Origin of the sequence: Shimia thalassica (genome assembly GCF_001458215.1) — a bacterium.
Taxonomy (GTDB): Bacteria; Pseudomonadota; Alphaproteobacteria; order Rhodobacterales; family Rhodobacteraceae; genus Shimia; species Shimia thalassica.
The window spans coordinates 1-55232 of sequence record NZ_CYTW01000003.1; the positions used below are offsets into that span (position 1 = coordinate 1).

Here is a 55232-nt window from a genome sequence, read left to right on the forward strand (position 1 = left end):
GGGTGTAAAGCGGAATGACATGGTCGCCGGGTTTCAGCGTCGTGACGCCTTCGCCGACTTCAACAACAACGCCCGCACCTTCATGACCCAAAATGGAGGGGAAAATCCCTTCGGGATCATCTCCCGAGCGTGTGAATTCGTCGGTATGGCAAATACCTGTCGCTTTAATCTCGACAAGAACCTCGCCCGCTTTGGGGCCTTCAAGGTTCACTTCCATGATCTCGAGGGGTTTGCCTGCTTCAAGGGCAACGGCGGCTTTGGTGCGCATCATTTCTGGGGCCTTCCAATGTTGTTTTTCCAGACCGTGGGCGAATTGGCGCTGTTTTTCAATAGAGCATACGACCGGCTCTTGTACCTATGCGACAACCAAGGGCAAAATGAATCCAAAATGGAGAGCTATTCATGAAACGATTTATCTTTGTGCCGCTGATCGGATTGACCGCTTGTCTCGAGACTGGCGAAAACACCGTCGAGATGAAGGGAAGCGAAACCTGTGATCCGGCCGCTTTTGAATTTCTGATCGGGCAGCAAGAAGAATCAATGCCCGGCATTCTGACACCTGACGAACTGCGCGTGCTGAAGCCAAACTCGGTCATGACCATGGACCACAATCCCGAACGGCTTAACGTGTTCCTGGATGATGGCGGCACGATCACCAAGGTGACATGCGGCTAAGATACTGATTTTTGGGAAATAAGGCCTCCGGCGGCACAGACTGGGTGGGGGCAAGAACGCCGCGCCGCCGGAGGTAGCGTTTGTTTCGCTATGGGATCAATATGCAGGCAACCTTGGGCGACAACAGGGAAAGCAAAAGGCGATTTACAGAATTATGTGGGGCAAAAACGGGGCAGGGTTGATTTCTGTTAAGATCGGCGCGAGGCTGGATTCATGAACGCACAGCCCCCCACACCGTTACACGGACGGCCGAAATTCCCAACACAGGTTGCGTTTCACCGTACCGAGTTGTCGGTGATCCTGTCGTTATATGGCCGGATGGTCGCCGCAGGAGAGTGGCGTGACTATGGCATTTCGAGCCTGAAAGAGGTCGCGGTCTTTTCCATTTTCCGGCGCACCGCAGAAAATCCGATGTATCGGATCGAAAAACGTCCCAAGCTGCGGAATCGCCAAGGCATGTATGCCGTGATCGGCATAGACGGTCAGATTTTGAAACGCGGGCATGATTTGCGCACCGTGCTCAGGGTACTTGAGCGGAAACTTATCCGGGCCGTCGATTAACGCCTCTCCAGACGTTTGTGCGCGGTCACGTCGCCGTCCCCTTGTGCCGCAATGCGCGCAATAGCTTCTGCTATTGGTTCATAGGCCACCGCCATGTGATGGGCATTCGCGTGGATCAGGGTTTCAGAATTCACAACCATCGCAACGTGCCCTTTCCAAAACAGGATATCTCCGCGCTCATAGGGGGATCCTTGGGGCACGGGGTGGCCCAATGCCTGTTTTTGCATGTCCGAGTCACCGGGGCAGGGGATGCCACAGGCCATCAACGCGGCTTGAACCAATCCCGAGCAATCGATGCCCACCGAACTGTTCCCGCCCCAAAGGTAATAGGCGCCCAGATACCGTTCGGCCACGCGGGCGGGATCATCTTCCAAAGCACCGATTGGGGATAGATGCGCCGCAGGCAGATAAAGAGACCCTTCGCCCCTATCTCGGGGCCAGTCGCATTCTGCCCATCCATCTTCAACCTGTTTGACGCACAACCGCGCGCCATGATGCAGAAGCAAAACTTCGTCGCGCTGTTTGAGGGCGGCGCTCGATTTTCCGTAACTTTGGCGGACCTGCACAACATGGGTCACGTCCGATGAAGGTTTTGCCAGCGCATCGCGCGGCGTGTAGCCGACATAGCCATCGCGTTCGCTAAACCCGAAAACGTGGTCATCGGCCTCGTCCAGAACGATGAAGTCATCTCCAAACAACATTTCCCGGTCCCGACCTGTGTCGTTCGGGGTTTGCAGAATCGGGGCAGTCGCGGTGGTGATGCGAAAACGCTCACCTTCAACAAACCGGTCGGCGTCCACCTGCCCGACGAGGGAAACATGGGCGACGTGGCCGTTTGATTTCAAAAGACGCCGGTCCATCAGGTCAGGTCCAAAATCTCTGGCAAAGCTTCGAGCAATGCACGCGCGCCCATGCCAACACCGCCTTTGGTGCGGGCAGGTGCAACGCCGGGGTGCCATCCATAAATGTCAAAATGCGTATAGCTTGGGTTGTCGACAAACCGGCGCAGGAAAAGCGCGGCAGTGATCGATCCGGCAAACCCGCCTTTTGGTGCGTTGTCGAGATCGGCAATGCCGGGCTCGATCTGGGACTCGTAGGGCGTCCAGAACGGCATGCGCCACACCGGATCCGAAACGGCAGATGCCGCGTTTTCTAGCGCCGAAACGATCTTTGGATCGTCGGAGTAGTAGGGGGCAAGATCGGCGCCTACCGCGACGCGTGCAGCCCCTGTTAGGGTCGCCATCGAGATGAGCACATCGGGGTTTTCTTCATCCGCAAGCGTAAGCGCATCCGCCAGAACAAGTCGCCCTTCCGCATCTGTGTTGTTAATTTCGACGGTCAGCCCTTTGCGCGAGGACAGGATATCACCGGGCCGGAAGCTGTTTCCGCTGACCGAATTTTCTACGGCGGGTATCAGCACGCGCAACCGGACACGCATCCCTAGTGCCATGATCATTCGGGCCAATCCTAAAACAGTGGCCGCGCCGCCCATGTCCTTTTTCATCAATCCCATTGAGGCGCCGGGTTTGAGGTTCAGCCCGCCCGTGTCAAAACAAACGCCTTTGCCCACCAGAGTTACGCTTGGACCCGCGTTGCCCCAGCGCAGATCAATCAACCTTGGCGCCTGTTCCGCAGCGCGCCCTACGGCATGGATCATGGGCAGGTTTTGCGCCAACAAGTCATCGCCGGAGATCACGTCGACTTTAGCTTCATGGTCTTTGGCAAGATCCCGCACCGCCGCTTCAAGAGCCTCTGGCCCCATATCCGCAGCAGGCGTGTTGATCAGGTCGCGGGTCAACGCCTCGGAGGTGGCAATTGTCTCAATGGCCTTTGCGTCCAATCCTTCAGGACAAATCAAACGCGCCTTGGCCGGGGATTGTGAGCGGTATCGATCAAACGAATATCCGGTGAGCAGCCATCCCAAAACTTCGGTTTTCAAATCCCCGGCGGGCAGATCACTGGCGATCTTATAGGTGCCTTTGGGAAGTTTGGCCGCCGCAGCAGCAAGAGGAAATCGGCCGCGTGCCCTGCCTTGCGTGTCTCCGAAACCGGCAACGGCCAATTCCGGCTGGCCTTCTGCATTCGGCACAACAACGGCAGATCCCAAAGCGGCCTTGAACCCGATCGCATCCAGCCAGCGAACAACTCTTGGTGGCTGGTCTTCCATCCAGCCTTCAAGGGCCGAAGCTTCTACAAGAAACAACGGGATTGCATCGGATGCGTCGGTTGCAAATGTCAGTGACATGATCAGGCTTTCCAAAGTCGAGGTTCACTCAATCTATGGTCAGTTCACCAAAAGATGCAATCAACCCGATGCCCCTTGGGCAGGCCTAAACCGAAATGTCCTGAAGCGCCCAAATTTCTTCCAGCGACCTTTGGCCCGCACGAAGCAGACGGGACTGGGTCGCCGACAGGGCAACAACATCCGAGGCATCGATGCAGGTTACGACATCCTCGGCCACCATAGTCAGGGTATCCATCCCGATCTGGTCCGCAATGGCGACCAGCGATCTGGTACATTTGCGCATTTCCTGATGTTGATCCTTTTTATAGAGCGCGTGGCCGAGTTCGAGACGCGTTGCGATTTCTTCAACGGCGCGACACAGAATGTCCTGCGCGTCGGTTTCGCCAAGTTGTCGTGTCAATTGATGCAGGCGACTTCGGTTTACACAGACCGTTTCGCGCACATGCAGAATACAGATTTGTTCCATTTCCTCACCCCTCGAGAATTTTTGCCCCCACAGCGTTCGCCAATCTCTGGGCAAGAGGTTCCTAAAAGGTTTCTTTTGATTCACGTTTTCGCTCGAAATTTGCACGATTTATGACTATCTCCTGAAAAACCAAAAAGCTGAGGAGACATGATGAAACACGCCAAGCCTTTGCCAACGTATCTGGTGCAACGCTATCAGGGATGGAAAGCAACGACTTACGCTTCGAACGAGTCGTGGTATCGCCACCTTGGGACAGAAGGTCAGCACCCAAGGGCAATGATCATTTCGTGTTGTGACAGCCGTGTACACGTCACGTCGATTTTTGGCGCGGATCAAGGCGAGTTCTTCATTCACCGAAATATTGCTAATCTGGTGCCGCCCTATCAACCGGATGGCAATCAACACGGGACCTCTGCAGCCGTTGAATATGCCGTGACCGCGCTCAAGGTTGCGCATGTTGTTGTTCTGGGCCATTCGCAATGCGGTGGTGTTCAGGGCTGTATCGACATGTGCGAAGGCAACGCGCCTGCGCTGGAATCCAAAGAAAGCTTTGTTGGTCGCTGGATGGACGTGTTGCGCCCAAGCTATGAAGAAGTTTCTGACATCGAAAACCCCGCCGAAAAAGCGCGCAGCTTTGAAAAACAGGCTGTTCTGGTTTCGCTGGAAAACCTCATGACCTTCCCGTTCGTCAAAGAACGCGTCGATTCCGGTGAGCTGAGCCTGCACGGTCTCTGGCACAATATTGCCGAAGGTGGGCTGGAGTCATTCAATCCGGCCTCCGGAAACTTTGCCCCTCTCTAAATATGAAAAAGCGGTCCCTGTGGGCCGCTTTTTTACCCTCTGAAAGCAAAGAAAACGGCCCCGTCGGACCGTTTTCTTCTAGCGAAACAAACCCCAATTCGTTTCTCAGAGGAACAGGTTGTCCTGCTGATTTTCACAAGCCAACAATGCACGCAACCGGCGCTGACGCGCTTTCTCCAAGAGGCTTGTTCCAGCTTGGCCAGCATTCTCTATCCGGGGGGTGTAATAATCTTTGCGCATTGTTCAGTCTCCTAAGCGTTTTGCCCTTGCTTGATGAAACTAATATGCGCGGCAACTGTGGCCAAATTTCAGCGAAATGAGGCGGTGAAATGGCAAATAGGCCCGAAAACGGAAACAGTCCGTTCGGATTTTTGCAACAATTACATTGGGTTACCTTCTGGTAAACCTTGGTGCCCTTTCTGGCAAGGAAATCAGGCAAATATATCAAGAATTTGCGGAAACACTGTGTTTGGCATGGCGAAATTGAGGCGGGAACCGTCCAGAATGTGGCCAAAACCCATATAATAACGAAAAAGGGCGCCCAACCGGACGCTCCTTCGTAAGAATATGAAAGCGCCTATCAGCCCTTTTTCAGAACTTCACGTCCCAATGTTTCGGCAATCTGTACCGCATTCAGGGCAGCGCCCTTGCGCAGGTTGTCAGAAACACACCACAGGTTGATGCCGTTTTCGACAGTCGAGTCCTGACGGATACGGCTGATGAATGTGGCAAAGTCACCAACGCATTCAACAGGGGATACATATCCACCGTCTTCACGCTTATCGATGACCATCACGCCTGGGGCCTCGCGCAGGATGTCACGGGCTTCGTCTTCATCAAGGAATTCTTCGAATTCGATGTTGATGGCTTCCGAGTGACCGACAAACACAGGCACGCGCACACAGGTCGCGGTGACCTTGATGGCAGGGTCAATGATCTTCTTGGTCTCGACGACCATTTTCCACTCTTCCTTGGTCGTGCCGTCTTCCATGAAGACGTCGATGTGGGGAATGACGTTGAAAGCGATCTGCTTGGTGAATTTCTTCGCCGGCTTGTCGTCAGTTGGGTTGTAGATCGATTTGGTCTGATCCCAAAGCTCGTCAATCCCTTCCTTACCCGAGCCGGATACGGATTGATAAGTCGAGACAACAACGCGTTTGATCTTGGCACGGTCATGCAAAGGCTTCAGCGCCACAACCATCTGCGCAGTCGAGCAGTTGGGGTTGGCGATGATATTCTTCTTTGAATAGTCGTGGATCGCGTCGGCGTTACACTCTGGTACGATCAGCGGCACGTCGGGATCATAGCGATACAAGGACGAGTTATCGATGACAACGCAATTGGCCGCCGCAGCGATCGGGGCGTATTTCTTGGTTGCGTCCGAACCGATTGCAAACAACGCAATGTCCCAGCCGGCAAAATCGAACTGTTCGATGTCTTGCGTGATGAGGGTTTTGTCACCAAAGCTGACTTCCGTGCCAAGGCTACGACGGCTGGCAAGAACGGCGATTTCATCAACCGGGAACTGGCGCTCGGCCAGGATATTCAGCATTTCGCGGCCCACGTTTCCAGTAGCACCTGCGACAACTATGCGATAACCCATGTCATCTCTCCAATGTTTCGGACGGGCTCTATTAGCGTCGTTTCTTCAAAGAAAAAAGAGGTAAGGGGAGGATTCTTGTGATGTGGGACATTTCGCACTGCGATTGAGGCCCTCGCAACAGGGTCTATTTTGCGAGAAGGTCGCGATAGAGCGCCACCAAAGCGTCCGCTTCACGCTCAAGACCGAACTCTGCGCTCACACGATTTCGCCCCGCCTGTCCCATCGCAGGCAGATCCTTGGCCAGCATTGTCCCCACCGCAGCCGTCAGGGCAGGTGCATCATCCTTGTCGACGATAATACCGCAATCCTGGCTGACAAAATCGCGGAAGGCCCCCACATCGGTGGCGACGACGGGAACTTCACAGGACAGGGCCTCGAGAGGGGTCAATCCGAACCCTTCCAGCAAGGAAGGCGCAACATAAAGAGATAACGCGCGATAGGCCTTGGGCATTTCCGTGAGCGGCAGTTCATCCTTGAACAGGATGCGATCTGCCAGACCGGCATCCGCGATGCGCTTTTTCAAATCCGCGCCATAGGCTGCGTTGTCCGGTGTGATCCGCCCCATGATAACGGCCGTGTATTCGGGATGATCCGGCAAAAGGGTGCACATCGCATCCACGAAATGATGTGTGCCCTTCATTTGGCGCACCCGCCCGAAACATCCGATCAACTTTTGGTTCGGCACGTCAAAGATATCCGACGGTCCGGGGGAAAAGGTTTCGGTGTTCACGCCGTGCGGGATAATCACCGGCGTTCCCGGCATCACACCTGCATTCACCGGTGTGGTGGCAACGATTGCGTCCATCTTGGACACCATCCAGTTGGTGAGCCCCCCACGGATGCGCGGAGAAGACGAGGTGAAAATCATCTTCAACTTCATCCGCAAAACACTGCGCAGCAAGATACCCAAAAGCATTTCGTTGTTGCGCCGCGCATGCCAGACCCGCGGCTTGCGTTTCAGGAAGGGCAACTTCCAAAGCGGTACAAACGGAAGACCATCCGGCAAAGCAACGCCTGTGGCGGCGATGCCGATCTTTTTTGCCTGCAAGGGCACCAATGCAATGACGGTTGCGGTTACGCCGGAAAGCCGCCGGTTGAGGTTCGGCGCAATGACATCAATGTCGTCTAAATCTGGCATACGGGTCTCAGTCTGTGCGGTCTTGGCTAAACAGATAGACCAGAAGCCCAGCCAGCAAAAGGACCCCGAACAAGGTAAACAGCACTTGATAGGCGCCAATCGCAGACGTCGCCGCGACATCTTCGTGAATGCGTCCCGTTGCAAACTGCATCACACCGACGCCCCCAATGCCAAAGAGGTTCATCAATGTGACCCCGCGACCAATCAGGTGCGGTGGGAAAAAGCTTCTTCCGTGGGCAATCAGCAAAGGAAAGCTTGCGCCACAAAACCCAACCAAAGCCATCAGGGCGACGGACAGCCAGACATTGAGATCAACCCAGAACGCCAAAGCGAAACAGGCGAGGGCAACGATAAAGTTCCCGGGCAGAACAACCCACTTTCGGGTCCCCATAATCCGGTCCAATGGTCCATAGCTTAGGGTTCCGAGGATCATCGCAATCCCCATGATCAATGCCGCCGTTCCAATTGCGCTGGTCGAAAGGCCAAAGACGTCTGACAGATACGGACCCATCCAGACTCCGCGAATACCGGCGGCGGGCATGTAGTTCACAAACATAAGCGGGAACAGCAACCACAGCGCGGGCATTTTCAGAAGGTCGAACACAGACCCTTTTTCGTCGTGGTTTTCCTTGGGCGGATCGAGAACCTTGAAAAACAATCCTGCTGCGATGGCGGCGCTAAACACGGCCAAGGCCACAAGCGACGCGCGCCAGCCGATTGTCTCGGCGGCCCAGGCCATCGGATAGGAGGCCACAAGATTTCCCACCGATCCCACGCCCAACATAAGTGCGGCCAGTGTTGCGAACTGGGCCGGCGGATAACTTTTGGCAAAGATATAGTAGCTGGCCACCAAAACCGGCGAACAGCCTACGCCAATCAGCCCCATCGCCAACACGGTGTGGAACGGCGTGGTGGCAAAGGCAAATATCAAGGCACCGCCGCCGCCACCAATCAACAACAGAACAGACGAGGTTAATCGTGGCCCGACCTTGTCCAAGGCCGCCCCGACAGGGATCTGCATGGCGGCAAACACGAGAAACCACATGCCCGAGGCAAAAGACAAATCCGCAGGTGTCGTGCCGATGTCTGTCGCAAGCGGTTGCGCAAGCACAGCCAGAAAGGCACGGAAAAACTGGCTAAGCACATAGGCCAAGCACAGCAAGATCAGGTCTGGCCGCAAAATCTCTCTCCCTTTTGGTTGGGCGACTTGATCTGAAGCCACCTGTATTGGCAAGCCCGATCACACCAAAGTGCATCGCATTGATCCAAACATGCCTCATTTCCGTAGTACAAGTAACAGAGTGCAAAGTGATAAGGTCGATGGCCATGGCGATTTCAGGACAGACATTTTACGGGAACCTGCCCCGCATCAATGACTTTGAAAAACTGACTGACCTGCATACCTATGTGCAGCTGCCAGACGACTGGTGGGTGGGGGTGGCCGACATTGTTGGCTCGACCCAAGAGATCGAACGCGGCCGGTACAAAATTGTAAACATGGTTGGGGCCGCCGTTATTTCGGCGCAGGTGAATGCCGCCAGGATGGAACCTTTGCCCTATGTCTTTGGCGGAGACGGTGCCGGCTTTGCCGTTTGGCCCGAACAACGGGCTGCTGCGGAAACTGCTCTGGCCGGCGTTCAAAACTGGGCCCGCGAGGAATTCGATATCGGGTTGCGCGTGGCAATGGTGCGCGTCTCGGACATAAGGGCCGCAGGTCAGGATATCAGGGTCGCGCGCTATGCAGCATCGGACGGTGTGGATTACGCCATGTTCTCGGGTGGTGGCCTTCTTTGGGCGGAAACACAGATGAAAGCGGGTCAGCTGTCCTTGGGCGACGTTGCAGGTGCAGAGACCGCAGACCTGACGGGGCTATCCTGTCGCTGGTCCAATATGGAAGCCCAGAACGGCAAAATCCTATCGGTCGTCATGCAGCCGGGCGAAGGTGTCTCGGAACGGGATTTCGCAGCGATATCGCAAAGCGTCCTGTCGGCGGCACAAAACCTCAACCGAGAAGGCCATCCGGTGCCCAAGGCAGGGCCGGGGTTTCGCTTTCCACCCGCAGGCGTTGAGCTTGAGACACATGTGAACCGCAACGGGCGGTCAAAATGGATGCATTGGACACGGATTATGGTCGGCAATGCCCTGATCTGGGTTCTGTTCAAATCAGGTGTGCGCCTCGGTTCTTTCAAGCCCGAAGAATATTGCGCGGACACGGCCCGAAATGCCGATTTCCGCAAATTCGATGATGGGCTCAAGATGACATTGGATTGCGACGCCGAGACACAAAGACGGATTGAAGCGGTTTTGAAAGAGGCCGCAGCCCAAGGGTTGGTACGCTACGGTCTGCATGCACAGGACGAGGCGATGATGACCTGCTTTGTGCCTTCGGCAACAGAAAACAGCCATGTGCATTTTGTGGATGGTGCGGCGGGGGGCTATGCCCGCGCCGCATCACATCTCAAGGCGCGGGAGCGCTCAGCGTCCCTTTCGCAAGCGGCCCACGATGCCGGTCGGAAAGAAGTAAACGCTCAGAATGAACAGCACACCCAACCACAACAGCCAGCGATCAGCGTTCAGTAGGTCCGGCAACAGGGGCAGGCCGGAAACCGCATCCGCTGCCACGTTCATCAACCCCTGAAGATAGTTCTGCGCAAGCACAAACAGGGTCGCGCCGATCACTGCGCCATACATGGTGCCCATGCCGCCAATCACCACCATCAACAGAATGTCGATCATGATCTCCATGCTAAGCGACGTATCGGGACCCACATAGCGCAGCCAGATCGCATAAAGTGATCCTGCCAGTGCCGCCATTGCCGCCGACAGACAAGTGGCTGCAACACGGTAATGCACCACGCGATACCCGATTGCCTCGGCTCGGAAATCGTTTTCGCGAATGGCCAGCAGAACACGCCCGAAGGGGGAATGGACAACGCGTAGCATGAACAGGAACAAAGCAAGGCACGAGAAGAACACCAGATAGTACTTCAGCAGCTTGCCGTTCATTTTCACGCCCAGCACCGTGCCATCATAGAACTTGAAAGCAGGGCCCAGTTCGCGCGGGATCTTATAGGACAGGCCGTCTTCACCACCGGTCAGACCAGACATCTGCGACACGAGAACCGCAACAGCCGATGCAATGGCCAGCGTGATCATCGCAAAGAAAATCGCCCTTACGCGTAGGCTAAACAATCCGATCACCAGTGCCAGCAACGCCGCAATAAGAGCGCCGGACACAGAGCCAACCAAAAGGGCATCAAAACCGCGCCCCATATGCGTGCTGGCCAAGGCAACCCCATAGGCCCCGAGGCCAAAGAACATTGTGTGGGCAAAGCTGACGATGCCGCCATATCCCAGCATCAGGTCATAGGACGCGACAAGGATAATAAAGACACAGATACGTGCCGCGGTGTCGACCGACCGAACGCCGGGAAACAGAAACGGTGCAAAGGCAAGACAGATCAGAATGCCAAGCAGAAGAACTGCCAGAATTTTGCTGCGGGGCATGTCGCCTGAAAGAAGTTTGTTCAGCATCTTATTTCGCCTTCACAACGGGGATCATGCCTTGGGGGCGCCACATCAGGATCGCGACCATCAGGCCAATGTTGGAAATCAAAGCCACCTTGGGTTCAAGAAAAGCGACGTAGTTCTGTAAAAGGCCCACCATCAGGGCGCCGATGAAACAGCCTTCGACGCTGCCAAGACCACCGATAATCACCACGATGAAGATCAGGATCATCGACTGGTTGCCCATGTGTGCCGTGATGACTTCCTGATAAAGACCCCAGAGGACTCCGCCCAAACCGGCAAGCGCAGACCCCGCAAGGAACACCCCAACAAACACGAGACGCAGACGATAGCCCAGAGCCTCGACCATTTCGCCGTTTTCGACACCGGCGCGGACAATAAGGCCGATTTTGGTGCTGCGCAAAACCCAGCGCATGCCAAGAAACACAACAGCCCCGATGCCAACCGCCACAAGACGGTATTTCTCGATTGCGGCTCCGGCAAACGTGACGGCACCCTTAAGTGCCTCTGGGCGGGTGATATAGATTTCTTCCGGACCCCAGAGAACGATGATCAATTGTTCCACAACAATCAGACCGCCCATCGTGACCAGAATTTGTTTGAGGTGATGACCGTAGACGGGTTTGACGATGACCTTTTCAAAGGCCCATCCCATGAGGCCCGTCGCCACCATGGCCCCCAGAATCGCGACCAGCATCGCCGTCAGGTTCAATGCCAGCGATGGCGCACCTGTCATGTGCTCAAGCCCAAGCAGCAGCGAAACACCGACAAAGGCGCCAACCGAAACAAAGGCGCCGTGCCCAAAATTGATGACGTCCATCAAGCCGAACACAAGGGTCAGGCCAGACGCCATGATGAAAATCATCATCCCCATGGCCAGCCCGGAAACCGTCAAGGTAAGCCAGCTTGACGTGGAAGGGATTGCGATCAGTCCCAGTATCATCAGGCCCAGCACCAACAGGACCGGTGCATGTGGTTCAAGACGTTGCACCAACGTGGTTTGTGCCATCGTTGGATTGTGATCGGGTGCCGCGCTCATGACTGACCTCCGCAATTAGTCGTTCGAAACCTATTCATCGTGCTCGTTTTCCCCCCGCGCATCAGTGATGCCCGTCCATGGTTAGGCCCATCAGGCGTTCTTGCAGGTCACCGTCGGTGGCAAGCGTGTTCATCTCGCCGGACCAGACCATGCGCCCGTCGTCCATAACATTTGCCGTGTCCCCAAGTGCCTTGGCGACGGCGAAATTCTGTTCGACCAAAAGGATCGATGCCCCCTGGCTTTTCAACTCGCGCAGCGCCTTGGCCATTGTCGAGATGATCGCGGGCGCAAGGCCCTTGGTCGGCTCGTCAATCAGATACAGCTTGCGGTCTTCAATCATCGCACGGGCAATGGTCAGCATTTGCTTTTGCCCGCCCGACAAGGTGCCCGCGTCTTTTTTCCAGAACGTCTCCAGTGCCGGAAATACGCTAAACAGCCATTGCAGGCGGCTGTCGTTGATGGGCCCCGAGACGGCTGCGAGGGTCATGTTTTCCTCAACGCTCAGATCGGAAAAGATGCCCATGTCTTCGGGCACAAACCCCACACCCATGCGGGCAATGGCAGGGGTCGGCACTTTTGTGATGTCTTCGCCATCCAGAAGGATCTGGCCTTCGTGGGCGCGCCAGTGGCCGATGATGGTACGCAGAGTGGTTGTTTTCCCAACCCCGTTGCGCCCCAGAAGCATCGTGACCGCACCGCGCGGCACATCCAGATCCACACCCTGCAAAATGTGATATTGCGCGATGTTCGTCTTCACGCCTTTGAGGGTAAGTATGTTGTCAGACATCTTCCAGCTCCTTGCCCATATAGGCCTCTTGCACAACGTCCGACGCCATAACTTCGGTCGGGTCCCCATCCGCAGCAAGGGCGCCGTTGTGCAAAACGATGATGCGGTCGGCGAGGGTCCGGATCACATCCATCTTGTGTTCGACCAAAAGGATCGAGCGATCTTTCTTGGCTTTCAGTTCGGCAATCAGGTCAAGCACAACAGGGGCTTCATCGACAGACATCCCCGCGGTGGGCTCGTCAAACATATAGACCAGCGGATCCAGCGCGATCAAAAGCGCCACTTCCAGTTTGCGCTGGTCGCCGTGGCTCAACTCGGAAACGATCTGGTGTGCCTGATCGGTCAGCCGCACGCGTTCCACGATTTCCTCGGCCGGGCGGGTCAGGTCGTCATGATCCGAGGCCATCGAGAACATGTTAAAGCCGCGTCCGGCCTTGGATTGAATGACAAGGCGCACGTTTTCCAGCACGTTCAGGTTCGGAAACAGGTTGGTAAGCTGGAAAGCGCGCCCAACCCCAAGATGCGTGCGCTGGGCGACGGACATACGCGTGATGTCGCGCCCGTTAAGCAGGACCTTGCCCTCGCTTGACGGGATTTGTCCCGAGATGAGGTTGAAATAGGTCGTTTTGCCTGCGCCGTTCGGGCCAACAATGGCCGTCAGCTCTCCGGCGTTAAACGTACAAGAGATATGGTCGACAGCCACGTGGCCACCAAACCGTACGGTAAGATCGGTTGTTTCAAGGATCGGATGTGACATGATGGATCGCTTTTGCGTGTACAGCCCGCAGTCCATTGAGACGCAGGGCTGTGAATAAGATGTCGGGCGGGCCACGGGGAAGAACCCGCCCGACAAAGTCAGCGCAGTTACTTGTTGCGCACGGGGATAGGCAGATCGTCGATGGTCAGTTCGCGCACCAGCTCTGGCACGGCCCATTCAACACCGTCTACGACCTTGATCTTAAAGTGGTACATGGACTGCATCGCCTGATGGTCTTCGGCACGGAACTTCATGGTGCCTTTGGGGGTTTCCCACTCCATGCCTTCCATCGCCGTGATCAGCTCTTCCGTATCGGTGCTGCCGGCCTTTTTGATGGCCTCAACCGCTGCGATACCTGCGGCCATGCCACCTGCGGTGAAGAAATCCGGCGGGCTGTTGTAACGTTCCTGATGGGTTTTGACCAACCAGTCATTCACAGGGTTCTGCGGGATTTCATAGTAGTAGTAGGTCGCCCCTTCCATGCCGGGGAAGTCTTTGTAAGCCTTCATCGCAGCAAGGATGTTGCCACCGGTTGCGATCTCGATACCAAAACGGCTTGGGTCCATCGCCTGGATTTTGCCCATCGGGTTGCCGCCACCGGCCCAGATTATGAACAGCTTCTTCTCGCCGTCCAGATCTTTCATCGCGTTAAAGATACGCTCGGCCGCCGCAGTAAAGTCGGTGGTGTCTGTGGGGGCGTATTCCTCGTGGGCGATGCCCGCACCAACGCTTTCCAGCGCTTCTTTAAAGGCCGAAATACCGTCGCGACCAAAGGCATAGTCCTGCGCCAGCGTGGCAATGTGGGTGTTTTCACCGGCCAGCGCGATCGCGTTTGCAACGGCGTCCTGCGACGAGTTCCGTCCGGTACGGAAAATGTAGCGGTTCCAGTTGGCACCGGTGATCGAGTCGGCCACAGCAGGCTCGACGATCAGGATTTTTTCGTATTCTTCCGCAACGGGCAGCATGGCAAGGGCCACGCCAGAGCTGACGGGGCCAACGGCCAGATCAACTTCGTCGTCACCATAGGCCTCTTCCAGAAGGGCCTTGCCGTTGTCGGGCTTCAATTGGGTGTCTTTTTCGATCATGATGATTTTCTCACCATTGATCTCCATTGTGCCACCGGTGGCATATTCCAGACCCAGCATCAGGCCGTCATGCGATTGTTTCGCATAGGCCTCGAATGGTCCGGTTTTGCCATAGATGTGCGCGATTTTAATGTCGGCAAAGGCCGCACTGGTAAGAGCCAAAGCAGATACCATACTGCCAAGCAGCAATTTTTTCATTGGTTGTCCTCCCTCTCGATCGGGGCCCGGAAAGGGACCCGTATCCATTGTCCCAATCGTAGAGGTGAGGTGTCTTTAGGGTCAACTTGGTGGAAATACGTAGTTTCCGGATCAGGCCATGTTTCGGGAAATTTCTTTAATAACTTCAAAGGCTAAAAGAACATCTTCGCGGGTCGCATCCACCTGACCTGCTTGAAAACGAATGACCAAAGCGCCTTTGACACGGGTCTGGGTGATATAGATCCGCCCGTCATCGTTAATTGCATCCACCAATCTTTGATTGAGGTCGTCAAGATCGCTGACCCCCTCAGGGGCATAGCGGAAAGTGAACAGCGACAGCACCGGCGCCGTGACAATCTCGAAATCGTCTTCCGCCTCCAGCAAGCTGTGAAGCTCTTGCGCCCACGACACATGGTTGCGGATCATTTGCTGAAGACCCTCAACGCCGTAAATGCGCAAGACAAACCAGATTTTCAGAGCACGGAACCGGCGGCCCAGCGGCACGGACCATTCCGAATAGTTGATAATTCCGTCATGGCCGTGGGTTTTGAGGTACTCGGGCTTGATCGCAAGCGTGCGCACGAGGTCTTCCGGATTTTTGACAAAATGGGCCGAGCAATCGAATTGCATCCCAAGCCATTTGTGAGGGTTGAACACAACGGAATCCGCCTTGTTGACGCCCTCCCAAAGGGTGCGGAACTCGGGGCAGATCATTGCGGCGCCTGCCCATGCCGCATCCACATGGACGTAAAGGTCGTATTTCGCGGCGATGTCGCACACCGCGGAAATGTCGTCACAGCCCCCCGTGCCCGTGCCGCCGACGCAGGCAACGATGCCGGCAGGTTTCAAACCTTTGGCGATGTCTTCCTTGATCGCCGCTTCAAGAGCGTCTGGCTGCATCGACCGCAGGGCGCCATGTGTCGGAATGCGGCGCAGATTGTTTTGCCCAACGCCAGAGATCCAGATCGCACGGTCAACCGATGTATGCACTTCTTCCGAGCAATAAATCCGCAGTGTCTCGAGACCAGCCAACCCCTCTTCGTTGCCTTTCCAGTCCAGACTGCGCTCGCGCATGGTCAGAACGGCGGCCAATGTTGCGGTTGAGGCGCTGTCCTGAATGACGCCTTCAAAGTGGTCGGCCAGACCGAGAGACTGACGCAGCCATTGCAGCATACGTGTTTCCATCTCGGTGGCAGCGGGGGAGGTCTGCCACAACATGCATTGCGGGGCGATCACTGTTGCAAGGTAATCGGCAAGCATGGACGGGGGCGTGGCATTGGCGGGAAAATAGGCGAAAAACCGAGGATGCTGCCAATGCGTGATGCCCGGCATGACGATGCTTTCAAAGTCGCTGAACACGTCTTCCATATCGCCGCCTTGAGCCGGAGGAGAGACGGGCAGTTGATTGAGGATGTCTCCGGGGGCGACCTGTGACCGCACGGGACGATCCCGCAGGTTGGAGTGATACCCCTTGGCCCAGTCGGAAATGCGGGCACCCCACTTTGAAAAATCGTCCCAGTTCATGATCAGCCTCCCCCAATTCGATTAACAGGTTAAATAAAGATAGGGTAGTTGACAAGTGAAATGATATTGCCCTCGCCCGTGCAAAAGTGCATCAATAGGCCATGTCAGCTATGCCTTCAAATCCGTCTACGTCACGATCCCTTCCCATTGCTCTCTTGCGTGCGCGAGAGAAAGTCATGGGACCCATTCGTCACATGCTTGCCGATGCCGGTGTGACCGAGCAACAGTGGCGTGTTTTACGGGTTCTGGATGAAGACGGGCCGCTTGATCCGACCACCATCGCAGATCGCGCCGTTCTGCTTCTTCCTAGCCTGACCCGCATTTTGCAAAAGCTGGAAGAAAAAGAATTTGTGACCCGTCGACGCGACGAAGAAGACCGCCGCCGTCAGGTGATCGAGGTCACCGCGTCTGGCAGTGCGCTGATCGAAGCGAACATGGAAACCAGCCGCCGCATTTTGCGCGAATTGCGTGAACGGTTGGGGGACGAAAAGCACGAAACGCTGATCACGCTGCTCAGCGAATTGAACGATCTCGAAATCTAGACAACGCGCCTCAGCGCGGGTTTAACGTGTCCAGCGTGGGGCGGCCCAGCCGGTCCAGCGTTTGCATGACTTTCGTGCGACAGGCCTCGCCGCGCCACTCTTTGGTGAAAAACACCTCGGGCAATTCCGGATGGGACAACAGCGCCTTGCGCCAGTTGTGGACAATCACGGTGCGCAGGGTGGCCACTTGCGCCGGAGACAGGGCTGGTGCCGACTTCATCAGGTCACAGAACGCGTCCAGTGCCGCCTCAAGATCCTGATAGGCGCTTACCAACTCTGGTGGTGACGTGCGCGCCCTGAGCCATTCGGGGATCGTGTCGGCGCGGCCGGTCATGACAAAGCCGTCAATGTCGGGCTGGGTGCCGTCCACAGGGGCGAGAAAAACGCCGGGCGCAACAACAAGACATCCCGCGTGGCGCATTTCCTTCTCGGCGGATTGTCGGGCCGCCATGCGCACAACGTCCTGAACGACCAGACGCCATTCGCTGATTGGGGTGGGCGTGCGGGCATAGATACGCGGTGTTGCCGCTTCGGATTCGCGCAGGCCATGCTCGGTCAGGAAATAGAAACTGGAACGGCCCGCCTTTTCGCTGGCCAGCCAGCCGTCGTTGCGCAGACGGAACAGCGCAACACGCAGTGCCTCGGGCTTGATGCCCATGGGTTCGATAATCGCGGAAAGGGCCGAGCCGCTGATCTTGTCGCCGTGGCCCTGTACCAGATCACCAAACAGGGTCACGATCACAGACCAAACACGTTGGTTGCGGTTATACGTCAGAACCGTAATGGCGTGTTGAAACCAGTTTTTCTCAGCGTCTTCCATGACTTCGTTATAGAAGCCCGACACCGTGATGACCATCCCCGCCCGTGGTTCAAACCCTCGGGCGGGGGGGCGTGCCAACTTAGTAGGCGTTCATTGTCAAAAGCTCGTATTCCGCGACCAGCTCGTCATCCTGATTGGTCAGCGTCACATGCCAGCGGACTTCGCCGTATTCATCGTTGCGCTGGGTTTTCTTTTTGACAGACAGGCGCACCTTGATGCTGTCCCCTGCGGAGACGGGCTTCATAAAGCGCAGATTGTCGAGCCCGGTATTGGCCAGCACAGGACCTTCGTTCGGTTCCACAAAAAGGCCCGCCGCAAACGACAACAGCAGATAACCATGCGCGACACGACCCGGGAAAAACGGGTTACGTTCGGCCGCGGCATCATCCATATGCGCATAGAACGTGTCGCCCGTGAAATTGGCGAAATGCTCGATATCTTCCAGCGTCACAGTGCGTGCCGCCGTATGCATGGTCTCGCCGATGGCCAACTCGCCGTATCTGCGGGTGAAAGGATGGGCATCCGCCTTGATTTCCGTGGCACCCGGCACCCATTTCTCCCCAATCGCCGACAGGATGTCGGGTGATCCCTGGATCGCGGTACGTTGCATATAGTGGGTGACACCGCGCACACCGCCCAGCTCTTCACCGCCGCCCGCACGACCGGGACCACCGTGAACCATGTGGGGCAGCGGCGAACCGTGGCCGGTCGATTCCTTCATCGAGTCACGGTTGTTGAAATAAAGCCGCCCATGATAGGCACCCGACCCCAATGCGACCTGACGCGCCACGGCAGGGTCATGCGTGATAACCGAGGCAACAAGTGATCCAAGACCTTTGTTGGCCAGTTCAATCGCATGGTCAACGTCGCGGTACCCCATGATGGTCGAAACGGGACCAAAGGCTTCGGTATCGTGCACGCGTTCGGCACTGTCCGGATTTGCGCAATGGAACAGCATCGGTGGCAAAAACGCGCCCTTTTCCGCGTCGGCCCCCTCAACATCAAAGGCATCGGGGTCACCAAACACGCGCTCGGCCTCTTGACCGATGATGCCGGCCTTTTCCAGAACGTCGCGCTTTTGACCGTTGGACACCAGCGCCCCCATGCGCGTGGTTTCCAGACGCGGGTCCCCGATCACGGTTTTGGCAAGACGGGCAGACAGCGCCTCGATCACAGCCTGAACTGTGTTTTCCGGGGCGATGATCCGACGAATAGCCGTACATTTCTGGCCCGCCTTGGTGGTCATCTCGCGCTGGACTTCCTTGACGAACAAATCGAATTCCGGCGTGCCGGGCTGTGCATCTGGACCAAGGATCGAACCGTTAAGGCTGTCTTGCTCTGCAACGAAACGCACCGAATTCTCAAGGATAACAGGGTTCGAGCGCAGCTTCATCGCGGTCTGCGCCGAGCCTGTGAAGCTTACGACATCCTGCATGCCCAAACGGTCCAGCATGTCGCCCAGTCCGCCCGAGACAAGCTGGATCGCACCAGCTGGCAACAACCCGGATTCCAGCATCAAACGGACGCAAAGCTCGGTCACATAGCAAGAGTTTGTTGCGGGTTTAACGATACAGGGAACGCCCGCCAGCAAGGTTGGCGCGACTTTTTCAAGCATGCCCCAAACAGGAAAGTTGAACGCATTGATGTGAACTGCGACGCCCTGAAGCGGCGTGCAGATGTGCTGACCAAGGAACGTGCCGTTGCGCGACAACTGTTCGACGTCACCATCTAGATAGACATGCCCGTCCGGCATTTCGCGCCGCCCCTTCGAGGCGAAAACAAACATGGTACCGATGCCGCCGTCGATGTCGATCAGATGATCGTTCTGGGTCGCGCCGGTTTCAAAAGACAGGTCATACATGGCCTGCTTGTGCTTGCCCAAATAGGCCGCCACGGCCTTGAGCATCTTGGCACGCTCGTGGAACGTCATCTTGCGAAGGGCGGGGCCACCGACATTGCGGGCATAGTCCAGCATGCCCTGCACATCGAGATCATTGTTACCGGCGCTTGCGATCACATCGCCTGTGATGGCGCTCGCGATGTTGCGCGCGCCTGCGCCCGGGGCAATCCACTCGCCAGCGGCAAAGCTGGAAATCTGTTGGATGGTCATTTTGTTTCCTCCTGTCACACCCGACGCGAAACGCGTGGTGGTTTCCTTGGGGTTATATTTCTGACCGTACGGTCGGTCAATCAAATTGATCATAAAAAGGCCGCTCCGGTTTTCCGGGCGGCCTTTTACTGTTTAGTGGCCCATTGCGCCCATTTGTTCGGGCAGAACAAGCACCAGCCAGGGGATCAGCACGATCAGCGCCAGACGGAAGATGTCTGCGATCCAGAAAGGTGTCACGCCCTTGAAAATCGTCGCCGTAGAGACATCGCCGACAACCCCCTTGAGAATGAAAACGTTCAATCCGACGGGTGGCGTAATCAGCGAAATCTCGGTGACAACGACAACCACAATACCGAACCAGATCGGGTCATACCCAAGCGACACAACCAGCGGAAAGAAGATTGGAACCGTCAGCAGAAGCATCGACAGGGATTCAAACACACAGCCCAAAATGATGTAGATGCCAAGGATCATCAGAATGACCATAAAGTTCGGCACATCATAGGCCGTGACCATCGCGATCAGGGCTTCGGGCAATCCTGCAAGGTTGATGAAGTTCGAAAAGATCTGTGCCCCAATCAGAACCGAGAAAAGAGCAGCTGCGGTAAAGGTGGTTTCTTTCAGAACTTCCAACGTGGACGCAATACTCAGACCGCCACGGGACAGAGCAATCAGGAAGGCACCCATTGCGCCCATGCCTGCGGCCTCGGTTGGCGAAAACGTCAGGTTCAACGGTTCGAAATCGAATGCCCCGTACAGGCCACCAATCACGAGGAAGAACAGCAACAGAACGGCCCAGACCGATTTCAGCGCCAAAAGACGTTCTCCCCATCCGGCGCGCTCTCCTGCGGGGCCGGATTCGGGGTTGCGCCAAACGGTCCAGCGTACGGCGAACAGATAGAACAGGATGCCCATCGCGCCCGGCAGGATCCCGGCCATAAACAGCTTTCCGATCGAGGTTTCTGTCAGCAACCCATAGATCACGAGGATCACGGACGGTGGAATCAGGATGCCCAGTGTACCACCCGCCGCAATCGAAGCGGTCGACAGCTCATCCGAATAGCCATAGCGGCGCATCTCGGGCATGGCGACTTTGGACATTGTTGCGGCTGTGGCCAGCGATGATCCGCAGATGGCCGAGAAACCACCACATGCGGCAACCGTTGCCATGGCGATACCGCCACGCATATGGCCCAGAAAGGCGTTGGATACGGCATAGAGTTCTTTGGCCATGCCGCCTTTGTTCACGAACAGGCCCATCAGGATAAACAGGGGCACCACCGACAGACCATAGTCCTGTGCGGTGTCGGTGATCTGACGCCCGACCATCGACATGGCGGCCTTGAGCCCGCGTTCGTCAAAGATGGACCCTCCGCGTTCATAGGCGAAGCCCAAAGTGCCAACCAAACCCATGGCAAAAACAATCGGCAGGCGAACAAGCACCAGAATGAGAACAATGGCGAAACCAATGAGTGCGGCGGTCATGCTCGGCGCTCCGTCAGAAGATGTGGGGCAAAGAAGTGCAGCAGGCCCGTCACGATCATGGCGACAGCGGCAAGTGCGGCGAAAACAGTGATGAACCAGCCGACATAGAATTGCGGGATGGCCAGATATTCGGTGACGTCGCCATAGTCGCGGGCCCGTTCGGCCAGGACCCAGACGCGTTTGATGGGCCAGTACAGCATCAGGCCAGACCCGATAAAGATAAGCCCGTCGCGAATGTGGCTCAGACGGTAGCGCGCAAAAAGCCCATCAGTCAGGTCCACCGCAATGTGATCATTGCGGGCCGAAACCACGGGAAGCACAGCAAATACGAGAATAGCCATGAGAATACGGGTCAGTTCAGTCGCGGCTTCGATAGGCGCGTTAAAGATCGACCTCAGGATCACATCGCAGAACGTCATGACCATAAGTACAAAGAGAGCCGCACACGCAACGAGAACAGGAATGTTGCTGAGTTTGCGGACGGAATGAAGAAGCGCTGCCATTGGGGCGGCCCTTTCGTCGTTCGAGGGGAAGAAGGAGGAAAGGCCCGGCGCAAGAGACCGCCGGGCCAGATGTACTGCTTAGTAAGCAGACATTTCTTTCGCGATCATGTCATACGCCGCCTGGCCATCGATGCCGGCTTCGGTCACTTCCGCGATCACTTTGGCGCGCACGTCAGCTGCGATAGCGTTGAACTTTTCCAGATCAGCGGCCGATGCAGCGTTGATAGCGTTGCCTTCGGTCGACATGGTTGCTTCACGGCCGATGCCATCGATTTCGTCCCAGACTTTGCCGATTTCACGCGACAAAGGCTCGCCAAAGACTTTTTCATCAAGCGCTTTTTGCAGGTCTGCTGGCAGATCGGCAAAAGCATCTTCGTTCATGATGAATGCGAACGACCCACGATACAGACCACCGGGAACTTCATACACGTTCTGTGCAACTTCGGTCAGCTTGAAACCTTTGCGCGATTCAAATGGCATAACCACACCGTCGGCGGCGTTCGAAGCAAGGGTTTCATAAACCTTTGGCGCAGGAACAGCGATACCGGTTGCACCCAGAGCCGACCCAACGTCGCCACCAACACCGCCTGGAATACGAACTTTCATGCCTTCGATCTGCGACATGTCAGTAACCGCAGCGTTGGAATGCAACTGCGCCGGGCCGTGTGTGTGCAGCGCGATCAGCTTAACACCGCGGTGCTCGTTCGCTTTCGACAGGTACTGCTCGTAGGCGCGCCAGTAAGCAACAGAAGCAGCTTCAGCCGAACCTTCATAACCGGGCAGCTCGATCATTTTTGTCGTTACAAAACGACCAGCCTGATAGCCGTGGAAAATGATAGAGGCATCCGCAGCCCCATCCATGATCAGGTCCATTTGTGCAGGGGGAGGGGCAATGCCCAGCTTCAGTTCTGCAGTAACCTTACCGTCTGTGGCCTCCTCGACCATTTCGACGAACTTGGGCCACATCTTTGCGTTGATGCCGTGCGTGGGCGGAGCCCAGCTCGAGATAACCAATGTGTGGTCTGCGGCAAAAGCAGTAGCCGCGGACAGAGCCATAGTGGCACCTGCGAGAAGCGATGTAATTTTTGAGAACTTAGCCATGAGATCCTCCCTAAATGGCAATTCGTTGTTGTGTTAACCGTTGATTTTGTAACTATCAACGATATTCGGTTCACTTTTCAAACCGCCCTGAATGTGGGGCGATACTCCAAGAGTTCGGGCTTTCATCAGCTACCAACTGCATGAATTTCTGCGATTTTTCCCAACCGATTTCGGTGGCGTACTTCATTGGGCCGCCCCGCCAGCGTGGAAAACCATAGCCAAAAATCTTGACCATATCGACATCGGCGGGCCGTTCGGCGATTCCCTCGGCCACGATCATGGCACCTTCGTTGGCCAGAACGGCCAAAAGACGGGATGAAATCTCGTCGTCGCTAAAACTGCGCCGGTCGATCCCGTGTTCTTCGGAATAGGCCACGACAAGGGCTTCAACTTCGGGGTCTCGAAGGGGCGCGCGGTTGCCGTCTTCGTACCGGTACCAGCCTTTTCCGCTGCGCTGACCCAAACGATCCATTTCGCAAAGTTGGTCTGCGATGGTCACATAACGTTCGTCCGGATGTCTGGTTGCGGCCTGACGTTTGCGGTTGGCCCATGCAATTTGCAGCCCCGTCAGATCCTGCATTTCATACGGCCCCATAGGCAGCCCCATGTTGCGCATCGCGGCGTCGATTTGATACGGGAACGCCCCGTCAGCAAGCAGATAATCCGCCGCCCGCCGATAAGCCGCGAGCATACGGTTGCCAATGAAACCGTCACAGATGCCCGACAGAACCGAGACTTTCCGAAGCTTTTTCCCAAGGGCGAAACCGGTGGCCAGAACCTCTGCGCTGGTGTCAGGGGTTTTGACGATCTCAAGCAGTTTCATAATGTGGGCCGGGCTGAAAAAGTGCAGCCCGACACAGCGCGACGGGTTCTCGATACCGTCGAAAATCAATGTCGGATCAAGATATGACGTGTTGGTCGCAAGAATCGCGTCCGGTGACATGACGGCGGACAGTTTTTGGAAAACATCGCGTTTGACGTCGACGTCTTCAAACACGGCTTCGATCGCAAGCGGCGCCTGCGCGGCCTCGGCATAGTTGGTGACCGCGCGAAAGGCGTCTTTACGCGCCTCAAGCGCCGATGCAGACATCTTGCGCCGTTTATGTGCCCCATCCAGCAGGCCGTGCACGCGTTGAACGGCGGTCTCTGCCGCCTGCTCATCGCGTTCAATCAGCGTGACCGACAGGCCCGCATTCAAAACAGCGGTGGCGATGCCTGCTCCCATGAGGCCACCACCCACAACAACAAGCGAGGTGATCTCGCGTGGCATTGCATCCTTGATGGCGCTGGGTTTGGACACCTGACGCTCGGCGAAAAAAGCATGGCGCAATGCGCGGCTTTCCGCACTTTGACGCAGTTCAAGATGGCGTGCGCGCTCTTTGGGTTGCCCCTCGGCAAAAGGTGTCAGCGCCCATTGCAGCGCCGTCAGGTTTTCAAGAGGAGATTGCTGCCCCTTGGCGCGTTTCGTCAGTTCCGCCCGTTTCGTGTCGATCAGGTCTGCGGCAAAGGGCGGCACCTCGCGCAACCGGACCGCTGCTGGGCGCTCGGGCAAATCCGCAACAAATGCAGCAACTGCGGCGTTCAGGTCTTCGGCAACCACATCAATGCCGCCCAAGGCCAGCATTTCATCCGCTTTCACGATCTTGCCTGCACAGGCGATATCAATCGCAGCCACCATCCCCACCAATCGCGGCAAACGTTGCGTGCCCGCCGCACCGGGAATAAGCCCAACATTGACCTCGGGCAGGCCGAAACCTGTTCCTGTGCGCGCAATCCGCCAGGCACATCCCATTGCGATCTCGAAACCCCCGCCCAGCACATTACCATGCAAAGCGGCGATAAAGGGCACGGGGCTGTCTTCGATCATCTGGACCACGTCGGGCAGGTGGGGTTCGACCGGCGCGGCGTCGAATTCTGACATGTCGCCACCGGCAACAAAGGTGCGTCCGGCACAGGTCAGGACCGCGACCCGCGCGCCTTGAACGGCCGCGACTGCATCGGCCAATCCTTGGCGAACCGCTGTCGATGTCGCGTTGACGGGCGGGTTGTTGATCTCCACCCATGCCACATCATCCTGATGCGTGACCGTGACTGTGTGATTTTCCGACATGCACAATTTTTCCGCGTTCTAAGAATCAATCTTCATGACTTTTATTGACCAACCGTTCGGTTTATGCAAGATGAGATTGAAATGATCGCCAAGGGAGGGTGTGGTGAGCAATACGATTCTTGCGCAGAACAATGGAAATTGGGTTGAAATTACCCTGAACCGTCCGGATCGTCTGAATTCGTTCAATGACGAGATGCACCTAGCCTTGCGCGCCGCGCTTGAAACGGCACGGGACACTGGCGCGCGTTGTGTGTTGATCACCGGCGCAGGGCGCGGCTTTTGTGCGGGGCAGGATCTCGGGGATCGCGACCCGTCCAAGATGCAGGGCAAGCCCGATTTGTCCAAGACTGTCCGGACCTTCTATGCGCCGCTGGTGAACCTGATCCGGTCGCTGGACTTTCCCGTGATCTGCGCCGTCAATGGCGTTGCGGCAGGGGCAGGGGCCAACGTGGCATTGGCCTGCGATGTGGTTTTGGCCGCCGAAAGCGCAAAATTCATCCAGTCGTTCTCGAAGGTCGGTTTGATTCCGGACACGGGCGGATCATGGCATCTGCCCCGCTTGTTGGGTGAGGCGCGCGCCAAAGGCCTCGCCTTCACGGCACAACCCCTCAAGGCACAACAGGCCGAGGACTGGGGGCTGATCTGGAAGGCGATTCCCGATGCGACCCTGATGGACGAAGCCCGCAAAATGGCGGAACAATTTGCCAACGGCCCAACCTTGGGTCTGGGGCTGACGAAACAGTGCATTCAGGCCGCTGCCGTCGACACGCTGGAAGATCATCTCGAAATGGAAGCCGACGCGATGAAAACCTGCGGCGAAAGTGATGACTACGCCGAAGGTGTGTCCGCCTTTCTTGAAAAACGCGCACCGGAGTTCAAAGGGGCATGACATTGACCCCGAAAGAAATTGCCGAAAAATCTGCGGCGGCCATGTGGGCTGGCGACCGCGCGAGTCAGGATCTTGGCATGTCGATTGCCGAGGTCGACGAAGGCCGCGCCGTTCTGAACCTGACTGTCGCCGAGCGTCACGCCAACGGGCACGGCATCTGTCACGGCGGAATAACCTTTGCACTGGCCGACAGCGCTTTTGCCTTTGCCTGCAACAGCCGCAATCAATCGACAGTCGCACAGCACAACATGATCAGCTATCTCGCGCCGGGTCGTCTTGGTGACGTCCTGACCGCGACCGCAACCGAGCTGAGCCTCACAGGGCGCAGCGGAATTTATGACGTCAAAGTCACCAACCAAAACGCCATTGTGATCGCAGAGTTTCGGGGCTTTTCCCGCGCGATCAAAGGCCAGCTATTCGAAGAATAGGCGAGGAGGACACCATGAAAGACCTTACCCCCAACAAAGCCGATCTTGATCCGATCGAGATCGCTTCGATTGACGAAATCCGCGCGACCCAGCTCGAGCGCCTGAAATGGTCGCTCCGCCACGCCTATGACAACGTGCCAATGTATAAACAGCGCTTTGACGAGGCCGGCGTGCATCCCGACGATCTCAAGGACCTCAAGGATCTGGCCAAGTTTCCGTTCACCTATAAAAACGACCTGCGCGACAACTACCCTTTTGGCCTGTTTGCCGTGCCGCGCGATCAGATCATCCGCCTGCACGCCTCGTCCGGCACAACCGGCAAACCCACCGTGGTCGGCTATACCAAGAACGACATTTCGATGTGGGCCGACGTGCTGGCACGCTCGCTGCGCGCCTCGGGTCTGCGTGCGGGCAACACGGTGCACAACGCTTACGGATACGGGTTGTTCACTGGTGGTCTGGGCGCGCACTACGGGATCGAACGTCTTGGCGCCACCGTTGTGCCCATGGGCGGCGGACAGACCGAGAAACAGGTCGGTCTGATCACCGATTTCAAACCCGATGGCATCATGGTGACCCCGTCCTATATGCTGAACATTCTCGAAGGCTTCCACAAAGCCGGTCTTGATCCGCGCGACAGCTCGTTGTCGGTGGGCGTGTTTGGCGCAGAACCGTGGACCAACGCCATGCGCAAAGAGGTCGAAGCCGCCTTTGATATGCATGCCGTAGACATCTATGGCCTGTCGGAAATCATTGGGCCCGGCGTTGCAAACGAATGTGTCGAAACCAAAGACGGCCTGCATATCTGGGAAGACCATTTCTTCCCCGAGATCATCAACCCCGCAACGGGCGAACCGGTCGAGGATGGCGAAGAAGGCGAGTTGGTCTTTACCACCTTGACCAAAGAAGGCATGCCCATGGTCCGCTACCGCACGCGTGACCTGACCCGACTGATGCCGGGATCTGCCCGCTCGATGCGTCGTATGGAAAAAATCACCGGCCGCAGTGACGACATGATTATTCTGCGGGGCGTGAACGTGTTTCCGACACAGATCGAAGAACAGGTTATGGCCACAGGCGGCCTCACTCCACACTTCCAGATCGAGCTGTATAAATCGGGCCGCATGGACGCGATGCGCGTCCTCGTCGAGGCAACACCGGACGCGGCGGACAACCTGTCCAAAACTGCGTCGGCCCGCATGCTGACCAAACACATCAAGGACATGGTGGGCGTTTCGACCGAGGTGATTGTCGGTGATCCGGGTGAAGTGGCCCGTTCCCAAGGCAAAGCAGTTCGTGTTATCGACAGTCGCGACAAGGAGTAAGTTTTGGCCCGCACAATCGCAAAAGACCACGACCAGAAGCGTGAGCAGATTCTGACAACCGCCGCAAAGGTGTTCGCAACCGAAGGGTTCGACCGCGCCTCGATGGCGATGCTGGCGCGAGAGTGCGGGATCTCCAAAGCGAACATCTATCACTATTATGACAGCAAAGACGCGTTGCTGTTTGATATTCTGGAAACCTATCTTCGCGAACTCCGGGACCGCATTTGCGGGATCGATATCGAAGGGCTGACCCCAGAGGAAAAGCTGCGCCGCGCCGTTGCGGAAACGCTGCAAGCCTATCAGGGGGCCGATCATGAACATCAGGTTCAGATCGGATCAATGTCGGCTTTGCCGGAAGATCAGCAAAAACTGCTGCGCGGCTATCAGCGCGACATGGTGATGTTTATGCGCGATATCGTTGCCTCGAACGCATCCACGGTGTTCGAACAAGACCCGGAAAAGCTGCGGGCAACGACGATGTCGGTCTTCGGGATGCTGAACTGGTACTACATGTGGAATTCCGGCGCAGGCACCGCAGCACGCGAAGAATATGCTGATCTGGTCACCAATCTGACACTCGGGGGCGTCAACGGCCTCTGAATTGATAGGACTTCAAACAAAACGCGCCGGCAGAAACCCTCTGCCGGCGCGTTGTCGTTTCTCACGCCGCTTGTTCAGGCCGCTTTCGAGGTCACGACTTCGTCCACGATTTCTGTAGCGACATCATTGGGGCTACAGTTGCGCTGGGTCGCACGTTGGAAAATCCGGTTAAGCGTGTCGTCCAGTGCCGCCAGTTTCTGATCAACAAAGCTGGCGCGGTCTTCGATCTCAAGAATTTCGGTTGCAACGTTGATGATGCCGCCAGCATTGGCAACATAGTCCGGCGCATAAAGAATGCCGCGCTTGTGCAGTGCCTCTCCGTCTTTATCGCTTGCCAGCTGGTTGTTTGCGCCGCCACAGACCGCCGCGACCTTCAGGTCGGCAATCGTTGCGGGGTTCAACACGGCCCCGATCGCACATGGGGCAAGGATGTCTGCCTCGACCGACAGAATGCCCAGAGGATCGGCCGCAACCGCCTCAAATGCGTCCACGGCGTCTGCAATGCGGGCATCGTCGATGTCTGTCACGATCAATTTGGCACCGGCGTGATGCAGCATTTTACACAGGTGGGCGCCGACGTGCCCCAATCCCTGAACCGCGACAACGCGACCGGCCAGATCCGCAGTGCCAAACCGGTGATGTGCGGTGGTCTGGATTGATTGAAAAATACCGCGTGCGGTAATGGGGGACGGATCGCCGCTGGCAAATTTACCATCGGCAAGACCGGCCACATACCGCGTCTCCTCGGCCAGAATCGCCATGTCGTCAGGGGTCATACCCATGTCTTCGGCGGTCCAATAACGCCCCTCAAGCGTGTTGATCGCGCGGGCAAAGGCGCGCAACAGTTCCGGAGTTTTAAGTTTTGCAGGGTCCCCCATGATGACGGCCTTGCCGCCTCCCAAGGGCAGACCGGCGGCCGCGTTCTTGTAGGTCATGCCACGGGACAGCCGCAGAACATCTTCGATCGCCGCGTCCTGACTGTCATAGGGGCGCATACGCAGCCCGCCCGCCGCGGGGCCAAGCGCCGTTGAGTGCACCGCAATAAAGCCGATCAGTCCGGTCGCGCGATCTTCAATTCGCAAAACGGTTTCATGGCCTGGGGCAAAGACATGTGTGATGTTCAGTGGCGAATTCATAATGGGGGCTTCCTCTTCCTGCGTGGCGCACAAATTGACACAAAGGTCTGAGAGGTTTTCTCCAAATTTCACTCTTCGGTGTTTCAATGTTGGAGGATTCCGCTAAAATTGCGTATAAAGTTAGGGGAGAGCATCATGGATGCGATTGATCGTAGAATCATCAAGGTGTTGCAAATCGACGGTCGTATGAAGATCGCAGAGCTGGCCGAAACGGTCGGATTGTCTGCCACCCCCTGTGCCCGCAGGCTTGAACGGCTGCACAAGGACGGCGTCATCACCGGATATTCCGCCCGCGTGGATGCGCAAAAACTCGACTTGCCGGTGACGGTGTTTGTCTCTGTCGAATTAGAGCAACAAGCCAGTGGAGGCGTGGATGCCTTCGAACGCGCAATACGGGCCTTTGACGAAGTGATGGAGTGTCACCTTATGACAGGGTCGCGCGATATATTGCTGCGCATCGTCGTGGCGGATCTGAACGCCTTTGACCGCTTCCTTGAAAACAGGCTGATGCGCGTGCCCGGCATTCGCAACATGCGGTCGAACTTTGCCCTGCGCACGATGGTGCGGCGCGATGTGCTGCCGGGGCTCGATTAACACGACATCCCGTCCGCGACGTCGGCCGCGCGGCGTGGCACCGGAAACACCACGTCATATGCCCAATTAAAAACAAAGGCATAGGCGAGGAAAAAGACAGACAACCCGATATCGAGCATGAAAGCGTCCCAATAGGTCATCGACAGCCACCATGCGATGACAAACAGGCCCACGATCAAAAGCCCCCCTTCGAACAAAAGCGCATGCACAATCCGAAGCCCCACACCACGAGGGGCCATGTCGCGCACCCGATTGTCCCACTGATCAAACATCCAGTTGTAAACCAGATTCCAGCTCATCGCGATCAGGCTCATCATCAGGCCAAGCACCCCCAGTTCGGTTGGAGCATGGCCTGTGATCCATGCGCCAAACACCGCCAGCAAAGTCAGCGCAATCCCTTCAAACAGGACAGTGTGGCGAATGCGATCCTTGAGCGTGCGCATCTGATTTACCTTTCTGGAAAGATTTATATCCATATAGAACCGGTTTATCTTTCTGGCAAGATACATTAGGCTGAAGTCATGAAAAAACTGACAATCGCAGAAATCGTTGCGGGCAACCGAGAGCACTGGCCCGAGGTGGACACACCCACGTCGATCACCATCATCGCTCTGATCCGGCTGAACGATCTGGTGATGGAGCGTTACAAGGAAATCCTGCTGGGCTACGGGCTGACGCAGGCCGGTTTTGAAGTGCTCGCAACCCTGCGCGGATTGCCCGAACCCAACTGTCTCACGCCCACCGAACTTTACCGGTCCATTCTGATCACCTCGGGCGGTATGACCAAGGTGCTCAAAGGGCTCGAGGAAAACGCCCTGATCCTGCGCAAGAGCAATCCCGACGATCAACGCAGCCGCTTTGTCCAGCTGACCGACAAAGGCCGCGCTCTGGCAGAGGCCTCGATGGAGGCCGTCAGCCAGGAAGAGCAGAAGATGCTGGAAAGCGCCCTGACACCCCAGCAGATCGCACAACTGTCCAGCGTTTTGATGCGCACGGTGAACAAACTCGAAAGCACAGACTAACCCCTGTCACCAAAAGAAAACGGCCCCAAAGCCACCGCTTCAGAGCCGTTTCAAGTGATGCAATTTCTGTGGCTTAGCCAGCAGTCATACCAAGGTTTTCAAGAACGGCCTTTGTCTCGGCGCCCCAGCGCGCCTTGAGATCCGCATTCGCGGTCTTGCGCAGGCCCATCCCTTTCAGGCTTTCAGCCTTGGCAGAGGTTGCCGACCCAAACGATGCCGCAACACGGGGCCACCAATAGTCGACGCTGGCTTGCAATGTGGCTTTGTCTTCCGTCTCGAGAAGCTTTTGCAATCCTTCCTCGGCCAGTTCCGCGTGACGTGCCTCAATCGGGGCAATCGCGCGAAATGCTTCGGCCAGAGGCTGATAGGACACCATCGAGAATTCGGCCATCTGCACGGCAACAGCACGCCCCATCAACAGGTTCATCACAACGGCATCTGCCCAACCCGCAAGGGGATAGTTGAACACCGCAAGACGCATGTCCTGTTCGGTGCGCGAGGCCCCGATGTCGGCGTCACGCTCCAGACGTGCCGTCCACGGATGGTGGTTGGCATAGCGGTTTCCGTCGACACCGAACTCGCCCATGATTTTCAACACGCGATCCGCGTTGTCGGTCTTTTCCAGCACGATCTTTGCCGCGGCGATCCGTTCCTTGATGCCGGGGCCTGCGTTGATGATATCGGCAAACCCCGCAGCACCAGCCAGTTCCGAATCCACGAATGTGGTCATCAGCTTCATCAATTCCGCACGATAGCGCGGCGGTACGTTTGACGGGTTGGTCAGAACGCCACCCGCAGCAAGATAGCTTTCAATGCTCATATCTTCGGCCATGATCTGTCCTCCCTTACTGATCAAAGTCGACAACAACGTTGTCGGTCACGGGATAGGATTGGCACGACAGGACATAGCCCTTTTCGACCTCGTAATCCTCAAGCGCGTGGTTGGATACCATTTCCACTTCACCTTCCAGAACACGGCACCGGCAGGTCGAACACACACCTGCCTTACAGGCAAAAGGCGCGTCCATCTTGTTGTCCAGAGCGGCATCCAGAATGGTGGTGTCTTTGGGCATTTCAATCGCTTGGGTCGACCCATCCAGCGTAATGGTGGCAGAGGCCTGATTGGCACCTGACGCGGCATTCTTGGACACGGCTTTGCGTTTCGCACGTCCGGGCTGGGACGATGCAAACAGCTCGAACTTGATTTGCGCGTCGGTCAACCCGCCGGTGCGCAGGGCTGCAGCGATCCCCAGCATCATCGGCTCTGGGCCACAAATGAACGCGGTGTCGACAGAACCGATATCGATCCATCCGGTCGCGAACAACTGGGCGCATTTATCTTCTGTGACCAGACCGGTGAACAGGTCGATTTCCTGCGCGTCGGTTTCCAGAATGTGAATGACGTTGAAGCGCCCCATATAGGTGTTCTTCAGGTCTTCAAGTTCCTCGCGGAACATGATCGTGTTCACGCCTTTGTTGGCATAGACCAGCGTGAAGGTCGAATTCGGCTCGGCCGCCAGCGTGGTTTTCAGGATCGACAGAACCGGCGTGATGCCCGATCCACCCGCAAATCCGAGATAGTTCTTTTCGTTGCCTGCATCCAGTGCGGTAAAGAAACCGCCCATCGGGGGCATGGCCTGTACCGTGTCACCGATTTTCAGGTCTTCATTGGCCCAGGTCGAAAACGTTCCGCCATCGACACGCTTGATGCCGACTTGCAGGATTCCGTCGTCCTTGCCAGCGCAGATCGAATAGGACCGGCGCAGCTCGTCACCGTCAAAATCCTGACGGAAGGTCAGATACTGGCCTTGGGTGAAATCGAATGCCTCGGCCGCGCCATTAACGGGCTTCAGCGTCACGACAACGGCGTCGCGGATGGTTTTTTGGATGTCAGTGACTTCCAGATCGTGGAAACGTGCCATGTAGGATCCTCCCTAAGGCGTTTCGAGATTGAGTTGGATACCGACTTGATCTCGAAACGCTCGAAACCTTTCGGTGGTGTGGGCGTTTCGCCAAGTTTTCGTTGCCGTAAACATGCCGAAACGCTTTTAGATGCACTTGAAATATTCAAAGGGTTCAAGACAGTCCTGACAGCGCCATTGTGCCTTGCACGGGGTCGAGCCGAACTGGCTCAGCTTTTCGAGATGTGTGCCGCCGCAATGCGGGCAGCGTTGTGGGCCTCCCGCCGGTTGCGGCGGGGCAATCCCGTATTTCTCAAGAGCGGTGCGGGCCTTGTCGGACATCCAGTCTGTCGTCCACGCCGGGCTCAGCTGTTGCTTGAGTTCGATATGGTCGAGCCCGCAATCGCGGAGCTTGGTTTCGATGTCCATGTTGATCATCGATGTGGCCGGACAGCCGGAATAGGTCGGGGTCACGGACACCACACAGGTCTCGCCATGAAACTCCACGTTCCGGATAATGCCGAGATCGACCAGTGTAATCACGGGAATCTCGGGATCGGGGATGGTCTCCAACCATTCCCAGACCTGTTTGACACTTGGCTGGGTCATGTCCTTGCTCCTTGTGAGGGTGGGGCCTTGGTGACCAAGGCCCCCATCGCGTCACCACTCGCAACCGGGATAGGCGCGCTGCAACCACTGCATCGACGTCAGAAGATGCCCCAGATGCTCGGTGTGCATATAACCGGTACGACCACCCTTGTGGGCGTATTTGCTGGCCGGAATGGTCAGCGTCGCATCGGCCAGAACCTTGCCCACCAGCGCGTCATATTCTTCGCGCAAGCTGGCCGGATCGGGCGCAATGCCTGCTTCTGCCATGGCGGCGTCCACATCGTCACTTGCAAAGAATTCACCGACATAGGGCCAGAGGTAATTCAGCGCCTCTTGCATGCGTGCGTGGCTTTCCTCGGTGCCGTCACCCAGACCCACAACCGTGTCAGCGGAACGCTCGACATGATAGGCCACCTCTTTTGAGGCTTTGGCGGCAATCGCGGCAACAGTTTCGTCCGACGACTTCATCAGGCGACCCATCAGAACCGACTGGAAGGCGTCAAACAGGAACTGGCGCAGCAATGTGCGGCCAAAGTCGCCATTCGGCAACTCGGTCAGCAGCACATTGCGGAAATCCCACGCGTCGCGCAGAAACGCGAGATCATCAGCCGATTTGCCTTCGCCCTGCACGTCGGCGGCATAACCCAGCCACATCTGCGTCTGCCCGATCAGGTCCAGCGCAGTGTTGGCCAGTGCAATGTCTTCTTCCAGAATGGGCGAGTGACCACACCATTCCGATACGCGGTGCCCGAGGATCAGGGTGTTGTCCCCCTGACGCAGCAGGAACTGCAGCAGTTTTTCTTGATCGACAGCCATTACATGTGCCCCACTTCATCGGGGATGTCGAAGAAGGTCGGGTGACGATACACCTTCGACTCGGACGGTTCGAACAACGGGCCTTTTTCACCCGGTGCGGTGGCGGCGATGTGGCGGGCTTCAACAACCCAGATCGACACGCCTTCATTGCGACGGGTATAGACGTCGCGGGCGTTCTTGATCGCCATCTCGGCGTCCGGTGCGTGCAGTGATCCAACGTGACGGTGGCTCATTCCATGCTGACCGCGGATAAAGATTTCCCATAGGGGCCATTCGTTTTTCATAGGGTTGTCCTCCTCAGGTACTTATTCAGCTGCAACTTTGGCAGCGGCTTTTTTGCGGGCATGCGCCATCAGACCATCACGCACCCATTGACCGTTGTCCCATGCGGCGACGCGATCATTCAGACGATCCACGTTGCAGGGGCCATTGCCGCGGATCACGTCCATGAACTCGTCCCAATCGGGATCCGAGAAATCATAGTGGCCGCGTTCTTCGTTCCACTTGATGCCCTCGTCCGGCAGGTCGAGACCCAGATATTCGATCTGCGGGATGGTCTGGTCGACAAATTGCTGGCGCAGCTCGTCGTTGGATTTGACCTTGATCTTCCACGCCATCGACTGTTCCGAATGGGTGCTGTCGCTGTCATGCGGGCCGAACATCATCATCGCCGGGAACCAAAGACGGTTCAGCGCATCCTGCGCCATCTTCTTTTGCGCAGGTGACCCGAAGGCCATCTTCATCATCGCGTGATAGCCTTGACGCGCATGGAAGCTTTCTTCCTTGCAGATACGGATCATCGCGCGGCTATAGGGGCCATAAGATGTCCGCTGCAGCGCCACCTGGTTCACAATCGCCGCGCCATCAACCAGCCAGCCAACCGCGCCGATATCGGCCCAGTTCAGCGTGGGATAGTTGAAGATCGACGAATATTTCATGCGGCCCTCGTGCAAGAGCCGGACCAGCTCGTCACGTGTCTCGCCCAGCGTTTCCGCCGCCGAATACAGGTACAAACCATGGCCCGCTTCGTCCTGTACTTTCGCCAGCAGGATCGCCTTGCGCTCCAGCGTGGGCGCACGGGTGATCCAGTTGCCTTCGGGCAGCTGGCCCACGACTTCCGAGTGCGCATGCTGGCCCATCTGGCGGATCAGCGTGGCGCGATAGTCGTCAGGCATCCAGTCACGGGGCTCGATCTTGATGTCGTTGTCGATTTTGTCTTGGAACTCACGTTCCTGTTCGGACATGTCCTCGCGGGATGTAATGCCAGAGCGGGCTGTTTTAATGAGCTGTGCATACATAGCAGGTCTCCTCCCTTATACGCGTTCGAGAATGATGGCGGCACCTTGACCGACACCAACACACATGGTGCACAGCGCATAGCGCCCACCGGTGCGTTGCAATTGATAAGCGGCCGTCAGCACAAGGCGCGCACCGGACATACCCAGCGGGTGCCCCATGGCAATCGCGCCGCCATTGGCATTTACATGGGGGGCGTCATCCGCCACGCCAAGTTCGCGCAGGGTTGCGAGACCTTGTGACGCAAATGCCTCGTTCAATTCTATCACATCCATCTGGTCGATGGTCAGGCCGGCACGCGCCAGAACCTTTTGGCTGGCGGGGACGGGGCCAATACCCATCACGCGCGGGGCCACACCGGCGGCAGACATGCCAACAACACGTGCCATCGGTGTCAGGCCGTTTTTGGCGGCGGCGGCTTCACTGGCCAACAGGATTGCGGCAGCCCCGTCATTCACACCCGAGGCATTGCCCGCGGTTACGGTTTTGTCGGGGCCATTCACGCCCTTCAGACCACCCAACTTTTCGGCACTTGTACCGGGGCGGGGGTGCTCGTCTGTGTCAACGATCACCGGATCGCCCTTGCGTTGCGGAACGCTCACGGCGGTGATTTCGTCGGTAAATACACCGGCCTCATGCGCAGCCGCCCAACGGGCCTGGCTGGTGGCGGCGAACTTGTCCTGATCTGCGCGGCTGATGCCGTAATCTTCGGCGACATTATCCGCCGTCTGGGGCATCGAGTCGGTGCCGTACATCTCGTGCATCTTCTTGTTCACAAAACGCCACCCGATGGTGGTGTCAAAGACGGCGTTGGCACGGGTAAAGGCGCTGGTGGCTTTGGGCATCACGAAAGGTGCGCGGCTCATGCTTTCCACACCGCCTGCGATTGCCATGTCATAGTCACCGGCCTTGATGCCACGTGCGGCCATGCCCACGGCGTCCATTCCGGACGCGCACAAACGGTTTACAGTGGTGCCCGGTACATCAATCGGCAAACCTGCCAGCAGTGCCGCCATCCGCGCCACGTTGCGGTTGTCTTCGCCCGCCTGATTGGCCGAACCATAAATCACATCGTCGATGCTGGCCCAGTCAACTTGGGGGTTGCGCGCGACCAGTGCGGCGATGGGGGCCGCAGCCAGATCGTCTGCACGTACCGAAGAAAGTGCGCCGCCATACCGCCCGATCGGGGTGCGGGTTGCGTCACAGATGAATGCGTCCATGGGGATTACCTTTGTCCTGTTCATCGTCGGATAATAGCCGACCGCATGGTCGGGATAGCCCAGAGGGCGATTCGTAGCAAGTTAAATGTTACTCATTTTTGATAAATGGAAAAATTTGGTAACGTAATGGGGGTGAAGTGCTGACCCGTTCTGTGGATAAAACAACGCCCCCGGCGTCATTTGACACAGAGGGCGCTCGGATCGCGGCTAAAACTGGCTGGTACAAACCGGACAATCGGGCCGGAAGTTTTGTACAAAATGAACAAAAGGCCTATTTCGGTGCCACCGCATCAGGATAGGCCGCAGCAAAAGCAGGATGGGCTGCACAGGCCTTTTCGACCGCAGTGATGCGCGTGCAATCATCAAAGGCCACGCCCCAGCGATGCGCGTTGTAAAGTTGAGGCATCAGACAAAGGTCCGCAAGGGACGGCGAGTCACCACAACAGAACGGCGCCTGTTCGAACTCGGCCAGAAGGCTTTCAAAGGCTTGCAACCCATTGGGAATAAAGTGTTTCATCCAGTCCACCTTGGCCTCTGGCTGATCCGGCAACAGTTTGGAAACATGCGCGACGACACCCAGATTACAGACCGGATGCACATCAACCGCCACACTATGGGCGACAGCGCGCACCTTGGCGGCCAGCACCGGATCGCTTGGCAGCAGGCCCAACTCTCTGGTTTCATTAAGATAATCCAGAATGGCCAGCGATTGTGTAAAGCTGTGCCCATCAATTTCCAGCACCGGCACCAACCCCTGCGGATTGCGCGCGACGTGGTCGTCCGACTTGTGTTCGCCCTTCACCAGATCCACCGAAATGGCCCGATATTCGATCCCCGCAAGGTTCAACGCGATGCGCACACGATAGCTTGCAGATGAACGCCAATAGTCAAAAAGGATCGCTTCGGTCATGTGTAAGTTCCTGAGAAAAAGGCAACAACCGGCCACGAGGCCGGCTGTTCTTTCATAAAGCAATTTGCTTGCGAAGTTAAGCGTCTTTGTTCAGCTCTTTGGCATGCAGCCAATCCGCATGTTTCGGGGCTTTCTTGGTGACGGACCATTCGTTCAGCATGTCCCATTTCACCGCGTCCATCCGCTCGAGCAGGGCTTCTTCTTCGGGATCGGGGCAGGCCAGTTCAACACGGTGGCCGTTGGGGTCGAAGAAATAGATCGAGTGGAAAATCGAGTGGTCGGTCACGCCAAGAACTTCGACGCCTTCCTTTTCAAGATGCTCCTTGAACTCGATCAGCGTGTCACGATCTTTTACTTTGAAAGCAATGTGTTGCACCCAGATCGGCGTGTTCGGATCACGGCCCATTTCGGGTTTTGTCGGCAGTTCAAAGAACGCCAGAACGTTGCCGTTCCCTGCATCAAGGAACAGATGCATATAGGGGTCGGGCTCGTGTGTGGATGGAACATGGTCTTCGGCGATTGCCAGAATGAAATCCATGTTCAGCATTTTGCCATACCACTCCACGGTTTCTTTCGCGTCTTTGCAGCGATAGGCGACGTGATGAATTTGTTCGACTTTCATCGGGTGTTACTCCTCGGATTTGAGCGCGGCTGCCGCCAGCGCCTGAGACAGTGTCGCGCGGTCTCCAATGTGGTTCGCCATCACCAGAACAAGGCGGGCATTCAGCGCCTGGCTGTCTGCGTCGGACAGGCCTTCGTGGGTGGCAATCAACTCGGCATAGAAATCGTCTACGCCATCGATATTCGGGGTCAGGATAAGATCAGACATCAGGATTACTCCTTGCCAGTGGCGCGGCGAATGGCGGCGCGGATCTGGTTTTCATCAAAGTTGGGACGGCGTGCGGCGACGTGTTGATCGGGGCGGATCAGGTAGACGCCCGCCGGGCAGTCGCCCAGATACCGCTCTTTCAACAGCAGGCTTGGATCGTCATGGGTCGACAAGGCCAGCCGACGCACGGTGATGCCGGACTCTTCGATTTCATCGGGTGCATCGGTGTCGATGGTCAACAGGATGAATTCATTGCCCAGCTTGGACAAAAGATACCCGTCTCCCAAAGGAACATCGGGGCAGGGCGAGCCGGGGCGCGTGCGTGCCGGTCCATCCAGCGCATCTGCCGAATTCAGTGCGGACCCGTCATAGGTGCATGGCACCGACAGGCGCCCAGAGTTCACCATGGGACGCGCGAATTCATAGTGCTCTGACAGGGCCAGAACCGAGTCTCGCAGCAAGGTCGACATGGCAGACTTCGGCGTGATGAAGTCGGTCGACCGTGTCGAGTTCAGGATGTTTTCGTCCGCACCGTGTACACGCTCGGTGTTATAGGTATCCAGCAGGCTTTCGGGGGCTTTGCCCTCGATGACCATGCCCAGTTTCCAACCAAGGTTGTCCACGTCCTGCATGCCCGAGTTCGCGCCACGTGCGCCAAAAGGCGAAACCTGGTGTGCGGCGTCACCGGCAAAGAACACACGTCCCTGAAGGAAGCTGTCCATGCGTTTACATTGGAAGGTATAGATCGAGGACCAGACCATGTCGTATTCAACGCCTTTGAGGAAGGCATCGAGACGGCGGCGGATGTTTTCCTCTTTCATTTCTTCCTTGCGGTCCACATCCCAACCGATCTGGAAGTCAACACGCCAGACATCGTCGGGCTGGCGGTGCAGCAGCATCGAGGCACCTTCGCCGTGCGAGGGTTCAAACCAGAACCAGCGCTCAGTCGGGAAGTCCACATCGCCCTTCATTTTGATGTCGGCAATCAGGAAGCTGTCCTGGAATACCTTGCCGGTAAAGTCATAACCGAGCATCTCGCGCAGGGGCGACGACGCCCCATCACAGCCCACAAGCCAGTCGGCCTCCATTGTGTAGGGGCCGTCCGGTGTCGAAACCTCCAGCACAACGTGGTCTTCCTTGACCGTCACATTGTCGATGCGGTTTTTGCCGCGAATTTCAATCGGGGCGCCCTGGGCCTGAAGCTCGCGCAGGCGTTCGATCTGGAAGCTTTCAAAGTAAGGCTGTTGCAGGTTGATAAAGGCCGGATACTTGTGACCTTCTTCAGGCAGCAGGTTGAATTCGAAAACCTGATCGTCCTTGTGGAAAACCTTGCCCACGTTCCAGACGACGCCCTTATCGAGCATCGGTTCACCACAGCCGTAGCGGTCTGCGATCTCGAGACAGCGTTTGGCAAAACAGATCGCGCGCGATCCCATGCCGACGCCTTCGTGGTCATCCAGCACAACAACCGGAATGCCCTGAAGCCCAAGGTCAAGAGCGGTGGCAATGCCAATCGGCCCGCCGCCCATCACGACAACGGGGTGGCGCACAGGTGTGTCTTTGTCCTGATCTGCTGACCGTTCGTAAGGATAAAGCTTGTAGGCCAGAGTATATCTGTCATCAAACATGGGGTAGTCTCCTCCAAAATTCGGGCGCACTTTTCGAAGCCATGGCCGCGCATGACGCCAATGAATGCCATTGTATTTCGCGCCGCGGCCTTGTGCGCTGATCTGAAACAAGGCGCACAAGACGAGGCTGAGTAGTGGTTTAGCCTTGCAGCGCTTCCCACATTTCCAGATCGCGTTGCGCGGTCCAGATGCGTGGGTGCGCGATGCCGCGGGCTTCGTCATAAGCGCGGGCAACGTTGAACGGCAGGCAGTGTTCGTAAATCGCATAGTCGGCGAATTTCGGATCACATTCGGCGCGAACCGCATCCCATGCTTCTTTCAGAGACCCACCGCGAGCAGCAACCTTGGCTGCAGGCAGATAAGTGCTCTGAACGAAGTCGCGGGTGCTTTCGATGGCGCGTTCCACGGCGTCTTTGCCAACCAGCGCACCGCCACGACCGGGTGCGATCGCATCCACGTCATAGGCTTTGATATTGTTGAGAGTCTGACCCCAGTCCGCAAAATGGCCGTCACCACAATAACAGGCCGAGTGGTCTTCGACGATGTCGCCGGTGAACATGACGTTCTGGTCTGGCACGTGGATGACTGCGTCGCCGGCTGTGTGGGCACGGCCGATCTGTTTGATGTTCACGCGGCGCTTGCCGAGGAACACGGTCATTTCATCGCTGAAAGTGGTGGTCGGGAAGGTCAGTCCGGGAATCGACTCGTGACCTTCGAACAGGCGGGGGAAGCGTTGGAATTCACTGTCCCAGTCTTCCTGACCGCGCTCCAGCACCATGTTGTAGGCGGCATTTGACATGATGACCTGTTGGGCCCCAAAGGCAGACGCGCCCAGCACGCGCACCGCGTGATAGTGTGTCAGAACAACGTGGGTGATGGGTTTGTCGGTGACCGAACGCACGCATTCGATAACTTTGTTGGCCAGGCGAGGCGTTGCCTGAGCCTCGACGATCATGACGCTGTCGTCGCCGATGATGACGCCCGAGTTAGGGTCGCCTTCGGCCGTAAAAGCGTACAAGCCTTCGCCGATCTCGTCGAAAGTGATTTTCTTTTCGGTCATGTCCCCTTGGGACGCGAATGCTTTTGCCATTGTGTGTTTCCTTTTTCGGTGCGCCCGCCGGGCGTTTGGGACGCCGCCGGCGGGAGTATTTGGGAAGAGATGAAGTTGGTTTAGCCTTTGGCAGGCCATTCAACAGCCGGAAGGATTTTGCCGGTGCAATCCCCAAAGCCGATGCTGAACCCGTCACCCTTGGCTGCGCCGCGCAGGGTGAGCGTGTCGCCGTCTTCGATGAATGTGCGGGTTTCGCCAGTGTCCAGTGTGAACGGCTCGCGACCGGCCCAGCTCATCTCCATCAACGAACCGTATTCGGTTTTGGTTGGACCTGAAATTGTGCCCGATCCCAAAAGATCGCCTACATTCATCGCGCAACCGCCAACCGCGTGGTGACACAGTTGCTCCGCGGCAGAATAGTACATCCGGTTATAGTTGGTCTCGCCGACGATGCTGGCTTTTTCAGCACCTTCAGGCTGCATAAGAACCTGTAGTTCGATGTCGTAGAGGCCGTCTTTGGAGCCATCGAGGTAGGGCAGAAGTTCCTTTTCACGTTCCGGAGTAGGCGCGCGGAAGTCTTCCAGGGCGGCGGCTGTCACGATCCACGGGCTGATAGAAGTGCCAAAGGCTTTGCCTTGGAACGGGCCCAATGGCTGGTATTCCCAACCCTGGATGTCGCGTGCGGACCAGTCGTTCAGCAGAACATAGCCAAAGATCATGTCATCGGCTTCGTCCACGGTGATCGGTTGGCCAAAGTCACAGGGCTGGCCAACAATCGCACCCATTTCAAGCTCGATATCCAGACGCATCGAGGGGCCAAAGCTTGGCATCTCGGCATCGGGGGCCTTGCGCTGGCCATTGGGTCGGTGGATCGGTGTGCCCGAAACCACAACCGACGACGCGCGACCGTTATAGCCGATTGGAATGTGCAACCAGTTGGCGGGCAGATCAGGCGACCCGCGCAGGATTGCACCCATGTTGGCGGCGTGTTGGCGGCCTGCATAGAAATCCGTGTATTCGCTCACGGCAAAGGGCATGTGCAATGTGGCATCTGCCATCGCAACCAGATGGGGTTCCGTTGCGGCCTGTTCGTCGCTGCCTTCTGCCAGCAGTGCGGTAAGACGGGCGCGCAGCTCGGCCCATGCGTCGGGACCCAGATCCATCAGATCGTTCCAGTAGGGCACGTCAAAGACCGGAATTTCACTCAAGGCCACAAGCCCGGCTTGTTCAGCCGAGGCCATGTCCAGGATCATGTCACCAATCGCAACGCCGCACCGCTCTTCGGTGCCTGCAACAGAGAACACACCATAAGGCAGGTTGTTCAGCGGGAAGGGGTGATTTGCGTCGTTGGCCGAAGCCACCCAGCTTTTCAATAGAGGCAAAGCTCTCTCCATTTTTCGTGGCCTATGTGTGAGGCCGAATTCATCAATTTCCGAAGGTAGGTTTGGGGTGTTCCCCAATGAGCCTACTTTTTGCCGGGGGTGCCGTCGAATTTCTTCTCAATGTCGACCCAGCAGTCGATATAGTCGTCCTGCAGTGGGGCTTCACTTGCGGCAAATCCGGTCAAGTGTTGTGGGAAGCGTGTTTCGAACATGAAGGACATGGTGTTGTCCAGCTTTTCGGCGGTCAGATCTGCATTCGAGGCGCCCTCGAACGCGTTCTTGTCGGGGCCGTGCGGCAGCATCATGTTGTGCAGCGACATGCCGCCGGGGATGAACCCTTGGGGCTTGGCGTCGTACTGGCCATAGATGTTGCCCATCAGCTCGGACATGATGTTCTTGTGATACCACGGTGGGCGGAATGTGTCCTCGGCCACCATCCAGCGCTCGCGGAACAACACAAAGTCGATGTTCGCGGTGCCCGGCTGACCCGAAGGTGCGGTCAGGACGGTAAAGATCGAGGGATCGGGGTGATCAAACAGGATCGCACCGACAGGGCAATAGGTGCGCAGGTCGTATTTCACCGGCGCATAGTTGCCGTGCCATGCCACAACATCCAATGGGGACTGGGCGATTTCGGTTTTGTGAAACTGTCCGCACCACTTTACGGTCACTGTCGACGGGACTTCGCGGTCTTCAAAGGCGGCTACGGGCGCTTTGAAATCACGCGGGTTGGCCATGCAGTTCGCGCCGATCGGGCCACGACCGGGCAGTTCGAATTTCTGGCCATAGTTTTCGCAGACAAACCCACGTGCCGGACCTTCGAGAACTTCGACACGGTAAAGCAGGCCGCGGGGAAGAATGGCGATTTCCTTTGGCTCGACATCAATGATGCCCAGCTCGGTTGAAAAACGCAGAACGCCCTCTTGTGGCACAACCAGCATTTCCGAGTCGGCCGAGAAAAAATAGTCATCCTCCATCGAGGTGTTGACCAGATAAGTATGCGTGGCCATGCCCACTTGGGTGTTCACATCACCCGCGGTGGTCATGGTGCGCATGCCCGAAATCCATGTGAGCGCATCTTCACTGTGGGGAACAGGGTCCCAACGGTATTGACCCAGTGAGATCACGTCAGGGTCTACGTTCGGGGCAGATTTCCAGTAAGGCACATCAATTTTTGTATAGCGATGCGAGTGCTTGACCGACGGGCGGATACGATAGCACCAGGTCCGTTCGTTCTGGTGAGATGGTGCCGTAAAGGCGGTGCCGGACAGCTGTTCGCCATAAAGCCCGTAATTGCATTTTTGCGGGCTGTTCATGCCCTGCGGCAGTGCACCGGGCAGAACCTCGGTTTCATAATCATTGCCAAACCCTGGCATATACCCTTCATTTGGACCTTCCAGAGAAGGGGCAACTTGCATCCGGGTGGGATGAGCCAAATCTTTCATCGCGCGTTCCTTAGTGACAGTTTCTGTCGAATTTGGTTGCTTTGGTAATAGTTGTTTTTGTAACTAACAAGCAGGAGGATACTGAAAATGTCAGAAAACGATGATTTTAACTTACAGGTCTTTCTGCCCTACCTGTTGAATCAGGCCGCCGAAGAAAGCAGCATCGCCTTTACCCAAGTCTATAAAAACAAATACGGAATGTTGCGCACCGAGTGGCGTGTGCTGTTCCATCTGGGGTCGTTTGGGAAGCTGAATGCCACCGAGATCGGGGCCCGTTCAAAAATTCATAAAACGAAAATCAGCCGCGCCGTTCAGAAACTGGTCGAAAAGCGATTCGTGGTGCGCGAGCGTTCCGAAGACGATCGACGTCAGGAATTCTTGACCCTGACATCTGCCGGACAAACAGCGTATGCTGATCTGCGAAATGTCGCGCGGGATTACGATGCGGCCCTGTGTGACAAGTTTTCGGAAGACGAAGTTCTTTTACTGCGCAAGATGTTGAGACGGCTTGCCGCGATGGAGTGATTTAGATTTATGAGCTGCCAAACAATAGCCAATACCAAAAACCTTTCTGAATGGCTTGTTGCGAATGGATTAGAAGGCGCGAGCCAAGGGCAGTTGCTTGAGGAGTATTGCAACAAACTGTTGGCGATGGGGGTTCCCCTGCTGCGCTTGCATGTTGCCCAAAGGGCATTTCATCCGGAATACGGCGGCATCGGGTTTGACTGGCTTCGTGAAAGCGGATTTTCGGACGAGCAGTACACCTATAGCGAAACCCCCGTTCAGCAATGGCTGGCCAGCCCGTTCTATATGATGTTGCAAGAACGGATTTGGGAGTACCGCGAGCGCATCGGCATCGAAGGACACCAGAGCACCTTTCCCTTGTTGCAGGGGTTACAGGAAAGTGGCGCAACAGATTATGTCGCGGCGGCCGTTTTGTTTGAAAAGCCTGATCCATCAAAGGGACCGGATCCCAACGATACCCCCGAAGGAATGTTGATTTCCTGGACGTCTGATGCTGCAGACGGGTTCAGCGATGACGACGTTGCCTTGCTCAAAGAAACCTTGCCGGTTTTGGGGCTTGCCCTGAAATCCGCAGCAAACCGTCAAATGGCGAGCGATCTGTTAAAGGTCTATCTGGGGCGGGACGCTGGGCAGCGTGTGCTGTCTGGGGAAATTCGACGGGGCAGCCTACAGAGTCTGGACGCGGTCATTTTCTATTTCGACCTCTCCGGATTTACGGTCATGACCGAACAGATTCCGGCACCTTCCATTGTTGAAATGCTGAACGACTATTTTGCCCTGGCCGTGAAAATCGTGCGCGAACACGGGGGCCATGTTCTCAAGTTCATGGGGGACGGCATGTTGGCGATGTTCGACCATGGAGAAATGGGCGACGCTGCAAAATCTGCGCTGGACGCTTCGGTTGATCTGGGCGCAGGTATGGAGGTGCTCAGTGCGGGGCGCGCGGCAAAGGGGCTGCCGCATACGGGCTATACATTGGCGCTGCATGCAGGCGAAATTCTCTATGGCAACATCGGCGCGGAAACACGTCTTGATTTCACGGTCATCGGGTCGGCGGTAAATCAAACGGCGCGGATTGGCGGGATGCATGGGGCGCTTGGGCAAAAAGTGCTGATTTCGCAAGCGGTCCAGAATGCCGCCGTTGATACCGAATATGACCTTGTCCCACTGGGGCGCTATATGCTGCGCGGCGTGACCGAACCCCAGATGCTTTATACGCTTTATTTGCGAGGTTCCTGAACCTGCCCTTTACAAGTGCAACCGTTGGCGCAAGACATAGCAAACGGCATTGAACCAGGAGCGCGAACAGATGGCACAGGCGGATAGATACCCCGCTCAGGGTGGGTTGGATCCTCAAGATTGGGATGCATTTCGGGCGCGGGCTCATGACATGCTGGATGCTGCGCTGGAGCAGATGAAGAGTGCCGAGCAGGGGGCCGTCTGGACACCGCTGCCGGAAGACACAAAAGAGACCTATCGCACGCCTTTGCCGCGCGAAGGCAAGGGTGGCGAGGCCGTTGCCGACCAGTTGGCACAGCTTTTGCCCTATGGAGTGGGAAACACCCATCCACGGTTCTTTGGCTGGGTGCATGGAAGTGGCACACCGGGCAACCTTATGGCGGATATTGCCGCTGCCGCGCTGAATGCCAATTTGGGAGGGCGCGACCACGGGGCGATGTACGTCGAGAAACAGGTTCTCGACTGGGTCCGGGAATTGTTCGATTTCCCCGAAGACTCGAGCGGGCTTGTGGTGTCTGGCACTTCGGTTGCAACGGTTATTGCCCTGAAAACTGCGCGTGATCGCGCGCTGGGCTGGGCCAGCCGCAAGGAAGGCGTCGATGGCGCGCGCCTTGTTGGGTACACCTCCGAACAAACGCACAGTTGTGTCGCAAGAGCCTTTGATATTCTCGGGCTGGGGTCCGACGCGTTGCGCAAGATTCCGACCGACGCAGATTTTCGGATCGACCTCGAGGCGCTGACCCACGCAATCGACGCCGACCGTGCCGCCGGATATCACCCTTTTGCAGTGATTGGTACGGCAGGTGCCGTCAACGTCGGTTCAATCGACGACCTGTCGGCTGTGGCGGACATCGCGGCCAAAGAAAACCTGTGGATGCATGTTGATGGCGCATTTGGCGCGCTTGGCGTGCTCAGCGAGACGGTCCGCCCCATGTTGAAGGGGCTTGAACGCGCAGACTCGCTTGCCTTCGATTTCCACAAATGGATGCATGTGAACTATGATGCGGGATGTGTTTTGATCAGTTCGGAAGAAGAACACCGCAAAACATTCTCGGAGCGTCCCGAATACCTCAAGGCAGCGTCGCGTGGTCTGGCCGCCGGAAACCCTTGGCCTGTGGAATACGGTCCGGAATTGTCGCGCGGGTTTCGCGCGCTCAAGGTTTGGACACAGATTGCAGAGCATGGCACAGACCGCATTGGTGCGATGGTTGAACGTAATTGCGGCCAGGCGGTGTTGCTGGGGAAACTGGTCGATGCGGCGGATGATCTGGAATTGATGGCGCCTGTTGCCCTAAACATTTGCTGTTTCCGCGTGTTGCGGGCGGGTCTGGACGATACGGCCCTGGATGCACTGAACGAAGAAATCGTGATCCGGTTGCAGGAAGACGGGATTGCCGCGCCCTCGACGACAAAAATTCATGGGCGCGTCGCGATCCGAGTGAACATCACCAACCACCGTACAAAAGACGAAGATATGGAAATCCTACTGTCTGCGATCAAGAGAATAGTTCCCGACTGTTCTCAAGAAGCGGCAGAGTGAACACGCAAACCAAAGGTCTTTTGATTACAACACTTGGGGTGTTGTGTGTACTGCCGGACTCCCTGTTCATTCGCCTTATCGACGCGGATGCGCTTGTGATCGCGTTCTGGCGCAATCTGATGGCGGGCATGGGTGTCCTGATCGGTGTTCTCGCCTTTCAAGGCACGGCCCCGTTTCGCGCGGTGATGGCAACGGGGATCAATGGGTGGATTTACGTTGTCACACTTGGGGCCAGCGGGGTTCTGTTTGTCATCGCGATCAGCCTTACCAGCGTTGCAAATGCGGTGTTTATCATAGCATCCATGCCAATCTTCGCTGCAATTTTCAGCCGCGTCTTTTTGAGTGAAAAAATAAGCCCGCACATGATGATCACGATTGTCTGTGTCACGGCCGGGCTTGGCGTGATCGCATATGGGTCAGGCGAGACATCGAATGCCAGCCTTGTCGGGGATGTGGCGGCTTTGCTTGTCGCAGCAAGTTTCGCGGCGGGATTGACCGCCGTGCGGGGTGTCAAAGACGTCTCAATGGTGCCTGCCGTGCCGATTGCCTATGTCGGGGCGGCCCTGTTGATCCTGCCCTTTGTCGATGTGTTTTCGGTTCCGTCAGATCAAGTTTGGATGCTGCCGGTCTATGGTGGCTTTATCGTTGCAAGCGCAACACTGCTTGCCCTTGGGCCGCGCTATATCACCTCTGCAGAGGTGGCCCTTTTGATCCTGTTGGAATCGGTTCTGGCCCCGATCATCATCTGGGCGTTTTTAGGAGAACAGCCGGGGCGCTGGGCCTTGATCGGCGGCGCACTGGTTGTTGGCGCGCTGGCCGGATCAAATATCATTGCCTTGCGGCGCAAAAGGGGCGTGAAAGCCCCTTTGCAATAGGCGACAAATGATCAGAAGTTCACGTCAACATTCGGCAAATTCAATGCCTTGATCAACTCGCGAAGTTCCTGACGCGCCGCGACATTCGAGATATTGAGCTGCTTCACCCCGATGTCACGCAGATCCAGCAGGGTCAGGCCACGCGGGAACAGTTCGCGGAAAATGACACGCTCGTTAAAGCCGGGTGCGACGCGGAAACCGATGCGGCGCGCGAGGTTATCCAGCGCCTTGCCCATCTTTTCCTTGTTGACCATTTGCTGCGCCCCCATGCGGTTTCGCAGCACAACCCAGTCAATGGGTTTGAGCCCCGCCTGCGCACGCAGCTGTCGCGCATTCCAGACCATCTCGGAATAGACCGATGGCCCCATGATCTTTTCGCCAAGCGCATCGACATGGGCCAGCAGGTCAAAGTCAATAAAGCTATCGTTCAGGGGGGTCACAAGCGTATCGGCCAAAGAGTGCGCCACCTGGCTCAGCCGGGTATGAGATCCCGGGCAATCGATCAGGATAAAGTCGCAATCCGGCTCAAGCGTTGCAACCGCCGCGGAAAGACGCAGATCATAGATGTTCTCGCCCGGCTTTACCGAAGCGGCATCGATGTCAGGCAGTTCGTGATATACGGCAGAAGGCAGCTCGAGACCTTTTTCGCTCAGAAATTTCTGGCGGTTAAAGGCATACCGGCCGAAGGTTTTCTGTCGCAAGTCCAGATCCAGCGCGCCAACCTTGTGGCCCATGCGCGCCAAAGCGGTGGCGATATGCATCGACATGGTGGATTTGCCCGCACCGCCTTTTTCATTCCCCACGACAATAATATGCGCCATGTGCTTGTTCCCGCTGCCCTAAATGTTTGAACGCGCTCTTTGGCGCGATGGCTGTCTTATGCACACTATATGTTGTGGCAGGCAAGAGGGGAAGCTTTCCGTATTTTCCCATCTTGCCGTTTCGCAAAACTATCGTCTGGGCCGGCGATTGGGTTTGCGTGAGGGACGTGGCCCGTCACCCGCTGGCGGAATGCGATGTGCCGGCGCATCGTTCCATGTGCCGGGCAAAAGACCGTCGATTGTCCAAGGGCCGATCGCATAGCGGATCAAGCGCAGGGTCGGGTGCCCGACGGCGGCTGTCATGCGGCGCACCTGACGGTTGCGGCCTTCGGATATGGTGATCTTTAGCCAGCAATCCGGCACGGATTTTCGAACGCGAATGGGCGGTGTGCGCGGCCAGAGAGACGCAGGTTCATCCATCCGCGCAACTTGGGCCGGGCGTGTTTTGCCGTCTTTCAGGTCGACACCTTTGCGCAGGCTTTCCAAGGCGGCGTCAGACGGTGTGCCTTCGACCTGAACCCAATATGTTTTGGGCCATTTGTTGCGGGGATTGGCGATCTTTTGTTGCAATCCGCCATCGTCTGTCAGGACAAGCAATCCCTCGCTATCGCGATCCAGTCGCCCCGCAGCATAGACACCGGGGACATCAATGAATTCGGACAGGGTGCGACGGGTCGTGCCTTCGGTGCCCTTGTCGGTGAATTGGGACAACACATCAAAGGGCTTGTTGAACAAGAGAGTGCGCGGCATGGCGGGGGCTTTCGCAAGAGGTTGTCCCGTCATAAGGGGCACAGCAGGGGGGTTGCAAGTCACGCTGTTCATGCAACAGATAGCCAGAGCAGTTGTTCAGGAGAGTCCGATGGATGCCAAGGATATGAAACCCGCAACACTCGCCGCACAGGCCGGCGGTGTTATTGATGTTCAAAGTGGTGGCGTTGTGCCCCCGATCCAGCCGTCGACAACGTTCGCTCGGGATCGGGACTATGAGCCGCTAAACGCAGACAACATCTATGCACGTGACCACAATGATGTGGCGCGACAGGCCGAAGCCGTTCTGGCACAGCTGGAAGGCGGGACAGAGGCGCTGTTGTTCCCCTCGGGCATGGCGGCGATTGCCGCTTTGTTTCGAACCGTTCCCAACGGGGGCCGTGTGGTTGTGCAGTCAGGTATCTATTGGGGCACGACAAAGTGGATCAGGGATTTCTGCGAGCGCCGCCAGATTGAAATGACAGAAGTCGAGGCAAGTGACATTGCCCAGCTTCAAGAGGCCTGCGCACAGGCGCCTGCGCAAATTGTTTGGATCGAAACGCCATCAAACCCGTGGTTGCGGATCGTCGATATCGAGGCCGCAGCTGAGGCAGCGCACCAGACCGGCGCTCTTTTGGTTGTGGACAGCACGGCGGCAACGCCGATTTTGTCCAAGCCCTTCGCGCTGGGGGCGGACATCGTGATGCATTCGACAACCAAAGCCATCAACGGGCATTCGGATGTGTTGAGCGGTGTTTTGGTCGCCAAGGAAACAGGACCCGTTTGGGATGAAATTGCGACAGACCGTGCCAGTGCCGGTGCTGTGCTTGGGCCGTTTGAAGCGTGGCTTTTGTTGCGCGGCATGCGGACTTTGCCGCTGCGTGTGAACCAGATGTGTTCGAACGCGATGAAGGTTGCCGTGTTTCTCGATGACCATCCGCAGGTCGAAGAAGTGCTGTATCCGGGACTGCCGAGCCATGCCGGTCATGATTTGGCCTGCAAGCAGATGAAGGGGGGCTTCGGGTTTCTGATGTCATTCCTTGTCAAAGGCGGGCGCGAAGACGCGCTAAAGGTGGCGGGGCGGCTCAACCTGTTTCATCGGGCGACATCCCTTGGCGGTGTCGAAAGCCTTGTCGAGCATCGTTATACGATTGAACCGCATACGGGTATTCCGGAAAACCTGTTGCGAATCTCGATCGGTATCGAGGACGCAGATGACCTGATCGCGGATCTGGCGCAGGCATTGGGCCAATAACAGCTAGCCTTTGGGCGCAAGCTTTCGGCGCAGAGGCAGCATCGGGCGTTCGACGATGCGGTACATCAAGGCGGCATAGGCCAAAGACAATGCAGCAGCCCCAAGAACCAATGCGGGGCTGCCATGGCTGGCAAGCCCGTTATATTCCAGCGCTTTGACGATCAGATAGTGCACAAGGTAAAGCGTGTAAGACCAAACGCCAATTTGCGAGATCCAAGACAGGTTCAGGGGTTTGAACAGGTGGGTGTCTGGCTGGGTGACGGCGTAGTGAAAAACCGGCATCAAAGCCAATCCCTGAAGGCTATAGCGCAGCGTGGATCGAAAGGCGGGTTCGCGAATGGCAAAGGTCAGAAGCAGCAGGATGACTGCTGCGCCAAGCCACACCCATTTGAAATGATCCGCCTTGAACAGGCGATCTGCGGCACCGTTGGCTTGAAGGATCGCAAGCAGACACCCAAACAGCAATGCATCAATCCGCGTGTCTGTGGAAATGTAGATTTCCCATTCGCTGCTTTGAAAGTGAACAAACCGCACAACCCGCCAAACCAGAGTTGCAACAAGGATCATGGCCAGAATCCGAGAGGCCCCAAGGCGTTTGTGCAGCAATAAGAACACGGACGGCCAGAGCAGATAAAAATGCTCTTCTACGGAAAGAGACCAGAAAATCCCGAAGCCGTCGACGCTATTGGTCGGCTCTGCAAACAAAGAATAGTAGTTGTAGTAAAAGAAAATCTGACTGAGCAGTGTTCCCCAATCCAGCGCGCCCTGAGCGAGGCCGATTGCCACCAGAAACACCCCGACCAAAAGCGTGACCAGCAGGGGCGGCCAGAGGCGCACAACACGTCTGAGGAAAAAGCGCGGCAAGGATATCGTGCCGGTTTGCGAAATCTCACGCTGAAGCAATGTGGTGATGAGATAGCCCGACAGAAAGAAGAACAATGTCACGCCAAACCCGCCGGGTATCAGATGCGAGACACCTGCATGGCTTGCAAAAACAATCGCAATCGCGACGGTGCGAAATCCGTCCAGCGAAGGTAATTGATTGGGAAGGGCGGTCGGCCGGACGTTGGGCACCTCGGGCTCCGTTCGATGATGTGTCTTTTTGAGAAAAGCAAAGCGTCGAATGTTACGCAAGAGAATTGATGCCAATCTTTAGAGATGGCTTTGGGACGAGGTTCCAAACAAAAACGCCGTCCCAAAGGAACGGCGTTTTCTTGAAATCGGAAGCGGTGCTTAGAAGCCCAGACCTTCGTATTTCTTTTTGAACTTCGACACGCGGCCGCCAGCGTCCAGCAGGCGCGAAGTGCCGCCGGTCCATGCTGGGTGCACGGTTGGGTCGATGTCCAAAGCCAGGGTGTCGCCTTCTTTGCCGTAGGTCGAACGCATCTTTATAATGGTGCCGTCGGTCATTTTGACGTCGATGAAGTGGTAATCGGGATGTGTGTCTTTTTTCATGAGTCCACTCCTTAGGCTTTTTTGTTCTTGTAAGAGGTGTCTTCGGCGATACGTGCCGATTTACCGCGACGTGCACGCAGATAGTACAGTTTGGCGCGACGAACGCGGCCACGACGGACTACTGTGATCGAGTCGATGTTTGTCGAGTGCAGCGGGAACATACGTTCTACGCCTTCGCCAAACGAAATTTTGCGAACTGTGAACGAGCCGGCAATGCCTGAACCATTTTTGCGGCTGATGCAGACGCCTTCATAGTTCTGAACACGGCTGCGCGAGCCTTCAGTTACTTTAAAGCCAACACGGATGGTGTCACCGGCTTTGAAATCGGGGATGTCTTTCCCCAGAGCGGCAATTTGTTCCGCTTCTAGCTGTGCGATCAGGTCCATTATGACCATCTCCTAAATCTGCTCGTGGTTGGTCCACGAAGTTGGTGCCGTCCAAGAGCTCTGTGTCTTCAACCGGGTCCACCGAAGTGCCCGCCAGAGATTGTCGTCGTTTCTTTTGATCCCTGCCTTGCGCCGCGCACCTGTCGAAGAAAACAGACACATACGAATGCAAAACAAATCCGAACGACTCGGAAAGAGTCTCGGACGGGCGGTGTATAGGCCTGTTTGATCAACGTGGCAAGGGGTTTGATGCAGCGGTGTGCTCCGTCGCAGGCGGCTTTTTCTACCCATCCGTGGCCACATTAATAAAAGCGCGCTTGTGTGCCCGCAATTTTGATGGCGTGTAGGCCTTTGAAGGTGTTTGTAATCTCTGCGATGGGCCAAATTCTGGTCGGTTGCACGCGGGGTGCGCCCCGTAAGAGCCTGAGTGCGTGACTTTTGAATTTTGGGAGTTACGTCAAGCATATTGCCAAAAACAAACGCACAGCGTGTAATGAAAAAACGGGCGGTTCAGGGCAGCGGTGCCAGGCAGCATAGAGGGCGATAAATGCGCAAGATACTTGGCATGATGGTTGTTTTGGTGGTTGTCACCGCCTGTGGACAGCGCCCTCATAAACCTGTCGAAAGTGGCGCCTCTGCGGTCGTGGTCCCCGATATTGTCACCTATCCCCGCTTTGGAGATGCGGATCCTCATGAATGGGAATCGCGCGCTCCTCAAAGTTATCCGGTTCACGGCATCGATATTTCGCGGTGGCAGGGGGACATCGACTGGCGCACCGCCAAAGACAGCGGTGTGAGTTTTGCATTTATCAAAGCCACGGAAGGTGGAGATGTTGCCGATCCGAAGTTTGATGAACACCGGCGCGGTGCCCAACGCGCGGGCGTGCCTTGGGGTGCGTACCATTACTACTATTTCTGTCGCCCCGCCGAAGAGCAGGCCCGCTGGTTCATCCAGCATGTGCCGAAGGGCGCGCCGCTGCCCCATGTTCTGGACTTGGAATGGACGCCGCGATCCAAGACCTGCACACGACGCCCCGATCCGCGCGAAATCTGGCGCGAAGCACGTGTTTTCATGAATATGCTAGAGGCGCACTACGGACGCAGGCCCATCATCTATACCACGGTTGATTTCTGGAAAGACTCGGACATCGGTCAACTGGCACGCACAGAATTCTGGTTGCGCTCTGTCGCGGGCAATCCACGCAAAGTCTATCCCGGTGCGTATTGGACCTTTTGGCAATACACCGGAACAGGCCTCATTCCGGGCATAAGCGGAGAAGTGGATATCAACGTGTTCCGAGGCTCACCCGAAGCATGGGCACACTGGATGGCGGGATCAGGATAAGGCGAAACAGCGTGCAGAAATCATGCTGGTGTCGTTAGTCCTTGTCCGAGGCCTCATAATCTTTCCACATGTCCGGCCGCCGTTCACGGGTCAGGTCTTTGGCCATTTTCAGACGCCATTCAGCGATTTTTCCGTGATGGCCAGACATCAGTACTTCGGGGATGGGGCGTCCCATCCATTCGGCAGGACGCGTATATTGCGGGTGCTCAAGCAGGCCGTTTGAATGGCTCTCGTCTTCGATGCTTTCGGCATTGCCGAGAACAGAAGGCAAAAGCCTGACGGTCGCGTCGATCATGGCCTGCGCTGCAATCTCGCCCCCTGTGAGTACGAAGTCTCCGAGGCTGACTTCCTGAATGCCATAGTGATCCAGAACACGCTGATCGACACCTTCAAAGCGTCCGCACAGCATCGTGACACCGTCGCACTTGGCCCATTCGCGGGCCATTTTCTGATCGAACCTGCGACCACGCGGGGACAGATACACCAAGGGCAGGCGCCCACGTGCGCCTCTCAAGGTGTGCTCGATCGCACGTCCAAGAACGTCGGCACGTAAAACCATACCCGCGCCGCCACCGGCAGGTGTGTCATCCACGTTGCGATGCTTGCCTTCGCCAAACAGGCGCAAATCGGTCGTGTCGAGCTGCCATTTGCCTTCTTTGAGGGCCTTGCCCGTCAAACTTTCACCCAGCACACCGGGAAAGGCTCCGGGAAACAGGGTCATAATCCGCGCGGTCCAGACACCGGCAAGGTGCGGGTTGTGTGTCATCAACTCGCGCGGTTTCAACGAAACCGAAATGGCTTTTCGACCATGAGAGCGGGGCTTGTCAGTCATTGTATGCCTATGATGCGTCGCAGTTGAGAGTTGAGACACCTGTGGCGCAAAAC

The 55232-nt window shown here is 56.6% G+C and carries 59 protein-coding genes; 17 read left to right on the top strand and 42 right to left on the bottom strand.

What is annotated here, in order from left to right:
* Positions 1-268: alcohol dehydrogenase catalytic domain-containing protein (locus PH7735_RS13145; RefSeq protein WP_158503233.1), on the bottom strand; the 268-nt coding region annotated here is incomplete at its 3' end.
* Between the two features lie 134 nt (positions 269-402).
* Between PH7735_RS13145 and PH7735_RS13150 the strand changes: the two genes are divergently transcribed.
* Both PH7735_RS13150 and PH7735_RS13155 read left to right on the top strand, forming a co-directional pair.
* Entirely contained in the window at positions 403-675 is a 273-nt protein-coding gene (locus tag PH7735_RS13150) for an I78 family peptidase inhibitor (protein ID WP_058311872.1), read from the top strand.
* 213 nt (positions 676-888) lie between these two features.
* Entirely contained in the window at positions 889-1236 is a 348-nt protein-coding gene (locus tag PH7735_RS13155; RefSeq protein WP_058311873.1) for a DUF2794 domain-containing protein, read from the top strand.
* Here PH7735_RS13155 and PH7735_RS13160 read toward each other — a convergent pair.
* The 3 genes from PH7735_RS13160 to PH7735_RS13170 all read right to left on the bottom strand — a co-directional run bounded on the left by PH7735_RS13160 (position 1233) and on the right by PH7735_RS13170 (position 3947).
* On the bottom strand, positions 1233-2096 hold the full coding sequence (locus PH7735_RS13160; RefSeq protein WP_199534998.1) for a C40 family peptidase: 864 nt from the start codon (positions 2094-2096) through the stop codon (positions 1233-1235). The two genes, PH7735_RS13155 and PH7735_RS13160, sit on opposite strands and share 4 nt — an antisense overlap.
* Positions 2096-3481, bottom strand: a complete 1386-nt coding sequence (locus PH7735_RS13165) for a leucyl aminopeptidase family protein (protein WP_058311874.1) — start codon at positions 3479-3481, stop codon at positions 2096-2098. Before PH7735_RS13165 ends, PH7735_RS13160 begins: the two co-directional genes overlap by 1 nt.
* Before the next feature lie 85 nt (positions 3482-3566).
* On the bottom strand, positions 3567-3947 hold the full coding sequence (locus PH7735_RS13170; protein WP_058311875.1) for a hypothetical protein: 381 nt from the start codon (positions 3945-3947) through the stop codon (positions 3567-3569).
* A 150-nt stretch (positions 3948-4097) separates the two neighbouring features.
* Here PH7735_RS13170 and PH7735_RS13175 point away from each other — a divergent pair, with 150 nt between their 5' ends.
* A complete protein-coding gene (locus tag PH7735_RS13175) occupies positions 4098-4748 on the top strand; it encodes a carbonic anhydrase (RefSeq protein ID WP_058312245.1) in 651 nt (216 codons plus the stop codon).
* Between the two features lie 105 nt (positions 4749-4853).
* Here PH7735_RS13175 and PH7735_RS21175 read toward each other — a convergent pair whose 3' ends face one another.
* The 4 genes from PH7735_RS21175 to PH7735_RS13190 form a co-directional block, all read right to left on the bottom strand.
* Positions 4854-4988 (bottom strand): hypothetical protein, encoded by a 135-nt coding sequence (locus tag PH7735_RS21175; protein WP_267885812.1) that lies wholly within the window; start codon positions 4986-4988, stop codon positions 4854-4856.
* A 340-nt stretch (positions 4989-5328) separates the two neighbouring features.
* Positions 5329-6351 (bottom strand): aspartate-semialdehyde dehydrogenase, encoded by a 1023-nt coding sequence (locus tag PH7735_RS13180; RefSeq protein ID WP_058311876.1) that lies wholly within the window; start codon positions 6349-6351, stop codon positions 5329-5331.
* Positions 6352-6475: 124 nt separating this feature from the next.
* A complete protein-coding gene (locus PH7735_RS13185) occupies positions 6476-7489 on the bottom strand; it encodes a glycosyltransferase family 4 protein (RefSeq protein WP_058311877.1) in 1014 nt (337 codons plus the stop codon).
* Positions 7490-7496: 7 nt separating this feature from the next.
* Positions 7497-8669 carry an MFS transporter gene (locus tag PH7735_RS13190; protein ID WP_058311878.1) on the bottom strand — a complete coding sequence of 391 codons (1173 nt, stop codon included), beginning with the start codon at positions 8667-8669 and terminating at the stop codon, positions 7497-7499.
* A 146-nt stretch (positions 8670-8815) separates the two neighbouring features.
* Between PH7735_RS13190 and PH7735_RS13195 the strand changes: the two genes are divergently transcribed.
* Complete coding sequence (locus PH7735_RS13195; RefSeq protein ID WP_082645259.1) at positions 8816-10069, top strand: DUF3095 domain-containing protein; 1254 nt, start codon at positions 8816-8818, stop codon at positions 10067-10069.
* Here PH7735_RS13195 and PH7735_RS13200 read toward each other — a convergent pair.
* From PH7735_RS13200 to PH7735_RS13225, 6 genes are all read right to left on the bottom strand, one after another.
* On the bottom strand, positions 9965-11023 hold the full coding sequence (locus tag PH7735_RS13200; RefSeq protein ID WP_058311880.1) for a branched-chain amino acid ABC transporter permease: 1059 nt from the start codon (positions 11021-11023) through the stop codon (positions 9965-9967). The two genes, PH7735_RS13195 and PH7735_RS13200, sit on opposite strands and share 105 nt — an antisense overlap.
* A 1-nt stretch (position 11024) precedes the next feature.
* Positions 11025-12056, bottom strand: coding sequence for a branched-chain amino acid ABC transporter permease (locus PH7735_RS13205; protein WP_058311881.1), 1032 nt, complete (start codon positions 12054-12056; stop codon positions 11025-11027).
* Positions 12057-12117: 61 nt separating this feature from the next.
* Positions 12118-12843 (bottom strand): ABC transporter ATP-binding protein, encoded by a 726-nt coding sequence (locus PH7735_RS13210; RefSeq protein WP_058311882.1) that lies wholly within the window; start codon positions 12841-12843, stop codon positions 12118-12120.
* Positions 12836-13600 carry an ABC transporter ATP-binding protein gene (locus PH7735_RS13215; protein ID WP_058311883.1) on the bottom strand — a complete coding sequence of 255 codons (765 nt, stop codon included), beginning with the start codon at positions 13598-13600 and terminating at the stop codon, positions 12836-12838. The genes PH7735_RS13210 and PH7735_RS13215 overlap by 8 nt, the downstream gene beginning before the upstream one ends.
* A 107-nt stretch (positions 13601-13707) precedes the next feature.
* Complete coding sequence (locus PH7735_RS13220) at positions 13708-14883, bottom strand: substrate-binding domain-containing protein (RefSeq protein ID WP_058311884.1); 1176 nt, start codon at positions 14881-14883, stop codon at positions 13708-13710.
* A gap of 111 nt (positions 14884-14994) precedes the next feature.
* On the bottom strand, positions 14995-16407 hold the full coding sequence (locus tag PH7735_RS13225; RefSeq protein WP_058311885.1) for a pyridoxal phosphate-dependent decarboxylase family protein: 1413 nt from the start codon (positions 16405-16407) through the stop codon (positions 14995-14997).
* Positions 16408-16583: 176 nt separating this feature from the next.
* Here PH7735_RS13225 and PH7735_RS13230 point away from each other — a divergent pair, with 176 nt between their 5' ends.
* The gene (locus tag PH7735_RS13230; protein WP_233488317.1) at positions 16584-16949 is read left to right on the top strand and encodes a MarR family transcriptional regulator; all 366 of its coding nucleotides are present in this window, start codon (positions 16584-16586) and stop codon (positions 16947-16949) included.
* 10 nt (positions 16950-16959) lie between these two features.
* Here the strand turns inward: PH7735_RS13230 and PH7735_RS13235 are convergent, their stop codons facing one another.
* The 6 genes from PH7735_RS13235 to PH7735_RS13260 form a co-directional block, all read right to left on the bottom strand.
* Complete coding sequence (locus PH7735_RS13235; protein ID WP_233488318.1) at positions 16960-17847, bottom strand: PaaX family transcriptional regulator C-terminal domain-containing protein; 888 nt, start codon at positions 17845-17847, stop codon at positions 16960-16962.
* A gap of 1 nt (position 17848) precedes the next feature.
* Positions 17849-19879, bottom strand: coding sequence for a phenylacetic acid degradation bifunctional protein PaaZ (paaZ, locus tag PH7735_RS13240; RefSeq protein ID WP_058312247.1), 2031 nt, complete (start codon positions 19877-19879; stop codon positions 17849-17851).
* A 132-nt stretch (positions 19880-20011) separates the two neighbouring features.
* Positions 20012-21364, bottom strand: coding sequence for a TRAP transporter large permease (locus PH7735_RS13245; RefSeq protein WP_058311887.1), 1353 nt, complete (start codon positions 21362-21364; stop codon positions 20012-20014).
* Positions 21361-21867, bottom strand: coding sequence for a TRAP transporter small permease (locus PH7735_RS13250; protein WP_058311888.1), 507 nt, complete (start codon positions 21865-21867; stop codon positions 21361-21363). The genes PH7735_RS13245 and PH7735_RS13250 overlap by 4 nt, the downstream gene beginning before the upstream one ends.
* A gap of 78 nt (positions 21868-21945) precedes the next feature.
* A complete protein-coding gene (locus tag PH7735_RS13255; protein ID WP_058311889.1) occupies positions 21946-22968 on the bottom strand; it encodes a TRAP transporter substrate-binding protein in 1023 nt (340 codons plus the stop codon).
* Between the two features lie 70 nt (positions 22969-23038).
* On the bottom strand, positions 23039-25078 hold the full coding sequence (locus PH7735_RS13260) for an FAD-dependent oxidoreductase (RefSeq protein ID WP_082645246.1): 2040 nt from the start codon (positions 25076-25078) through the stop codon (positions 23039-23041).
* A gap of 103 nt (positions 25079-25181) precedes the next feature.
* On the opposite strand from PH7735_RS13260, the gene paaG reads away from it, so the two are divergent.
* The 4 genes from paaG to PH7735_RS13280 are packed head-to-tail and all read left to right on the top strand — an operon-like array spanning position 25182 to position 28320.
* Positions 25182-25967 (top strand): 2-(1,2-epoxy-1,2-dihydrophenyl)acetyl-CoA isomerase PaaG, encoded by a 786-nt coding sequence (gene paaG / locus PH7735_RS13265; RefSeq protein ID WP_058311890.1) that lies wholly within the window; start codon positions 25182-25184, stop codon positions 25965-25967.
* A gap of 2 nt (positions 25968-25969) precedes the next feature.
* Positions 25970-26395, top strand: a complete 426-nt coding sequence (gene paaI / locus PH7735_RS13270) for a hydroxyphenylacetyl-CoA thioesterase PaaI (protein ID WP_058312248.1) — start codon at positions 25970-25972, stop codon at positions 26393-26395.
* A gap of 14 nt (positions 26396-26409) precedes the next feature.
* On the top strand, positions 26410-27720 hold the full coding sequence (paaK, locus tag PH7735_RS13275) for a phenylacetate--CoA ligase PaaK (RefSeq protein ID WP_058311891.1): 1311 nt from the start codon (positions 26410-26412) through the stop codon (positions 27718-27720).
* Positions 27721-27723: 3 nt separating this feature from the next.
* Positions 27724-28320 (top strand): TetR/AcrR family transcriptional regulator, encoded by a 597-nt coding sequence (locus PH7735_RS13280; RefSeq protein WP_058311892.1) that lies wholly within the window; start codon positions 27724-27726, stop codon positions 28318-28320.
* 74 nt (positions 28321-28394) lie between these two features.
* On the opposite strand, the gene PH7735_RS13285 is transcribed toward PH7735_RS13280, so the two are convergent.
* Entirely contained in the window at positions 28395-29456 is a 1062-nt protein-coding gene (locus PH7735_RS13285) for a Glu/Leu/Phe/Val family dehydrogenase (RefSeq protein ID WP_058312249.1), read from the bottom strand.
* Between the two features lie 135 nt (positions 29457-29591).
* Between PH7735_RS13285 and PH7735_RS13290 the strand changes: the two genes are divergently transcribed.
* Positions 29592-30050 carry an Lrp/AsnC family transcriptional regulator gene (locus PH7735_RS13290; RefSeq protein WP_058311893.1) on the top strand — a complete coding sequence of 153 codons (459 nt, stop codon included), beginning with the start codon at positions 29592-29594 and terminating at the stop codon, positions 30048-30050.
* On the opposite strand, the gene PH7735_RS13295 is transcribed toward PH7735_RS13290, so the two are convergent.
* Entirely contained in the window at positions 30047-30493 is a 447-nt protein-coding gene (locus PH7735_RS13295; RefSeq protein ID WP_058312250.1) for a PACE efflux transporter, read from the bottom strand. The genes PH7735_RS13290 and PH7735_RS13295 overlap by 4 nt on opposite strands.
* A gap of 78 nt (positions 30494-30571) precedes the next feature.
* Here PH7735_RS13295 and PH7735_RS13300 point away from each other — a divergent pair, with 78 nt between their 5' ends.
* A complete protein-coding gene (locus PH7735_RS13300) occupies positions 30572-31072 on the top strand; it encodes a MarR family winged helix-turn-helix transcriptional regulator (protein ID WP_058311894.1) in 501 nt (166 codons plus the stop codon).
* Positions 31073-31145: 73 nt separating this feature from the next.
* On the opposite strand, the gene PH7735_RS13305 is transcribed toward PH7735_RS13300, so the two are convergent.
* From PH7735_RS13305 to hmgA, 14 genes are all read right to left on the bottom strand, one after another.
* The gene (locus PH7735_RS13305) at positions 31146-31904 is read right to left on the bottom strand and encodes a Phenylacetic acid catabolic protein (RefSeq protein ID WP_058311895.1); all 759 of its coding nucleotides are present in this window, start codon (positions 31902-31904) and stop codon (positions 31146-31148) included.
* A gap of 13 nt (positions 31905-31917) precedes the next feature.
* Positions 31918-32994 (bottom strand): 2Fe-2S iron-sulfur cluster-binding protein, encoded by a 1077-nt coding sequence (locus PH7735_RS13310; protein WP_058311896.1) that lies wholly within the window; start codon positions 32992-32994, stop codon positions 31918-31920.
* 126 nt (positions 32995-33120) lie between these two features.
* Positions 33121-33582, bottom strand: a complete 462-nt coding sequence (gene paaD, locus PH7735_RS13315; RefSeq protein WP_058311897.1) for a 1,2-phenylacetyl-CoA epoxidase subunit PaaD — start codon at positions 33580-33582, stop codon at positions 33121-33123.
* 51 nt (positions 33583-33633) lie between these two features.
* Positions 33634-34398: a 1,2-phenylacetyl-CoA epoxidase subunit PaaC gene (gene paaC, locus PH7735_RS13320; RefSeq protein ID WP_058311898.1), complete on the bottom strand. Its 765-nt coding sequence runs from the start codon at positions 34396-34398 to the stop codon at positions 33634-33636.
* Positions 34398-34682: a 1,2-phenylacetyl-CoA epoxidase subunit PaaB gene (gene paaB / locus PH7735_RS13325; protein ID WP_058311899.1), complete on the bottom strand. Its 285-nt coding sequence runs from the start codon at positions 34680-34682 to the stop codon at positions 34398-34400. Before paaB ends, paaC begins: the two co-directional genes overlap by 1 nt.
* Positions 34683-34703: 21 nt before the next feature.
* Entirely contained in the window at positions 34704-35696 is a 993-nt protein-coding gene (paaA, locus tag PH7735_RS13330; RefSeq protein WP_058311900.1) for a 1,2-phenylacetyl-CoA epoxidase subunit PaaA, read from the bottom strand.
* 15 nt (positions 35697-35711) lie between these two features.
* The gene (gene pcaF / locus PH7735_RS13335; protein ID WP_058311901.1) at positions 35712-36914 is read right to left on the bottom strand and encodes a 3-oxoadipyl-CoA thiolase; all 1203 of its coding nucleotides are present in this window, start codon (positions 36912-36914) and stop codon (positions 35712-35714) included.
* Positions 36915-37185: 271 nt separating this feature from the next.
* Positions 37186-37824 (bottom strand): maleylacetoacetate isomerase, encoded by a 639-nt coding sequence (gene maiA, locus PH7735_RS13340; RefSeq protein ID WP_058311902.1) that lies wholly within the window; start codon positions 37822-37824, stop codon positions 37186-37188.
* A 76-nt stretch (positions 37825-37900) separates the two neighbouring features.
* Entirely contained in the window at positions 37901-38446 is a 546-nt protein-coding gene (locus PH7735_RS13345) for a VOC family protein (RefSeq protein WP_058311903.1), read from the bottom strand.
* A gap of 6 nt (positions 38447-38452) precedes the next feature.
* On the bottom strand, positions 38453-38653 hold the full coding sequence (locus tag PH7735_RS13350) for a DUF2783 domain-containing protein (RefSeq protein WP_058311904.1): 201 nt from the start codon (positions 38651-38653) through the stop codon (positions 38453-38455).
* Positions 38654-38658: 5 nt separating this feature from the next.
* Complete coding sequence (locus tag PH7735_RS13355) at positions 38659-40281, bottom strand: FAD-dependent oxidoreductase (protein ID WP_058311905.1); 1623 nt, start codon at positions 40279-40281, stop codon at positions 38659-38661.
* Positions 40282-40420: 139 nt separating this feature from the next.
* The gene (locus tag PH7735_RS13360) at positions 40421-41371 is read right to left on the bottom strand and encodes an MBL fold metallo-hydrolase (protein ID WP_058311906.1); all 951 of its coding nucleotides are present in this window, start codon (positions 41369-41371) and stop codon (positions 40421-40423) included.
* Between the two features lie 80 nt (positions 41372-41451).
* A complete protein-coding gene (gene fahA, locus PH7735_RS13365; protein WP_058311907.1) occupies positions 41452-42714 on the bottom strand; it encodes a fumarylacetoacetase in 1263 nt (420 codons plus the stop codon).
* Positions 42715-42797: 83 nt separating this feature from the next.
* The gene (hmgA, locus tag PH7735_RS13370; RefSeq protein ID WP_058311908.1) at positions 42798-44159 is read right to left on the bottom strand and encodes a homogentisate 1,2-dioxygenase; all 1362 of its coding nucleotides are present in this window, start codon (positions 44157-44159) and stop codon (positions 42798-42800) included.
* 87 nt (positions 44160-44246) lie between these two features.
* Between hmgA and PH7735_RS13375 the strand changes: the two genes are divergently transcribed.
* The 4 genes from PH7735_RS13375 (at position 44247) to PH7735_RS13390 (ending at position 48338) form a co-directional block, all read left to right on the top strand.
* Positions 44247-44684, top strand: coding sequence for a MarR family winged helix-turn-helix transcriptional regulator (locus PH7735_RS13375; protein WP_058311909.1), 438 nt, complete (start codon positions 44247-44249; stop codon positions 44682-44684).
* A gap of 9 nt (positions 44685-44693) precedes the next feature.
* Positions 44694-45923: an adenylate/guanylate cyclase domain-containing protein gene (locus tag PH7735_RS13380; protein ID WP_058311910.1), complete on the top strand. Its 1230-nt coding sequence runs from the start codon at positions 44694-44696 to the stop codon at positions 45921-45923.
* A 70-nt stretch (positions 45924-45993) separates the two neighbouring features.
* Positions 45994-47463, top strand: coding sequence for a pyridoxal phosphate-dependent decarboxylase family protein (locus tag PH7735_RS13385; protein WP_058312251.1), 1470 nt, complete (start codon positions 45994-45996; stop codon positions 47461-47463).
* Positions 47460-48338: a DMT family transporter gene (locus PH7735_RS13390; protein WP_058311911.1), complete on the top strand. Its 879-nt coding sequence runs from the start codon at positions 47460-47462 to the stop codon at positions 48336-48338. Before PH7735_RS13385 ends, PH7735_RS13390 begins: the two co-directional genes overlap by 4 nt.
* A gap of 11 nt (positions 48339-48349) precedes the next feature.
* Here PH7735_RS13390 and PH7735_RS13395 read toward each other — a convergent pair whose 3' ends face one another.
* On the bottom strand, positions 48350-49159 hold the full coding sequence (locus PH7735_RS13395) for a division plane positioning ATPase MipZ (RefSeq protein WP_058311912.1): 810 nt from the start codon (positions 49157-49159) through the stop codon (positions 48350-48352).
* A gap of 129 nt (positions 49160-49288) precedes the next feature.
* Positions 49289-49909 (bottom strand): pseudouridine synthase, encoded by a 621-nt coding sequence (locus PH7735_RS13400; protein WP_058312252.1) that lies wholly within the window; start codon positions 49907-49909, stop codon positions 49289-49291.
* Positions 49910-50018: 109 nt separating this feature from the next.
* Here PH7735_RS13400 and PH7735_RS13405 point away from each other — a divergent pair, with 109 nt between their 5' ends.
* The gene (locus tag PH7735_RS13405) at positions 50019-51161 is read left to right on the top strand and encodes a trans-sulfuration enzyme family protein (protein ID WP_058311913.1); all 1143 of its coding nucleotides are present in this window, start codon (positions 50019-50021) and stop codon (positions 51159-51161) included.
* A gap of 3 nt (positions 51162-51164) precedes the next feature.
* Here PH7735_RS13405 and PH7735_RS13410 read toward each other — a convergent pair whose 3' ends face one another.
* The 3 genes from PH7735_RS13410 to rplS form a co-directional block, all read right to left on the bottom strand.
* Entirely contained in the window at positions 51165-52235 is a 1071-nt protein-coding gene (locus tag PH7735_RS13410) for an acyltransferase family protein (protein ID WP_058311914.1), read from the bottom strand.
* Positions 52236-52394: 159 nt separating this feature from the next.
* Positions 52395-52616: a 50S ribosomal protein L31 gene (gene rpmE / locus PH7735_RS13415; RefSeq protein WP_058311915.1), complete on the bottom strand. Its 222-nt coding sequence runs from the start codon at positions 52614-52616 to the stop codon at positions 52395-52397.
* 11 nt (positions 52617-52627) lie between these two features.
* Positions 52628-53002: a 50S ribosomal protein L19 gene (gene rplS, locus PH7735_RS13420; protein WP_058311916.1), complete on the bottom strand. Its 375-nt coding sequence runs from the start codon at positions 53000-53002 to the stop codon at positions 52628-52630.
* Positions 53003-53549: 547 nt separating this feature from the next.
* On the opposite strand from rplS, the gene PH7735_RS13425 reads away from it, so the two are divergent.
* Entirely contained in the window at positions 53550-54347 is a 798-nt protein-coding gene (locus tag PH7735_RS13425) for a glycoside hydrolase family 25 protein (RefSeq protein WP_058311917.1), read from the top strand.
* 34 nt (positions 54348-54381) lie between these two features.
* Here the strand turns inward: PH7735_RS13425 and trmD are convergent, their stop codons facing one another.
* Complete coding sequence (gene trmD, locus PH7735_RS13430) at positions 54382-55179, bottom strand: tRNA (guanosine(37)-N1)-methyltransferase TrmD (protein WP_058311918.1); 798 nt, start codon at positions 55177-55179, stop codon at positions 54382-54384.
* Positions 55180-55232: the final 53 nt, after the last annotated feature.

What these genes read in the sequence shown, in the direction of transcription:
- PH7735_RS13150 (WP_058311872.1), top strand. Translation starts at nt 403, where the DNA reads ATGAAACGATTTATCTTTGTGCCGCTGATCGGATTGACCGCTTGTCTC.
- PH7735_RS13155 (WP_058311873.1), top strand. Translation starts at nt 889, where the DNA reads ATGAACGCACAGCCCCCCACACCGTTACACGGACGGCCGAAATTCCCA.
- PH7735_RS13160 (WP_199534998.1), bottom strand. Translation starts at nt 2,096, where the DNA reads ATGGACCGGCGTCTTTTGAAATCAAACGGCCACGTCGCCCATGTTTCC.
- PH7735_RS13165 (WP_058311874.1), bottom strand. Translation starts at nt 3,481, where the DNA reads ATGTCACTGACATTTGCAACCGACGCATCCGATGCAATCCCGTTGTTT.
- PH7735_RS13170 (WP_058311875.1), bottom strand. Translation starts at nt 3,947, where the DNA reads ATGGAACAAATCTGTATTCTGCATGTGCGCGAAACGGTCTGTGTAAAC.
- PH7735_RS13175 (WP_058312245.1), top strand. Translation starts at nt 4,098, where the DNA reads ATGAAACACGCCAAGCCTTTGCCAACGTATCTGGTGCAACGCTATCAG.
- PH7735_RS21175 (WP_267885812.1), bottom strand. Translation starts at nt 4,988, where the DNA reads ATGCGCAAAGATTATTACACCCCCCGGATAGAGAATGCTGGCCAAGCT.
- PH7735_RS13180 (WP_058311876.1), bottom strand. Translation starts at nt 6,351, where the DNA reads ATGGGTTATCGCATAGTTGTCGCAGGTGCTACTGGAAACGTGGGCCGC.
- PH7735_RS13185 (WP_058311877.1), bottom strand. Translation starts at nt 7,489, where the DNA reads ATGCCAGATTTAGACGACATTGATGTCATTGCGCCGAACCTCAACCGG.
- PH7735_RS13195 (WP_082645259.1), top strand. Translation starts at nt 8,816, where the DNA reads ATGGCGATTTCAGGACAGACATTTTACGGGAACCTGCCCCGCATCAAT.
- PH7735_RS13200 (WP_058311880.1), bottom strand. Translation starts at nt 11,023, where the DNA reads ATGCTGAACAAACTTCTTTCAGGCGACATGCCCCGCAGCAAAATTCTG.
- PH7735_RS13205 (WP_058311881.1), bottom strand. Translation starts at nt 12,056, where the DNA reads ATGAGCGCGGCACCCGATCACAATCCAACGATGGCACAAACCACGTTG.
- PH7735_RS13210 (WP_058311882.1), bottom strand. Translation starts at nt 12,843, where the DNA reads ATGTCTGACAACATACTTACCCTCAAAGGCGTGAAGACGAACATCGCG.
- PH7735_RS13215 (WP_058311883.1), bottom strand. Translation starts at nt 13,600, where the DNA reads ATGTCACATCCGATCCTTGAAACAACCGATCTTACCGTACGGTTTGGT.
- PH7735_RS13220 (WP_058311884.1), bottom strand. Translation starts at nt 14,883, where the DNA reads ATGAAAAAATTGCTGCTTGGCAGTATGGTATCTGCTTTGGCTCTTACC.
- PH7735_RS13225 (WP_058311885.1), bottom strand. Translation starts at nt 16,407, where the DNA reads ATGAACTGGGACGATTTTTCAAAGTGGGGTGCCCGCATTTCCGACTGG.
- PH7735_RS13230 (WP_233488317.1), top strand. Translation starts at nt 16,584, where the DNA reads ATGGGACCCATTCGTCACATGCTTGCCGATGCCGGTGTGACCGAGCAA.
- paaZ (WP_058312247.1), bottom strand. Translation starts at nt 19,879, where the DNA reads ATGACCATCCAACAGATTTCCAGCTTTGCCGCTGGCGAGTGGATTGCC.
- PH7735_RS13245 (WP_058311887.1), bottom strand. Translation starts at nt 21,364, where the DNA reads ATGACCGCCGCACTCATTGGTTTCGCCATTGTTCTCATTCTGGTGCTT.
- PH7735_RS13250 (WP_058311888.1), bottom strand. Translation starts at nt 21,867, where the DNA reads ATGGCAGCGCTTCTTCATTCCGTCCGCAAACTCAGCAACATTCCTGTT.
- PH7735_RS13255 (WP_058311889.1), bottom strand. Translation starts at nt 22,968, where the DNA reads ATGGCTAAGTTCTCAAAAATTACATCGCTTCTCGCAGGTGCCACTATG.
- PH7735_RS13260 (WP_082645246.1), bottom strand. Translation starts at nt 25,078, where the DNA reads ATGTCGGAAAATCACACAGTCACGGTCACGCATCAGGATGATGTGGCA.
- paaK (WP_058311891.1), top strand. Translation starts at nt 26,410, where the DNA reads ATGAAAGACCTTACCCCCAACAAAGCCGATCTTGATCCGATCGAGATC.
- PH7735_RS13285 (WP_058312249.1), bottom strand. Translation starts at nt 29,456, where the DNA reads ATGAATTCGCCACTGAACATCACACATGTCTTTGCCCCAGGCCATGAA.
- PH7735_RS13290 (WP_058311893.1), top strand. Translation starts at nt 29,592, where the DNA reads ATGGATGCGATTGATCGTAGAATCATCAAGGTGTTGCAAATCGACGGT.
- PH7735_RS13295 (WP_058312250.1), bottom strand. Translation starts at nt 30,493, where the DNA reads ATGCGCACGCTCAAGGATCGCATTCGCCACACTGTCCTGTTTGAAGGG.
- PH7735_RS13300 (WP_058311894.1), top strand. Translation starts at nt 30,572, where the DNA reads ATGAAAAAACTGACAATCGCAGAAATCGTTGCGGGCAACCGAGAGCAC.
- PH7735_RS13305 (WP_058311895.1), bottom strand. Translation starts at nt 31,904, where the DNA reads ATGGCCGAAGATATGAGCATTGAAAGCTATCTTGCTGCGGGTGGCGTT.
- PH7735_RS13310 (WP_058311896.1), bottom strand. Translation starts at nt 32,994, where the DNA reads ATGGCACGTTTCCACGATCTGGAAGTCACTGACATCCAAAAAACCATC.
- paaD (WP_058311897.1), bottom strand. Translation starts at nt 33,582, where the DNA reads ATGACCCAGCCAAGTGTCAAACAGGTCTGGGAATGGTTGGAGACCATC.
- paaC (WP_058311898.1), bottom strand. Translation starts at nt 34,398, where the DNA reads ATGGCTGTCGATCAAGAAAAACTGCTGCAGTTCCTGCTGCGTCAGGGG.
- paaB (WP_058311899.1), bottom strand. Translation starts at nt 34,682, where the DNA reads ATGAAAAACGAATGGCCCCTATGGGAAATCTTTATCCGCGGTCAGCAT.
- paaA (WP_058311900.1), bottom strand. Translation starts at nt 35,696, where the DNA reads ATGTATGCACAGCTCATTAAAACAGCCCGCTCTGGCATTACATCCCGC.
- pcaF (WP_058311901.1), bottom strand. Translation starts at nt 36,914, where the DNA reads ATGGACGCATTCATCTGTGACGCAACCCGCACCCCGATCGGGCGGTAT.
- maiA (WP_058311902.1), bottom strand. Translation starts at nt 37,824, where the DNA reads ATGACCGAAGCGATCCTTTTTGACTATTGGCGTTCATCTGCAAGCTAT.
- PH7735_RS13345 (WP_058311903.1), bottom strand. Translation starts at nt 38,446, where the DNA reads ATGAAAGTCGAACAAATTCATCACGTCGCCTATCGCTGCAAAGACGCG.
- PH7735_RS13350 (WP_058311904.1), bottom strand. Translation starts at nt 38,653, where the DNA reads ATGTCTGATCTTATCCTGACCCCGAATATCGATGGCGTAGACGATTTC.
- PH7735_RS13355 (WP_058311905.1), bottom strand. Translation starts at nt 40,281, where the DNA reads ATGTTTGATGACAGATATACTCTGGCCTACAAGCTTTATCCTTACGAA.
- PH7735_RS13360 (WP_058311906.1), bottom strand. Translation starts at nt 41,371, where the DNA reads ATGGCAAAAGCATTCGCGTCCCAAGGGGACATGACCGAAAAGAAAATC.
- hmgA (WP_058311908.1), bottom strand. Translation starts at nt 44,159, where the DNA reads ATGAAAGATTTGGCTCATCCCACCCGGATGCAAGTTGCCCCTTCTCTG.
- PH7735_RS13375 (WP_058311909.1), top strand. Translation starts at nt 44,247, where the DNA reads ATGTCAGAAAACGATGATTTTAACTTACAGGTCTTTCTGCCCTACCTG.
- PH7735_RS13380 (WP_058311910.1), top strand. Translation starts at nt 44,694, where the DNA reads ATGAGCTGCCAAACAATAGCCAATACCAAAAACCTTTCTGAATGGCTT.
- PH7735_RS13385 (WP_058312251.1), top strand. Translation starts at nt 45,994, where the DNA reads ATGGCACAGGCGGATAGATACCCCGCTCAGGGTGGGTTGGATCCTCAA.
- PH7735_RS13395 (WP_058311912.1), bottom strand. Translation starts at nt 49,159, where the DNA reads ATGGCGCATATTATTGTCGTGGGGAATGAAAAAGGCGGTGCGGGCAAA.
- PH7735_RS13400 (WP_058312252.1), bottom strand. Translation starts at nt 49,909, where the DNA reads ATGCCGCGCACTCTCTTGTTCAACAAGCCCTTTGATGTGTTGTCCCAA.
- PH7735_RS13405 (WP_058311913.1), top strand. Translation starts at nt 50,019, where the DNA reads ATGGATGCCAAGGATATGAAACCCGCAACACTCGCCGCACAGGCCGGC.
- rpmE (WP_058311915.1), bottom strand. Translation starts at nt 52,616, where the DNA reads ATGAAAAAAGACACACATCCCGATTACCACTTCATCGACGTCAAAATG.
- rplS (WP_058311916.1), bottom strand. Translation starts at nt 53,002, where the DNA reads ATGGACCTGATCGCACAGCTAGAAGCGGAACAAATTGCCGCTCTGGGG.
- PH7735_RS13425 (WP_058311917.1), top strand. Translation starts at nt 53,550, where the DNA reads ATGCGCAAGATACTTGGCATGATGGTTGTTTTGGTGGTTGTCACCGCC.
- trmD (WP_058311918.1), bottom strand. Translation starts at nt 55,179, where the DNA reads ATGACTGACAAGCCCCGCTCTCATGGTCGAAAAGCCATTTCGGTTTCG.